55 protein-coding genes (2 of these 55 cut by a window edge) are annotated in these 54839 nt (G+C 64.7%); 20 read left to right on the plus strand and 35 right to left on the minus strand.

Going from position 1 to position 54839, the window contains the following annotated elements:
- Nucleotides 1-186, plus strand: the end of a protein-coding gene (locus tag J5M71_RS01230) for an ABC transporter ATP-binding protein (RefSeq protein WP_016712243.1). The gene continues 531 nt to the left of window position 1, outside the view; 186 of the gene's 717 nt are visible here — the last part of the coding sequence; the start codon falls outside the window, past its left edge; it ends in the stop codon at nucleotides 184-186.
- A gap of 201 nt (nucleotides 187-387) precedes the next feature.
- Here J5M71_RS01230 and J5M71_RS01235 read toward each other — a convergent pair whose 3' ends face one another.
- The gene (locus J5M71_RS01235; RefSeq protein ID WP_207828762.1) at nucleotides 388-801 is read right to left on the minus strand and encodes a hypothetical protein; all 414 of its coding nucleotides are present in this window, start codon (nucleotides 799-801) and stop codon (nucleotides 388-390) included.
- On the opposite strand from J5M71_RS01235, the gene J5M71_RS01240 reads away from it, so the two are divergent.
- A complete protein-coding gene (locus J5M71_RS01240) occupies nucleotides 782-1549 on the plus strand; it encodes an SDR family oxidoreductase (RefSeq protein ID WP_013974408.1) in 768 nt (255 codons plus the stop codon). The two genes, J5M71_RS01235 and J5M71_RS01240, sit on opposite strands and share 20 nt — an antisense overlap.
- 98 nt (nucleotides 1550-1647) lie before the next feature.
- Here J5M71_RS01240 and J5M71_RS01245 read toward each other — a convergent pair whose 3' ends face one another.
- From J5M71_RS01245 to J5M71_RS01255, 3 genes are all read right to left on the minus strand, one after another.
- Complete coding sequence (locus J5M71_RS01245) at nucleotides 1648-2745, minus strand: AGE family epimerase/isomerase (protein ID WP_207828763.1); 1098 nt, start codon at nucleotides 2743-2745, stop codon at nucleotides 1648-1650.
- A 158-nt stretch (nucleotides 2746-2903) separates the two neighbouring features.
- A complete protein-coding gene (locus J5M71_RS01250; RefSeq protein ID WP_063911902.1) occupies nucleotides 2904-3536 on the minus strand; it encodes a TetR family transcriptional regulator in 633 nt (210 codons plus the stop codon).
- Nucleotides 3537-3658: 122 nt separating this feature from the next.
- Nucleotides 3659-4066, minus strand: coding sequence for a phage infection protein (locus tag J5M71_RS01255; RefSeq protein ID WP_207828765.1), 408 nt, complete (start codon nucleotides 4064-4066; stop codon nucleotides 3659-3661).
- A gap of 341 nt (nucleotides 4067-4407) precedes the next feature.
- Between J5M71_RS01255 and J5M71_RS01260 the strand changes: the two genes are divergently transcribed.
- Nucleotides 4408-6474 carry an AsmA family protein gene (locus J5M71_RS01260; protein WP_207828774.1) on the plus strand — a complete coding sequence of 689 codons (2067 nt, stop codon included), beginning with the start codon at nucleotides 4408-4410 and terminating at the stop codon, nucleotides 6472-6474.
- Nucleotides 6475-6567: 93 nt separating this feature from the next.
- On the opposite strand, the gene osmE is transcribed toward J5M71_RS01260, so the two are convergent.
- The gene (gene osmE, locus J5M71_RS01265; protein WP_207828776.1) at nucleotides 6568-6909 is read right to left on the minus strand and encodes an osmotically-inducible lipoprotein OsmE; all 342 of its coding nucleotides are present in this window, start codon (nucleotides 6907-6909) and stop codon (nucleotides 6568-6570) included.
- Nucleotides 6910-7031: 122 nt separating this feature from the next.
- On the opposite strand from osmE, the gene J5M71_RS01270 reads away from it, so the two are divergent.
- Nucleotides 7032-7922: a triacylglycerol lipase gene (locus J5M71_RS01270; protein WP_207828778.1), complete on the plus strand. Its 891-nt coding sequence runs from the start codon at nucleotides 7032-7034 to the stop codon at nucleotides 7920-7922.
- On the opposite strand, the gene J5M71_RS01275 is transcribed toward J5M71_RS01270, so the two are convergent.
- On the minus strand, nucleotides 7919-8791 hold the full coding sequence (locus tag J5M71_RS01275; protein WP_207828780.1) for a DMT family transporter: 873 nt from the start codon (nucleotides 8789-8791) through the stop codon (nucleotides 7919-7921). The two genes, J5M71_RS01270 and J5M71_RS01275, sit on opposite strands and share 4 nt — an antisense overlap.
- A gap of 227 nt (nucleotides 8792-9018) precedes the next feature.
- On the opposite strand from J5M71_RS01275, the gene J5M71_RS01280 reads away from it, so the two are divergent.
- From J5M71_RS01280 to J5M71_RS01290, 3 genes are all read left to right on the plus strand, one after another.
- Entirely contained in the window at nucleotides 9019-9807 is a 789-nt protein-coding gene (locus J5M71_RS01280) for a helix-turn-helix transcriptional regulator (protein ID WP_207828783.1), read from the plus strand.
- A gap of 64 nt (nucleotides 9808-9871) precedes the next feature.
- Complete coding sequence (locus tag J5M71_RS01285) at nucleotides 9872-10159, plus strand: PsiF family protein (RefSeq protein WP_003258250.1); 288 nt, start codon at nucleotides 9872-9874, stop codon at nucleotides 10157-10159.
- A 71-nt stretch (nucleotides 10160-10230) separates the two neighbouring features.
- The gene (locus J5M71_RS01290) at nucleotides 10231-11238 is read left to right on the plus strand and encodes a hypothetical protein (protein ID WP_207828786.1); all 1008 of its coding nucleotides are present in this window, start codon (nucleotides 10231-10233) and stop codon (nucleotides 11236-11238) included.
- Nucleotides 11239-11372: 134 nt separating this feature from the next.
- Here the strand turns inward: J5M71_RS01290 and J5M71_RS01295 are convergent, their stop codons facing one another.
- On the minus strand, nucleotides 11373-12644 hold the full coding sequence (locus J5M71_RS01295) for an Hsp70 family protein (RefSeq protein ID WP_063911892.1): 1272 nt from the start codon (nucleotides 12642-12644) through the stop codon (nucleotides 11373-11375).
- A gap of 163 nt (nucleotides 12645-12807) precedes the next feature.
- Between J5M71_RS01295 and cbpA the strand changes: the two genes are divergently transcribed.
- Together cbpA and J5M71_RS01305 are read left to right on the plus strand one after the other, a co-directional pair.
- Nucleotides 12808-13761, plus strand: a complete 954-nt coding sequence (gene cbpA / locus J5M71_RS01300; protein ID WP_025340804.1) for a curved DNA-binding protein — start codon at nucleotides 12808-12810, stop codon at nucleotides 13759-13761.
- 2 nt (nucleotides 13762-13763) lie between these two features.
- Complete coding sequence (locus tag J5M71_RS01305) at nucleotides 13764-14069, plus strand: chaperone modulator CbpM (protein ID WP_063911891.1); 306 nt, start codon at nucleotides 13764-13766, stop codon at nucleotides 14067-14069.
- A 126-nt stretch (nucleotides 14070-14195) separates the two neighbouring features.
- On the opposite strand, the gene J5M71_RS01310 is transcribed toward J5M71_RS01305, so the two are convergent.
- From J5M71_RS01310 to cbiE, 17 genes are all read right to left on the minus strand, one after another.
- The gene (locus tag J5M71_RS01310; RefSeq protein WP_207828795.1) at nucleotides 14196-14711 is read right to left on the minus strand and encodes a GNAT family N-acetyltransferase; all 516 of its coding nucleotides are present in this window, start codon (nucleotides 14709-14711) and stop codon (nucleotides 14196-14198) included.
- Nucleotides 14712-14742: 31 nt separating this feature from the next.
- Nucleotides 14743-15441, minus strand: coding sequence for an urea ABC transporter ATP-binding subunit UrtE (gene urtE / locus J5M71_RS01315; RefSeq protein WP_207828811.1), 699 nt, complete (start codon nucleotides 15439-15441; stop codon nucleotides 14743-14745).
- Between the two features lie 145 nt (nucleotides 15442-15586).
- Nucleotides 15587-16444: an urea ABC transporter ATP-binding protein UrtD gene (gene urtD, locus J5M71_RS01320; protein ID WP_207828813.1), complete on the minus strand. Its 858-nt coding sequence runs from the start codon at nucleotides 16442-16444 to the stop codon at nucleotides 15587-15589.
- On the minus strand, nucleotides 16441-17520 hold the full coding sequence (urtC, locus tag J5M71_RS01325) for an urea ABC transporter permease subunit UrtC (protein WP_207828815.1): 1080 nt from the start codon (nucleotides 17518-17520) through the stop codon (nucleotides 16441-16443). Before urtC ends, urtD begins: the two co-directional genes overlap by 4 nt.
- The gene (urtB, locus tag J5M71_RS01330) at nucleotides 17520-19007 is read right to left on the minus strand and encodes an urea ABC transporter permease subunit UrtB (RefSeq protein WP_207828817.1); all 1488 of its coding nucleotides are present in this window, start codon (nucleotides 19005-19007) and stop codon (nucleotides 17520-17522) included. The genes urtC and urtB overlap by 1 nt, the downstream gene beginning before the upstream one ends.
- 140 nt (nucleotides 19008-19147) lie before the next feature.
- The gene (urtA, locus tag J5M71_RS01335; protein WP_207828820.1) at nucleotides 19148-20413 is read right to left on the minus strand and encodes an urea ABC transporter substrate-binding protein; all 1266 of its coding nucleotides are present in this window, start codon (nucleotides 20411-20413) and stop codon (nucleotides 19148-19150) included.
- A gap of 186 nt (nucleotides 20414-20599) precedes the next feature.
- Nucleotides 20600-22006, minus strand: a complete 1407-nt coding sequence (gene cycA, locus J5M71_RS01340) for a D-serine/D-alanine/glycine transporter (protein WP_063911884.1) — start codon at nucleotides 22004-22006, stop codon at nucleotides 20600-20602.
- Nucleotides 22007-22243: 237 nt separating this feature from the next.
- Nucleotides 22244-23611, minus strand: a complete 1368-nt coding sequence (locus J5M71_RS01345; protein WP_207828822.1) for a PepSY domain-containing protein — start codon at nucleotides 23609-23611, stop codon at nucleotides 22244-22246.
- Between the two features lie 58 nt (nucleotides 23612-23669).
- The gene (locus tag J5M71_RS01350; protein WP_207828832.1) at nucleotides 23670-25718 is read right to left on the minus strand and encodes a TonB-dependent copper receptor; all 2049 of its coding nucleotides are present in this window, start codon (nucleotides 25716-25718) and stop codon (nucleotides 23670-23672) included.
- A 66-nt stretch (nucleotides 25719-25784) separates the two neighbouring features.
- Nucleotides 25785-26216 (minus strand): DUF2946 domain-containing protein, encoded by a 432-nt coding sequence (locus J5M71_RS01355; protein WP_207828835.1) that lies wholly within the window; start codon nucleotides 26214-26216, stop codon nucleotides 25785-25787.
- 23 nt (nucleotides 26217-26239) lie between these two features.
- On the minus strand, nucleotides 26240-26725 hold the full coding sequence (locus J5M71_RS01360) for a copper chaperone PCu(A)C (RefSeq protein ID WP_207828845.1): 486 nt from the start codon (nucleotides 26723-26725) through the stop codon (nucleotides 26240-26242).
- A 47-nt stretch (nucleotides 26726-26772) separates the two neighbouring features.
- A complete protein-coding gene (locus tag J5M71_RS01365; protein ID WP_207828847.1) occupies nucleotides 26773-27162 on the minus strand; it encodes a DUF2946 domain-containing protein in 390 nt (129 codons plus the stop codon).
- 145 nt (nucleotides 27163-27307) lie between these two features.
- The gene (locus J5M71_RS01370; RefSeq protein ID WP_013974384.1) at nucleotides 27308-28162 is read right to left on the minus strand and encodes an SPFH domain-containing protein; all 855 of its coding nucleotides are present in this window, start codon (nucleotides 28160-28162) and stop codon (nucleotides 27308-27310) included.
- Nucleotides 28163-28188: 26 nt separating this feature from the next.
- Entirely contained in the window at nucleotides 28189-28626 is a 438-nt protein-coding gene (locus tag J5M71_RS01375; protein WP_207828850.1) for an NfeD family protein, read from the minus strand.
- A gap of 252 nt (nucleotides 28627-28878) precedes the next feature.
- Nucleotides 28879-29604 carry a cobalt-precorrin-6A reductase gene (locus J5M71_RS01380; protein ID WP_207828853.1) on the minus strand — a complete coding sequence of 242 codons (726 nt, stop codon included), beginning with the start codon at nucleotides 29602-29604 and terminating at the stop codon, nucleotides 28879-28881.
- The gene (locus J5M71_RS01385; protein ID WP_207828868.1) at nucleotides 29601-30695 is read right to left on the minus strand and encodes a cobalt-precorrin-5B (C(1))-methyltransferase; all 1095 of its coding nucleotides are present in this window, start codon (nucleotides 30693-30695) and stop codon (nucleotides 29601-29603) included. The genes J5M71_RS01380 and J5M71_RS01385 overlap by 4 nt, the downstream gene beginning before the upstream one ends.
- The gene (cbiE, locus tag J5M71_RS01390) at nucleotides 30688-31899 is read right to left on the minus strand and encodes a precorrin-6y C5,15-methyltransferase (decarboxylating) subunit CbiE (RefSeq protein ID WP_207828870.1); all 1212 of its coding nucleotides are present in this window, start codon (nucleotides 31897-31899) and stop codon (nucleotides 30688-30690) included. The genes J5M71_RS01385 and cbiE overlap by 8 nt, the downstream gene beginning before the upstream one ends.
- Before the next feature lie 226 nt (nucleotides 31900-32125).
- Here cbiE and cobG point away from each other — a divergent pair, with 226 nt between their 5' ends.
- The 7 genes from cobG to J5M71_RS01425 all read left to right on the plus strand — a co-directional run bounded on the left by cobG (nucleotide 32126) and on the right by J5M71_RS01425 (nucleotide 38619).
- The gene (cobG, locus tag J5M71_RS01395; protein WP_207828873.1) at nucleotides 32126-33457 is read left to right on the plus strand and encodes a precorrin-3B synthase; all 1332 of its coding nucleotides are present in this window, start codon (nucleotides 32126-32128) and stop codon (nucleotides 33455-33457) included.
- On the plus strand, nucleotides 33450-34076 hold the full coding sequence (locus tag J5M71_RS01400; RefSeq protein WP_207828879.1) for a precorrin-8X methylmutase: 627 nt from the start codon (nucleotides 33450-33452) through the stop codon (nucleotides 34074-34076). The genes cobG and J5M71_RS01400 overlap by 8 nt, the downstream gene beginning before the upstream one ends.
- Nucleotides 34073-34807: a precorrin-2 C(20)-methyltransferase gene (locus J5M71_RS01405; RefSeq protein WP_207828881.1), complete on the plus strand. Its 735-nt coding sequence runs from the start codon at nucleotides 34073-34075 to the stop codon at nucleotides 34805-34807. Before J5M71_RS01400 ends, J5M71_RS01405 begins: the two co-directional genes overlap by 4 nt.
- A gap of 2 nt (nucleotides 34808-34809) precedes the next feature.
- Nucleotides 34810-36492 (plus strand): precorrin-3B C(17)-methyltransferase, encoded by a 1683-nt coding sequence (gene cobJ / locus J5M71_RS01410; protein WP_207828967.1) that lies wholly within the window; start codon nucleotides 34810-34812, stop codon nucleotides 36490-36492.
- 93 nt (nucleotides 36493-36585) lie between these two features.
- Nucleotides 36586-37266 (plus strand): hypothetical protein, encoded by a 681-nt coding sequence (locus tag J5M71_RS01415; protein WP_207828883.1) that lies wholly within the window; start codon nucleotides 36586-36588, stop codon nucleotides 37264-37266.
- A gap of 56 nt (nucleotides 37267-37322) precedes the next feature.
- Nucleotides 37323-38003 (plus strand): hypothetical protein, encoded by a 681-nt coding sequence (locus J5M71_RS01420; protein ID WP_233694615.1) that lies wholly within the window; start codon nucleotides 37323-37325, stop codon nucleotides 38001-38003.
- Nucleotides 37996-38619, plus strand: a complete 624-nt coding sequence (locus J5M71_RS01425) for a hypothetical protein (RefSeq protein WP_207828885.1) — start codon at nucleotides 37996-37998, stop codon at nucleotides 38617-38619. Before J5M71_RS01420 ends, J5M71_RS01425 begins: the two co-directional genes overlap by 8 nt.
- Here the strand turns inward: J5M71_RS01425 and J5M71_RS01430 are convergent.
- The 9 genes from J5M71_RS01430 to J5M71_RS01470 all read right to left on the minus strand — a co-directional run bounded on the left by J5M71_RS01430 (nucleotide 38616) and on the right by J5M71_RS01470 (nucleotide 49849).
- A complete protein-coding gene (locus J5M71_RS01430) occupies nucleotides 38616-39212 on the minus strand; it encodes a MarC family protein (RefSeq protein ID WP_207828887.1) in 597 nt (198 codons plus the stop codon). The two genes, J5M71_RS01425 and J5M71_RS01430, sit on opposite strands and share 4 nt — an antisense overlap.
- 177 nt (nucleotides 39213-39389) lie before the next feature.
- A complete protein-coding gene (locus tag J5M71_RS01435; protein ID WP_207828890.1) occupies nucleotides 39390-42161 on the minus strand; it encodes a hybrid sensor histidine kinase/response regulator in 2772 nt (923 codons plus the stop codon).
- A gap of 144 nt (nucleotides 42162-42305) precedes the next feature.
- Nucleotides 42306-43601, minus strand: coding sequence for a phosphoribosylamine--glycine ligase (gene purD / locus J5M71_RS01440; RefSeq protein WP_207828899.1), 1296 nt, complete (start codon nucleotides 43599-43601; stop codon nucleotides 42306-42308).
- A gap of 135 nt (nucleotides 43602-43736) precedes the next feature.
- Entirely contained in the window at nucleotides 43737-45344 is a 1608-nt protein-coding gene (gene purH, locus J5M71_RS01445; protein ID WP_063911866.1) for a bifunctional phosphoribosylaminoimidazolecarboxamide formyltransferase/IMP cyclohydrolase, read from the minus strand.
- Between the two features lie 81 nt (nucleotides 45345-45425).
- Nucleotides 45426-45746: a DNA-binding transcriptional regulator Fis gene (fis, locus tag J5M71_RS01450; protein WP_012274390.1), complete on the minus strand. Its 321-nt coding sequence runs from the start codon at nucleotides 45744-45746 to the stop codon at nucleotides 45426-45428.
- Nucleotides 45743-46756, minus strand: a complete 1014-nt coding sequence (gene dusB, locus J5M71_RS01455; RefSeq protein WP_075046490.1) for a tRNA dihydrouridine synthase DusB — start codon at nucleotides 46754-46756, stop codon at nucleotides 45743-45745. The genes fis and dusB overlap by 4 nt, the downstream gene beginning before the upstream one ends.
- 177 nt (nucleotides 46757-46933) lie before the next feature.
- Nucleotides 46934-48289: a DUF3426 domain-containing protein gene (locus tag J5M71_RS01460; protein WP_207828908.1), complete on the minus strand. Its 1356-nt coding sequence runs from the start codon at nucleotides 48287-48289 to the stop codon at nucleotides 46934-46936.
- A 42-nt stretch (nucleotides 48290-48331) separates the two neighbouring features.
- Nucleotides 48332-49210, minus strand: coding sequence for a 50S ribosomal protein L11 methyltransferase (gene prmA, locus J5M71_RS01465; RefSeq protein ID WP_207828910.1), 879 nt, complete (start codon nucleotides 49208-49210; stop codon nucleotides 48332-48334).
- A gap of 183 nt (nucleotides 49211-49393) precedes the next feature.
- Nucleotides 49394-49849: a MaoC family dehydratase gene (locus J5M71_RS01470; protein WP_207828913.1), complete on the minus strand. Its 456-nt coding sequence runs from the start codon at nucleotides 49847-49849 to the stop codon at nucleotides 49394-49396.
- A 143-nt stretch (nucleotides 49850-49992) separates the two neighbouring features.
- Between J5M71_RS01470 and J5M71_RS01475 the strand changes: the two genes are divergently transcribed.
- Genes J5M71_RS01475 through J5M71_RS01485 form a run of 3 tightly spaced genes read left to right on the plus strand, consistent with a single transcriptional unit; the run spans nucleotide 49993 to nucleotide 51668 of the window.
- Nucleotides 49993-50355 (plus strand): CidA/LrgA family protein, encoded by a 363-nt coding sequence (locus J5M71_RS01475; RefSeq protein WP_207828923.1) that lies wholly within the window; start codon nucleotides 49993-49995, stop codon nucleotides 50353-50355.
- Nucleotides 50352-51068: an LrgB family protein gene (locus J5M71_RS01480; RefSeq protein WP_207828925.1), complete on the plus strand. Its 717-nt coding sequence runs from the start codon at nucleotides 50352-50354 to the stop codon at nucleotides 51066-51068. The genes J5M71_RS01475 and J5M71_RS01480 overlap by 4 nt, the downstream gene beginning before the upstream one ends.
- A 9-nt stretch (nucleotides 51069-51077) precedes the next feature.
- The gene (locus J5M71_RS01485) at nucleotides 51078-51668 is read left to right on the plus strand and encodes an LON peptidase substrate-binding domain-containing protein (RefSeq protein ID WP_207828938.1); all 591 of its coding nucleotides are present in this window, start codon (nucleotides 51078-51080) and stop codon (nucleotides 51666-51668) included.
- Between the two features lie 126 nt (nucleotides 51669-51794).
- Here J5M71_RS01485 and J5M71_RS01490 read toward each other — a convergent pair whose 3' ends face one another.
- Together J5M71_RS01490 and J5M71_RS01495 are read right to left on the minus strand one after the other, a co-directional pair.
- On the minus strand, nucleotides 51795-53111 hold the full coding sequence (locus J5M71_RS01490) for a bifunctional DedA family/phosphatase PAP2 family protein (RefSeq protein ID WP_207828941.1): 1317 nt from the start codon (nucleotides 53109-53111) through the stop codon (nucleotides 51795-51797).
- Between the two features lie 3 nt (nucleotides 53112-53114).
- Nucleotides 53115-53783: a DNA-3-methyladenine glycosylase gene (locus tag J5M71_RS01495; protein ID WP_087499517.1), complete on the minus strand. Its 669-nt coding sequence runs from the start codon at nucleotides 53781-53783 to the stop codon at nucleotides 53115-53117.
- 331 nt (nucleotides 53784-54114) lie between these two features.
- Between J5M71_RS01495 and J5M71_RS01500 the strand changes: the two genes are divergently transcribed.
- Nucleotides 54115-54839: the 5' portion of a glutamate-5-semialdehyde dehydrogenase gene (locus tag J5M71_RS01500; protein WP_025340770.1), read on the plus strand. 547 nt of this gene lie beyond the right edge of the window; the window shows 725 of its 1272 coding nt (coding positions 1-725); its start codon is at nucleotides 54115-54117; its stop codon lies beyond the right edge, outside the window.

Consider the following 54839-nt stretch of genomic DNA (forward strand, 5'->3'; position numbering starts at 1 on the left):
TCGACCCTGCGTGAGCTGGCCAAGAGCGGGATGACCATCTTCCTGGTGGAGCAGAACGCCAACCATGCGCTGAAGCTGTCGGACCGGGCTTATGTGATGGTCAACGGGCAGATTCGCATGACCGGAACCGGGCAGGAGCTGTTGGTAAACGAAGAGGTGCGTAACGCATATCTGGGCGGGCATTGAGTTGCATTCGGGGGCCGCAAAGCGGCCCCCGAAGCCAATGTGGACAACCTTTCGAACACCTCTCCCCAATTACTCCACAGCCCCACCACAAACCCTTGTTTACACAGGACCATTTTTTCCACGGATAATGTGGAACCGCCTGTGGAAAACATGGTGGCATCTCGCTCAAGCCCTTTGATACCAAGCCCTGCGGCTTCATGATCATTTTTTGATCATGGGCCCCTTGTGGATGATTTTCCCAAGTTTTTCAAAGCCCTGCAGCCACTCCAGGCATTGCGCAAAACCTGTGGATAACCCTGTGAAAAAACTTTGCACAGACCGCTGCAGGCGGCATGCTTGAAAGCCTTGCGCCATCACCGAAAAGATATCCACCGACCACAAGGCGCTGAAAGGGTTCCGCGCCGTGGACAAGTTGCCCCCAATCCGTGGGGAAAGCCTTGTGGATAACGTGCGCATAGCTGGCGCCGAGCCCTCTGCTGCAAGGGTTTGCCGAAGGTGAACAAAAAATGAACAGCACCCTGGACGGGTTGCTGCCAGCGCCCGGCGCGGGCATGCTGCAAAACTGCCGATGATAATCCACCGTGAGGAACAGAGCATGACGTCCACCGTATTCATCACTGGCGCGACTTCCGGTTTCGGCGAGGCCACTGCCCGCCGCTTCGCCGAAGCCGGCTGGAAGCTGGTGCTCACAGGCCGCCGCAAGGAGCGCCTGGACGCCCTGTGTGCCGAGCTGTCTGCCAAGACCGAAGTACACGGCCTGGTGCTCGACGTGCGTGACCGCAAGGCCATGGAGCAGGCCATCGCCAACCTGCCGGCCGGCTTCGACAAGCTGCGCGGCCTGGTCAACAACGCCGGCCTGGCGCTGGGTGTGGACGCGGCGCAGAACTGCAGCCTGGACGACTGGGAAACCATGGTCGACACCAACATCAAGGGCCTGATGTACACCACCCGCCTGCTGCTGCCACGGCTGATTGCCCATGGCCGTGGGGCGTCGATCCTCAACGTAGGTTCCGTGGCGGGCAACTACCCATACCCGGGCAGCAACGTGTACGGCGGCACCAAGGCTTTCGTCGGCCAGTTCTCGCTGAGCCTGCGCTGCGACCTGCGGGGAACCGGCGTGCGGGTGAGCAACATCGAGCCGGGCCTGTGCGAAAGCGAGTTCTCGCTGGTGCGCTTCGGCGGTGACCAGGCCAAATACGACGCCACCTACGCTGGCGCAGAGCCGATCCAGCCGCAGGACATTGCCGAGACCATCTTCTGGATTCTCAACCAGCCGGCGCATATCAACATCAACAGCCTGGAACTGATGCCGGTAAGCCAGGACTGGGCAGGGTTTTCGATCGACCGGTCGGTCAAAGGCTGATCCGAGGGCCTCTTCGCGGGTAAACCCGCTCCCACAGGTACTGCACCGGTTTCAGAGCAGGCGCTATCCCTGTGGGAGCGGGTTCACCCGCGAATGCGTCAGCCCAGGCGCTGCAGCCCTTCCAGGCAAGTTGCCAAATGATAGGGCGTAGTCGAAGGCATATCATGCCGGCTGACACTGCCTTCCCCATCCCGGCACTCATACCAGCCCGCCTCACGCAGGAACCGCGCGTCCAGCGCCTGCAACTGCCCAGCCAGCTTTGCCTCGCCCCCCGCCCGCAATACCAGCGCCCGTAGGTATTCCGCCTGCGCCCAGATCCGCTGGGTGGCGTCGAGCACCTTGCCATCCACATCCAGCATCGCCAGCACAGCGGCATCCTTCACCCCGTACTGCTCGGCGTAGTCGAAAGCCCGGTCGATGGACGCATGCAGCGGCGTGTCGCGCAGCAGTGGCGAGGTATGCAGCAGGTAGAACCACTCGAACTGGTGCCCCGGCTCGAACCAGTTATCCACAGCGCCGCGTGGCTTTTCCAGCATCAGGCCGTGAGCCGGTTCGATGAAGTGCGCCTGCAGCGCCTCGCACAGTTGCAGCAGCGACTGCCGGGCATGCTCGTCGTCACGCACCGCCAGTACCTGCAGGAAGGCTTCGGCCAGGTGCATCTGCGGGTTTTGCAGCGGGCCGCTGCCAAGGTCGGCCCAGTCTTCACCGAGGCTGGCTTCGTACAGGCCGTCGTCGCGGGCGAACTGCTGGTCAATGATGTCCAGCGCGGCGTTCAGCGTGGCTTCCACCAGGTTTTCACGCACCTTGCCCCAATAGTGCGCGCAAGCGAAGACGATGAAGGCATGCGTGTACAGGTCCTTGCGCCGGTCCAGCGGTTTGCCCTGGGCGTCGATGCTGTAGAACCAGCCGCCGTGCTCGGCGTCATGGAAGTGCTTCTGCAGCGAGCGGAACAAGGCGGCGGCGCGCTCGGCTGCGCCGGGTTGGCCGATGCGGCTGCTGAACAGGTAGAGCTGGCGTGCGCAGGCCATGGCCCGATAGCGCTGCACCGGCAACGGTTGATGCTGGGCGTCCAGGGCCTCGTAGGGCAGGGCCATGTCGGCGTTCCAGCCCGGGCCTTGCCACAACGGCACGATGCGTTCGGCGAAGTGCTGGTTGAAGCGGGCCAGTTCGGGCAGGGTGGGGCGGGGGTCGGACATTTCGGCGCTCGTCGCTGTCGGGCAGGGCGCCATGGTAGCAGAACTGGGGTTGTGGGTAGCCTGTGCCGGCCTCTTCGCGGGTATTGCGCTGCCCTCAGGTCCGGTGCCGTCCCTGTGGGAGCGGGTTCACCCGCGAAGAGGCCAGTACAGGCTACCCACTAACCCGGGTTGCCCAACCCCTGCCAATGCCGCGCACCGACAAAGATGAAGCGCAGCTGCTGGGTGATCTTTTCCTGCGGCGTCAGCGCCTGTGGATAACCCGCCTCGGGGCTGTCGATAAGCTCGGGCAGGGTGGCGAACACGGTTTTCACCACCAGGTCGGCCATCACCGCTAGCGCGGCGCTGTCCAGGTGCTGCCAGCGCTTCATCCGCGCCAGGTCGGTGGCCAGGTCGTCGCTGATGTCCTGGCGCAGGCGGGCAATGGCCTGGCGTACGGCCTGCGAGCCGCCGTACTGCTCACGGGCGAGGAACAGGAACTGCGCGCGGTGGGCGGCGACCACATCGAGGAAGATGCGCACCGAGGCGTCGGTGATGCCGCCCAGTTCGAACTCGTTGTGGCGCACCAGGCGGATAGTCTGGCGGAAGGTAGTATCGACTTCGGCCACCAGGGCCAGGCCCAGGGCGTCCATGTCGGAAAAATGCCGGTAAAAGCCGGTGGGTACGATGCCGGCCGTCTTTGCCACTTCGCGCAGGCTGATACTGCCGAAACCACGGCCACTCTCCATGAGCTGGCAGGCGGCATCGAGCAGGGCCTGGCGGGTCTGTAGCTTCTGTTCGGCGCGCGGCAGCATGGTGCGGGCTTCTGTGACGGTAAGGCTGGGCACTCTAGTTAAAAAAACAAAGCCCGGTCAATGGACCGGGCATGGAGGGGAGCAGCCGTTGTGACAGAGGTTGTTCTTTTCGGCCATGGTGATCAGCTCACACGGCTGATTTCAACCAGGCGATCGGAGCCACCTTCGGCAACTCGGCCACTACGTTCGATCAGGCGATCAGAGCCACCTTCGGCAACGCGGCCAGTACGTTCGATCAGGCGATCAGAGCCACCTTCGGCAACGCGGCCAGTACGTTCGATCAGGCGATCGGAGCCACCTTCGGCAACGCGGCCAGTACGTTCGATCAGGCGATCGGAGCCGCCTTCGGCAACGCGGCCAGTACGTTCGATCAGGCGATCGGAACCACCTTCGGCAACAGTTTTCAGCGGTTGGGCGATTTCCGCAGCGCTGGAACGCGATTCGGCGGTCAGGTGTTGCTCGTCGGCTGGCAGGGCAAAAGCGTTGGCAGCCAGGATGGACAGGGTCAGGGTCAGCAGATGGCGTTTCATGATTTCGGTGCTCCTCTCGGGGGCTGGAAAGTGGGTACGGAGCCAATGCTACGCCGGGTAACGCCAGAGAGAAGTTCATACGGGTAATGGTAACAATCGACCGTATTGATAGAGGTTGGAAGCTGCTCTAAACAGCGCTTTACAGGCCGTGTGATGGCGTTTTGATGGTGCTACTGACAGGTAACGCGCGCAACTTGGCGCAACGAGTTGCTGAGCGAAAGGCCAGGAAAAACTTCGTTATCATGGCGCCATCGATAAAACCCCACGGGCTTTCATCAGTCCGAGATATTGAGTGCCACCGCTGTGCCTGTTCTGTGCCATGCCGCAAGGAGAATCACGCAATGACGCGTCCCGCCAGAATCCTCGTCTGGACCTTCACCAGCCTGCTGACCCTGCTGGCGATCCTGGTGGTGGTGATAGCCACCTTCGACTGGAACCGCGTCAAGCCCCTGCTCAACGAGAAAGTCTCCGAGGCCCTGCAGCGGCCCTTCGCGATCAATGGCAACCTTGCCGTGGACTGGCGCACCGAACCTGAAGAGGGGGGCTGGCGTGCCTGGGTGCCCTGGCCGCACTTCATTGCCGAAGACCTGACCCTGGGCAACCCCGAGTGGCTCAAGGAGCCGAAGATGGTCGGCCTGGAGCGCGTGGCGTTCCGCCTGGCGCCGTTGCCGCTGCTGTTCCAGCAGATCAGCATCCCGCGTATCGAGCTGACCAGGCCTACAGCCAACCTTACCCGCCTGGCCGATGGCCGCGCCAACTGGGCCTTCGACTTCGGCCCCAAGGATGAAAACGCAGAGCCTTCCAAATGGCAGCTGGACATCGGCGCCATCGGCTTCGACCAGGGCAGTGTCAGCTTCGATGACCAAACCCTGAAAACCAGCATGAAGGTGCAGATCGACCCGCTGGGCAAGCCTGTCCCGTTCAGCGACATCGTCGGCAAGGCCCGCGCCGAGAAGGCCGGTGCCGCGCAGGACTATGCCTTCGGGCTCAAGGCCCAGGGCCGCTACAAAGGCCAGCCGGTGTCCGGCACCGGCAAGATCGGTGGCCTGCTGGCCCTGCAGGACGCCAGCCAGCCGTTCCCGCTGCAGGCTGACGTGCGCATCGCCGACACCCATGTGGTGCTCGCCGGTACCCTGACCGACCCGCGCAACCTCGGTGCCCTCGACCTGCGCCTGCGCTTGTCCGGGGCCAGCCTGGGCAACCTCTACCCTTTGACCGGCGTGACCTTGCCCGACACCCCGGCCTATTCCACCGACGGTCACCTCAGCGCCAACCTGCAGGCGGCGCAAGGGGCGACCTTCAACTACCAGGGCTTCAACGGCAAGATCGGTGACAGCGATATCCACGGCGACCTGGCCTTCGTTGCCAGCCAGCCAAGGCCCAAGCTCTCCGGCAACCTGGTGTCCGACCAGTTGCTGTTCAAGGACCTGGCGCCGCTGATCGGCGCCGACTCCAACGCCGAGCAGAAGGCCCGCGGCGGTGCCAGCAAGCAGCCGGCAGGCAAGGTGCTGCCGGTGGAGGAGTTCCGCACCGAACGTTGGCGTGCCATGGACGCCGACGTCACCTTCGCCGGCAAGCGCATCGTGCACAGCGCGCAATTGCCGTTCAACGACCTGTCGGCCCACGTGATCCTGGAGGACGGCCTGCTGCGTCTGGAGCCCCTGCGTTTTGGCGTGGCTGGCGGCAATCTGGCTTCCAGGATCCGCCTGGATGGCCGCAACGTACCGTTGCAGGGGCGCGCCCGCCTGACGGCGCGGGGCTTCAAGCTCAAGCAGTTGTTCCCCTCCTTTGCGCCGATGCAGACCAGCTTCGGTGAGTTGAATGGTGATGCCGATATCACTGGTCGGGGCAACTCGGTGGCCGCCTTGCTGGGCACGGCCAATGGTGACCTGCGCATGCTGATCAACGATGGCGCCATCAGCCGCAGCCTGATGGAGATTGCCGGGTTGAACGTGGGCAACTACGTGGTCGGCAAGCTGTTTGGCGATGAGGATGTGAAGATCAACTGTGCGGCGGCCGATGTGGGTATCAAGGATGGCCTGGCGACCACACGCCTGTTCATCTTCGATACCGAGAACGCGATCATCTACATCAACGGCACGGCCAATTTCGCCACTGAGCAGCTGGACCTGAAAATAAACCCGGAATCGAAAGGCCTGCGGCTGTTCTCGCTGCGCTCGCCGCTGTATGTGCGCGGGCCGTTCGCCAAGCCCAGTGCCGGGGTGCAAGCGGTACCGCTGGCGTTGCGCGGGGCGGGGATGGTGGCACTGGGGGTGGTGGCCGGGCCAGCGGCGGGGTTGCTGGCGCTGATTGCGCCTAGCAGCGGGGATGATCCGAACCAGTGCACGCCACTGTTGCAGCAGATGAAGGCGGGCAAGGCGCCGACGGTGGTGAAAGGCAAGAAATGACGGGGGCCGCGTTGCGGCCCCTTGCGGTTACAGCCCTTGCAACAGGTCGACAGATCGTCCGCGTGCTCTTCTTCCTGCGCCAGGATGTCAGGCTTACGCGCCGTGGACGGCGGCGCTGTCTTCTTCGCGCTGTTTGCAAGTCTTGAAGCCCTTGGCATCGACATGGCCGGTGGCGTCGAAGCGCACGTAGTAGGGCTGCTGGTGGCCATCGCGGTTGAGGATGTAGTCGTTGCAGGTGCCGCCGTGGGGCAGGTCGCTCACGCTGGACGGGCTGCCGCCGATGGCGATGACCTTCTGCATGGTCATGCCTTTTTCCACTTGCCTGACCAGCGGTTCGTCGCGGTAGGTGACGTAGTCAACCGGGTTTTCCGGACGGCTGCCGCAGGCGGCGAGGGTGGCGCTTGCCAGAAGGATTGCCAGGGTCTGCTTGTACATGGTTTCGCTCCTTGCAAAGGTCTGTGTGGTTTTGAACCGCAGCGCGCTCCGGGAGTTCGATTGCGATGGTCATCAAGGCAGCTGTAGTGTTGGCTGGTCGTCCACGGAAAGGGGCTGGGGCAATGCAGCAGGAATTGGCCACGCGATACCCGTTGGTGCTGGTGCCGGGCATGCTCGGTTTTGTCCGGGTAGTGCTCTATCCCTACTGGTTCGGCATCGTGCCGGCCCTGCGCAAGGGCGGGGCGCAGGTGTTCCCGGTGCAGGTTTCGCCGCTGCATTCCAGCGAGGTGCGCGGCGAGCAGTTGCTGGCGATCATCGAAGACATCTGCCAGCGCACCGGCGCGGAAAAGGTCAACCTCATCGGCCACAGCCAGGGCGCCCTGAACGCACGCTACGCTGCCGCCAGGCGGCCCGGGCGGGTGGCTTCGGTCACGTCGGTGGCAGGGCCCAACCATGGCTCGGAACTGGCCGATTACCTGGCACGTACGGCACCGGGCGATTCCCCGCAGGGGCGCATCCTCAAGGCTGTGCTGCATGGCTTGGCCGTGCTGCTGGTGTGGCTGGAAACCGGCTGGCGCCGCGACCCGCTGCCGGTGGATGTACACGCCTCGCACCAGTCGTTGACCAGCGCCGGGGTGGCGCTGTTCAACCAGGCTTATCCACAGGGGCTGCCAGGCACCTGGGGCGGGGAAGGGGCGTATGAGGTCGATGGCGTGCGCTATTACTCCTGGTCCGGCACCTTGCAGCCCGGCCTGACCGACCAGGGGCGCAACCGCATCGATGGCAGCAGCCACTTCTGCCGCCTGTTCGCACGCAGTTTCGTCAAGGAAAAGGGCCATTGCGACGGCATGGTCGGGCGCTTCAGTTCGCACCTGGGGCAGGTGATCGGCGACGACTACCCGCTCGACCACCTGGATATCGTCAACCAGTCGCTTGGCGCGGTGGGCAAGGGCGCCGAACCGGTGCGGCTGTTCATCGAACATGCCGCCCGGCTCAAGGCGGCAGGGCTCTAACGGCGGATCGGTGTGGTCCAGCGCTCGGCCAGTATCACGCCGGCCAGGGTCAGCAGGCCGCCGACCAGGTGATAGCGGGCCAGCTGCTCGTCGAGCACCACGGCGGCGATCAGCGCGGTGACCAGTGGCAGCAGGTTGAAGAACAGCGTGGTACGGCTTGGGCCCAGGCGGTGCACGGCCTTCATCCATACCAGAGGGGCGATCATCGAGGCCAGCACGCAGGCGTACAGCACCAGGCCAATGTTGCGGCTGTTCAGGCCAGTCTTGTCCGACAGCAGGAACAGCGGCAGCAGCACGACGATGGCCATCAGCACCTGCAGGTACAGCAACTGCATCGGTGGCAGGCGCAGCTGCCATTTCTTCAGCAGGAAGCTGTACAGCGCGTAGGCCAGGGTGGCCACCAGCATCAGCAGGTCGCCGCTGTTCAGGCCTTGTTGCAACAGGACGGCGGGGTGGCCGGCGCTGACCACTTCCAGTACGCCGAAAAATGACACCAGTGCGCCCAGCAGGGCGCCGTAGCTCAGGCGCTGGCCCAGCCAGGCGATGGACAGCGCCAGTGACATCAGCGGCATCAGCGAGAGGATGATGCCCATGTTGGTGGCGCTGGTGATGCCGGCGGCGAAGTAGGCCAGGCTCTGGTACAGCGCCATGCCCAGCACGCCCAGCACGAACACCTTGCCCAGCTGCGGGCGGATGGCCGCGCGATTGCGCCACACGGCGGGCAGCAGGAACGGGGTGAACAGCAGCGCGGCCAGCAGCCAGCGGTAGAAGCCGATCTCGGCGGGGTGGATGGCACCGGCGGACATCTTGGTGACCACGGTGTTGCCGGCCCAGATGAGGATGGCAGTGAGGGGGAACAGGTAGTTCATGTAGCAGGTTACTCGCTGGGGCCTGGAATGGGGGCTGCTTTGCAGCCCTTCGCGGGCTTGCCCGCTCCCACAGGGATATCACAGGCCTGAAAGCTGGCGCAGATCCTGTGGGAGCGGGCGAGCCCGCGAAGGCCTGCGGCGCAGGCCCTCGATAGGCCTGTATTATCGATTGTCTGTTTACAAGCCTATACTCCTATCCAGACAACTCACCCCGCCAAGCAGACAGCATGCCGCGCAAATACCTCGACATTCCTCGGTTCACCCAGCTCCCGGCCCCGGTGTACTTCCGCCACGACGAGTTCGGTGCCGACACGCACAGCGCCCTGCATCGCCACGCCTGGGGCCAGCTCAACTACACCGCCCACGGCGTGATGCAGCTGGAGGTCGCCGGCCAGCGCTTCCTGTCGCCGCCGCAATACGCCGTGTGGGTGCCGCCCGACACCGAGCATGGCTGCTACAACCCACAGGCCATCGTCTACCACTCGGTCTACCTGGACCGCAGCCTCTGCGCCGCCCTGCCGCAGCAACCGTGCAGCCTGATGATCAGCGACATCCTCAAGGCCATCCTCGCCGACTTCGCCCGGCGTGACCTGCGGGTGGCCGAGGGTGAGCGCGACCAGCGCCTGGTGCAGGTGCTGCTCGACCAGTTGCTGCTGGCACCCGCCCAGGCCTGCTACCTGCCGTTTGCCCACAGCGACGGGTTGCGCCAAGTGCTCGATGCCCTCGGCGCCGAGCCAGGCGACAACCGCCCGCTGGCCGACTGGGCAGCCCGGGTGCATGTCAGCGAACGTACCCTGGCCCGCCAGTTTCTGCGCGAACTGGGCATCAGTTTTGGTGAATGGCGCCTGCGCCTGCGCTTTCTGCGAGCCATCGAAGCGCTGGAAGCCGGCCAGTCGATCCAGGCCATCGCCTTCGACCTGGGCTACAGCAGCGCGTCGGCGTTCATCGCCATGTTCCAGCGCCAGGCCCATTGCACGCCCGAGCAATACCGCCGCCAGGCACGGGCGGGGCGTTGAGCATTTATTGGCTACACTCAGCTCGACCACCGTGCATCGGGCACGGAGCCAAGGAGACCACTCCATGAAAGTGCTGCAAATCCCCTTACTGGTGTTGGCGGTGTTGTTCAGCGCCCAAGGCTTCGCCGCCAATACCGCGCAGCAGGAAAAGATGAAAACCTGCAACGCCGACGCCACCGCCAAGGCCCTCAAGGGCGATGAGCGCAAAGCCTTCATGAGTACCTGCCTGAAGAAGGACGTGCCGCAAACCCAGCAAGAGAAGATGAAAACCTGCAACGCCGACGCCACCACCAAGGCCCTGAAGGGTGACGAGCGCAAAGCGTTCATGAGTGACTGTCTGAAGAAGAAATGACCTGCGCCTATGCCTGCAGGCGTAAGGCTGGCAGACTGCGGGTCTTTCCCGTTGTCTGCCGTTGAGGCTGTATGACCTTCACCCCTCGCCAGGTCACCCTGGCCAGCTGGATCATCGTGTTTGCCGGCCTGTTGCTGGCGCTGCCCCTGAAATTGCTGCCGAGCCTGTTGGCCGGCCTGCTGGTGTTCGAGCTGGTCAACATGCTCACGCCGCGGCTGCAGCCACTGCTGGCCGGGCAGCGCGCCCGTTGGCTGGCGGTGGCGCTGCTCGGCACGCTGGTGGTCAGCACCCTGACCCTGCTGTTTGCCGGGGCCTTCAGCTTCCTGCTGCACGAGGCAGAAAACCCCGGTGCCTCGCTGGACAAGTTCATGGCCTTGGTGGAGCGCGCCCGTGGGCAGCTACCGCCATTCATCGAAGGCTACCTGCCGGCCAGTGCGGCGGAGTTCAAGGTGGCCATCGGTGACTGGATCAAGAGCCACCTGAGCGACCTGCAACTGGTGGGCAAGGGCATGGCGCACATGTTCGTCACCCTGTTGATCGGCATGATCCTCGGCGCCATCGTCGCCTTGCAGCGCATCCCCGATATCTCCCGGCGCAAGCCACTGGCGGCGGCGCTGTTCGAGCGCCTGAGCCTGCTGGTGCAGGCGTTTCGCAACATCGTCTTCGCGCAGATCAAGATTTCGCTGCTCAACACTACCTTCACCGGCATTTTCCTGGCCCTGGTGCTGCCGATGTTCGACGTGCACCTGCCGCTGACCAAGACGCTGATCGTGCTGACCTTCCTGCTGGGCCTGCTGCCGGTGATCGGCAACCTGATGTCGAACACCCTGATCACCATCGTCGGCTTGTCGCTGTCGATCTGGGTGGCGGCGGCGGCGCTGGGTTACCTGATCGTCATCCACAAGGTCGAGTACTTCCTCAACGCGCGGATCGTGGGCGGGCAGATCAGTGCCAAGTCGTGGGAATTGCTGCTGGCGATGCTGGTGTTCGAGGCAGCGTTCGGGCTGCCGGGGGTGGTGGCGGGGCCGATCTACTATGCCTACCTGAAGAGTGAGCTGAAGCGGGCCGAACTGGTCTGATTCTTCATTAGCCTGTACCGGCCTCTTCGCGGGTAAACCCGCTCCCACAAGTACGCCACAGCTCTCAAGACTTGCGCGAGCCCTGTGGGAGCGGGTTTACCCGCGAAGAGGCCGGTACAGGTAAAAGGGATGGCTCAGGCAGCGCCGTAACGCTTGCGTGCCTCGATGGCCAGCCCGCTGCCAATGCTGCCAAAGATATTGCCTTCCACATGCCGCGCATTCGGCAGCATCGCCGACACACTGTTGCGCAGCGCCGGGATCCCGCTGGAACCACCGGTGAAGAACACCGTATCGACCTGGGTCTCGCTCACACCAGCCTTGGCCAGCAATTCGCTCACGCTACCACGCACCCGCTCCAGCAACCCTTCGATAGCCCCCTCGAACAGCGCCCGGGACAGGTCCACGCCCAGCTCGCGCTCAATGCGGCCGAGGTCGACGTGGCGGCTCTGCTGCTCGGTCAGCTCGATCTTGCTGGCCTCCACTTCCATCGCCAACCAGTGCCCGGCACGCTCCTCGATCAGCTTGAACAGGCGGTCGATGCCCAGCGTGTCCTCGATGTCATAGCGCATGCTGCCCAGCGCCAGCTGCGACTTCTGCGAGTACAGGGCGTTGATGGTGTGCCAGGTGGCGAGGTTGAGGTGGTAGCTGGTCGGCATCAGCGCGCCGCTCTTCATGCGGCTGCCGTAGCCGAACAGCGGCATCACGCCCTGCAGGCTCAGCTGCTTGTCGAAGTCGGTACCGCCGATGTGCACGCCGCCGGTGGCGAGGATGTCGCTCTGGCGCTCGGCCACCAGGTGGCGCTCGGGCGACAGGCGGATCAGGGTGAAGTCCGAGGTACCACCGCCGATGTCGACGATCAGCACCAGCTCTTCGCGGCTGATGCCCGACTCGTAGTCGAACGCCGCGGCAATCGGCTCGTACTGGAACGACACGTCCTTGAAGCCGATCTTGCGCGCCACTTCGGCCAGGGTGTCTTCGGCCTCCTGGTCGGCAGCCGGGTCTTCGTCGACGAAGAACACCGGGCGACCCAGTACCACCTGGTCGAATTCGCGGCCGGCAGCGGCCTCGGCGCGCTTTTTCAGCTCGCCGATGAACATGCCCAGCAGGTCCTTGAACGGCAGGGCGCTGCCCAGCACGCTGGTGTCGTGCTTGATCAGCTTGGAACCCAGCAGGCTTTTCAGCGAGCGCATCAGGCGGCCTTCGTAGCCTTCCAGGTACTCGTGCAGCGCCAGGCGGCCATATACCGGGCGACGCTCCTCGATGTTGAAGAACACCACCGACGGCAGGGTGATCTTGCCGTCTTCCAGGGCGATCAGCGATTCGACACCCGGGCGGTGCCAGCCGACCGTGGAGTTGGAGGTGCCGAAGTCGATGCCCAGGGCGCGGGCCGGCGATACGTCAGACATGGGAAAAGGCTTCCGGAGGCAAAACGGCCGCGCAGTTTATGCCAGTTGGCTACAGAATCAAGACCAGTCGTCTGCCATGGCGCAAACCCAAGGCGGTCTTGAAAGGCTATGCTTGACCCCTATCTTCTTTTGCAACACGCACATTCACATTGGTGATCCATAGATGGACTTCAAAGACTATTACAAGATACTCGGCGTAGAGCCCACGGCGGATGACAAGGCGATCAAGGCCGCGTACCGCAAGCTGGCGCGCAAGTATCACCCCGACGTCAGCAAGGAGCGCGACGCCGAGGAAAAATTCAAGGAGGCCAACGAGGCCTACGAAGTGCTGGGCGACGCGCAGAAACGTGCCGAGTTCGACGAAATCCGCAAGTACGGTGGCCAGCATGGCCGGCCGTTCCAGGCACCACCGGGGTGGGAAAGCCGTGGCGGTGGCGGTGGCTTCGAGGGCGGTGATTTTTCCGACTTCTTCAGCTCGATCTTTGGTGGCCGAGGAGGCAACCCGTTCGGTGGCGCCCGGCAGCAGCAACGCAGCGCCGGCAGGCGAGGGCAGGACGTGGAGCTAGAACTGGCAGTGTTCCTTGAAGAGACCCTGAGCAAGGAGTCCAAGCAGATCAGCTTCCAGGTGCCGCAGACCAATGCCATGGGCCAGCGCACCGGGTTCACTACCAAGACCCTGAACGTGAAGATTCCGGCCGGGGTGACCGATGGCGAGCGCATCCGCCTCAAGGGCCAGGGCGCGCCGGGCAGCGGTGGCGGGGCCAATGGTGACCTGTTCCTGACCATTCGCATGGCACCGCACCCACTGTTCGATGTCGAAGGTCATGACCTGATCATCACCGTGCCGCTGGCACCGTGGGAGGCAGCACTGGGCGCCAAGGTGGCCGTGCCGACCCTGGACGGCAAGATCAACCTTACCATCCGCCCCGACAGCCAGAGCGGCCAGCGCCTGCGCGTACCGGGCAAGGGCCTGGCCAACAAGAGCGGCGAGCGCGGCAACCTTTACGCGCAATTGAAAGTGGTCATGCCGCCAGCATCCGACGAGTCTGCCCGCGAACTGTGGACCAAGCTTTCCGAGAAGGCTGCGTTCAACCCGAGGACACAATGGAGTAAGTGATCATGAGCAGCACCCTGATCGTTCAACTGGACATGCGTACCCTGTGTCAGGAGGCCGATATCACGGCTGACTGCGTGATCGAAATCGTCGAGCACGGCATTGTCGAACCTTCCGGGCGAACGCCGGAGGACTGGTTGTTCGACGATCAGGCGCCGTTACTGGCCAAACGCGCGGCGAAGCTGCATCAGGAGCTGGAACTGGAGTGGGAAGGGGTGGCGCTGGCGCTGGAGCTGCTGCAGGAAGTGCAGCAGTTGCGCAGTGAGAACAGCATGCTGAGGCAGCGGTTGGGCAGGTTTATCCAGATGTGAGTTTTGCAGGCCCGGCCTCTTCGCGGGTGAACCCGCTCCCACAGGAATCGCACGATCCCTGAGATGTGTGCAGTACCAGTGGGAGCGGGTTTACCCGCGAAGAGGCCAGTACAGGCAAAATCAAATTCAGCTTGGTTCAGCCCCCGGGTTCAGCACCAGCTGCATGAAGGTCAAGTCCAGCCACCGGCCAAACTTCACCCCCACCTGCGGCATCTGCCCGGTCACTACGAAGCCCAGGCGCTCGTGCAGGTGCACCGACGCTGCATTGCCGCTCTCGATGGCCGCCACCATCACATGCTTGCCACACTTGCGTGCACGCTCGACCAGCGCTGCCATCAGCAGCGGCCCCAGCCCCTTGCCACGCTGGTCGCCACGGATGTACACCGAGTGTTCAACGGTGTTGCGAAAGCCCTCGAATGGCCGCCAGTCGCCAAACGATGCATAGCCCAGCACACCGCTCCCATCCACCGCCACCAGGATCGGGTAGCCCTGCTGTGCGCGTGCGGCGAACCAGGCCAGGCGGTTGGCCAAATCCACCGGGGTTTCGTTCCAGATCGCCGTGGAGTTGCGCACCGCGTCGTTGTAGATGTCGAGGATGCCCGGCACGTCGGCAGGCAGGGCATCGCGGATTTCATGACTCATGACAGCGTCTCGCAGGGTCGTTGTTTGCAGATTAAATGGTTACCAGCCCACGCACACCCTCGGCTTGCATGTTTTCGCCACGGCCGCGCTGGATGATCTCGCCACGGGCCATCACCAGGTACTGGTCGGCCAGCTCCTCGGCGAAGTCGTAGAACTGCTCCACCAGCAGGATGGCCATGTCGCCACGCTCGGCCAGGCGACGGATGACTGCGCCGATCTCCTTGATCACCGAAGGCTGGATGCCCTCGGTGGGCTCGTCGAGGATCAGCAGGCGCGGTCGGCTGGCCAGGGCGCGGCCGATGGCCAGCTGTTGCTGCTGGCCGCCGGACAGGTCACCGCCACGGCGTTGCTTCATCTGTTCCAGCACGGGGAACAGTTCGTAGATGAAGGGCGGTACCTCCCGAGCTTCACGGGCGGGGAAGCGCGAAAGGCCCATCAGCAGGTTTTCCTCGACAGTGAGACGCGGGAAAATCTCGCGGCCCTGGGGCACGTAGGCGATGCCGGACTGGACCCGTTGCTGGGGCTTGAGGCTGGTGATCGGCTTGCCTTCCCATTCGATGCTGCCATCGCGGGCGGGTACCAGGCCCATCAGGCAGCGCAGCAGGGTGGTCTTGCCCACGCCGTTGCGGCCCAGCAGGCAGGTGACTTCGCCGACCTTGGCTTCGAAGGACAGGCCCCGGAGGATATGGCTACCGCCGTAGTACTGGTGCAGGGTGTCGATTTTCAGCATGTGTGGTTCCTGGGAAATCTGCTTTGCCTGTGCCGGCCCTTTCGCGGGTAAACCCGCTCCCACAAGGACCGCGCAGCTCTTCAGGCCTGTACCGTACCTGTGGGAGCGGGTTTACCCGCGAAGAGGCCGGCACAGGTATCCATGTCTAGCGGCCCAGATACACCTCGACCACCCGCTCATCCGCCTGCACCTGCTCCAGCGACCCTTCCGCCAGCACACTGCCCTGGTGCAGCACGGTCACATGGTCGGCAATGCTGCCGACAAACCCCATGTCATGCTCCACCACCATCAGCGAATGCTTGCCGGCCAGGCCCTTGAACAGTTCGGCGGTGAACTCGGTCTCGGCATCGGTCATGCCCGCCACCGGCTCGTCCAGCAACAGCAGTTGCGGCTCCTGCACCAGCAGCATGCCGATCTCCAGGAATTGCTTCTGTCCATGCGACAGCAAGCCTGCCTGGCGCTGGGCCAGCGGCAACAGGCGCAAGGTGCCCAGCACCTCGTCGATGCGCTGGCGCTGCTCACCACCCAGCCGCGCTGCCAGGCTGGCCCATACCGATTTGTCGGTCTTCAGTGCCAGCTCCAGGTTCTCGAACACCGTCAGCGCCTCGAACACCGTGGGCTTCTGGAACTTGCGGCCAATGCCGGCCTGGGCGATCTGGTATTCGCTCATGCGGGTCAGGTCGAGGGTGTCACCGAAATAGGCCGTGCCGCTGTCGGGCCGGGTCTTGCCGGTGATCACATCCATCATGGTGGTCTTGCCGGCCCCGTTTGGGCCGATGATGCAACGCAGCTCGCCCACGCCGATGTACAGGTTCAGCGCGTTCAGCGCCTTGAACCCATCGAAGCTGACGCTGATGTCTTCCAGGCTCAGCAGCGTGCCGTGGCGGGTGTCGAGGCCGGCCTTGCGGCTCTGGCCCAGGCCGATGGCGTCGCGGCCGGCGCCAAGGTTGTCGAACACCGGTTCGAGCATGAATTCAGGGTGTACCGCGGGCACGCCTCTCATGGCTGGCTCCTTTTCTTCAACAGACCGACCACGCCCTTGGGCAGGTACAGGGTGACGAGGATGAACAGCGCACCGAGGAAGAACAGCCAGAACTCCGGGAAGGCTACGGTGAACCAGCTCTTCATGCCATTGACCAGGCCGGCACCGAGCAGCGGGCCGATCAGCGTGCCGCGCCCGCCCAGGGCCACCCATACGGCGGCTTCGATGGAGTTGGTCGGCGACATTTCGCTGGGGTTGATGATGCCCACCTGCGGCACGTACAGCGCGCCGGCCAGGCCACACAGCACGGCGCTCAGCACCCACACCAGCAGCTTGAAACCGCGTGGGTCGTAGCCGCAGAACATCAGGCGGTTCTCGGCGTCGCGCACGGCGGTGAGCAGGCGGCCGAACTTGCTGCGGGTCAGGCGCCAGCACAGGTACAGGCTGGCCAGCAGCAGGGTCACGGTGAGCAGGAACAACACCGCCCGTGTACCCGGCGCGGCAATGTCGAAGCCAAGCAGAGTGCGGAAGCTGGTAAAGCCGTTATTGCCGCCAAAGCCGGTTTCGTTGCGAAAGAACAGCAGCATGCCGGCGAAGGTCAGCGCCTGGGTCATGATCGAGAAGTACACGCCCTTGATCCGCGAGCGGAAGGCGAACCAGCCGAACACCAGCGCCAGCAGCCCGGGCGCCAGCACCACCAGGCACAGGGCCCAGGCGAAATGCTGGGTGCCGGCCCAGTACCACGGCAGCTCGCTCCACGACAGGAAGGTCATGAACCCCGGCAGGCCGTCACCGGCGGCCTGGCGCATCAGGTACATGCCCATGGCGTAGCCACCGAGGGCGAAGAACAGCCCGTGGCCCAGCGACAGCAGCCCGGCGTAGCCCCAGACCAGGTCCAGGGCCAGGGCGACGATGGCGTAACAGAGGATCTTGCCGACCAGGGTCAGGGTGTAGGCCGACACGTGCAGGGCATGATCAGCCGGCAGCAGCGACAGCAGCGGCAGGGCCACCAGCAGCAGGACGACGACGGCGCCGATGGCCAGCGTCAGCCGTGGCCCGGCCTTTTGAGTAGCGGTGACAAGCAGTGGCTGGTTCATCAGTCGATTACCCGTCCCTTGAGGGCGAACAGGCCTTGCGGGCGCTTCTGGATGAACAGAATGATCAACGCAAGGATGAGGATCTTGCCGAGCACGGCGCCGATCTGCGGCTCCAGCAGCTTGTTGGCGATGCCAAGGCCGAAGGCGGCCCAGAGGCTGCCGGCCAACTGGCCGACGCCACCGAGCACCACCACCAGGAACGAGTCGATGATGTAGCTCTGGCCCAGGTCCGGGCCGACGTTGCCGACCTGGCTCAGGGCCACGCCGCCGAGCCCGGCGATGCCCGAGCCGAGGCCGAAGGCGAGCATGTCGACGCGCCCGGTGGATACGCCGCAGCAGGCGGCCATGTTGCGGTTCTGGGTGACAGCGCGCACGTTCAGGCCCAGCCGTGTACGGTTGAGCAGCAGCCAGGTAAGCAGTACCACGGCCAGGGCGAAGCCGATGATCACCAGGCGGTTGTATGGCAGTACCAGGTTGGGTAGCAGCTGGATGCCACCCGAAAGCCAGGCCGGGTTGCTGACTTCGACGTTCTGCGCGCCGAACAGCAGGCGAATGGCCTGGATCAGGATCAGGCTGATGCCCCAGGTCGCCAGCAAGGTTTCCAGTGGGCGGCCGTAGAGGTGGCGGATCACCGTGCGCTCCAGCGCCATGCCGACCCCGGCACTGACAGTGAAAGCGACTGGCAGGGCGATCAGCGGGTAGAACTCGATGGCGCCGGGGGCGTAGCGCTGCAGCAGTACCTGGACCATGTAGGTGCTGTAGGCGCCGAGCATCAGCATTTCGCCGTGGGCCATGTTGATCACCCCGAGCAGGCCGAAGGTGATGGCCAGGCCAAGGGCTGCCAGCAGCAGGATCGAACCCAGCGACAGGCCGCTGAAGGCCTGACCGAGCAGCTCGCCGACCAGCAGCTTGCGCTGGACCTGGGCCAGGCTGGTTGCTGCGGCGGTGCGCACGCCCGGGTCGGTTTCCGCGTTGGGTTGCAGCAGCGCTTCGAGGCGGGTGCGGGCCAGCGGGTCACCGGTTTCGCCGAGCAGGCGTACGGCGGCCAGGCGTACTGCCGGTTCGCTGGCACCCAGTTGCAGGTTGGCCAAGGCCAGGCCGAGGGCGGCGTGCACGGCGGCGTCCGGTTCGCTGGCGAAGCGCCGGTCGAGGAAGGCCATTTGCGCCGGTTGCGCGCTCTTCTGCAGCTGTTGGGCTGCGGCCAGGCGGATGTCGCTGTTGTCGCTGAGCAACTGGTGGCTGGCCAGGGCATTGTCGATCAGGCCGCGCAGGCGGTTGTTCAGGCGTACCTTGCGCGTGTCATCGACGGCGATGCGGCCCTGGCGCAGGTTGTCCAGCAGCGGCAGGCGTGCGGCATCGGGTTGCGCCGCCCAGCTTTCGAGCAGTTGGGCCTGCTCGGCGGGCTTGGCGGTGAGGAAGAATTCGCCCTCGCTGGCCTGGGTGGCCAGGGGGATCAGCAGAAGAAGGGTTAGCAGGAGTCTAAGCATGCGAGCAATCCTGGAATACAGCGGTGGATTCTTCGCGGGTAAACCCGCTCCCACAGGGATCGCACAGGTTTCTAACCTTGCATCGAACCTGTGGGAGCGGGTTTACCCGCGAATGGGCCGCAAGGCGGCCCCAACGGCTCTCAATTACCTTTCACGGCGTAATCAGGGCGCTTGTCGTTGCCCGGAATGAACGGGCTCCAAGGCTGCGCCCGCAGCGGTTGCTCGGTTTCCCAGACCACGCTGAACTGCCCGTCATCCTGGATCTCGCCGATCATCACCGGCTTGTGCAGGTGGTGGTTGGTCTTGTCCATGGTCAGGGTAAAGCCCGACGGTGCCTTGAAGGTCTGCCCGGCCAAGGCTTCGCGGACCTTGTCGACATCGGTGGACTTGGCCTTCTCGGCGGCCTGGGCCCACATGTGGATACCGACGTAGGTGGCTTCCATCGGGTCGTTGGTCACCGCCTTGTCGGCACCCGGCAGGCCTTTGGCCTTGGCGTAGGCCTTCCAGTCGGCGACGAATTTCTGGTTGACCGGGTTATCCACCGACTCGAAGTAGTTCCACGCCGCCAGGTGGCCCACCAGCGGCTTGGTGTCGATGCCGCGCAGTTCTTCTTCGCCCACCGAGAAGGCCACCACCGGCACGTCGGTGGCCTTCAGGCCCTGGTTGGCCAGCTCCTTGTAGAACGGCACGTTGGAGTCACCATTGACTGTGGAGATGACTGCGGTCTTGCCACCGGCGGAGAACTTCTTGATGTTGGCGACGATGGTCTGGTAGTCGCTGTGGCCGAACGGCGTGTACACCTCTTCGATGTCCTTGTCGGCCACGCCCTTGCTGTGCAGGAAGGCGCGCAGGATCTTGTTGGTGGTGCGCGGGTAGACGTAGTCGGTGCCCAGCAGGAAGAAGCGCTTGGCGCTGCCGCCGTCCTCGCTCATCAGGTACTCCACGGCCGGGATGGCCTGCTGGTTGGGCGCGGCGCCGGTGTAGAACACGTTCGGCGACATCTCTTCACCCTCGTACTGCACCGGGTAGAACAGCAGGCCGTTGAGCTCTTCGAACACTGGCAGCACCGACTTGCGCGACACCGAGGTCCAGCAGCCGAACACCACTGCCACTTTGTCCTGGGTCAGCAGCTGGCGGCTCTTTTCGGCGAACAGCGGCCAGTTGGAGGCCGGGTCTACCACCACCGGTTCGAGCAGCTTGCCATTGACGCCGCCCTTGGCGTTGATCTGCTCGATGGTCATCAGCGCCATGTCCTTGAGCGAAGTCTCGGAAATGGCCATGGTCCCCGACAGCGAATGCAGGATGCCGACCTTGATGGTCTCGGCGGCCTGGATGCTCCAGCTCAGGCCCATTGCGGCAATTGATGCGCTAAGGGTGAAGGCCTTGATCAGACTGCGTCGCTTCATGTGCTCTCTCCGCTGAGTTTTTATGTGTTGGGCAAGCGGGGAGGGGTGTTGCAAGGGGTGTGCCTAACGGCGGAAGGTGCGCAATAGAGGGGGTGTGCGAGGTGTTGGGGCGTCGGTTGGATCCAGTTTGGTGCCTGATGGATTTGTGTGCACAGGATTGGGGCTGCAAAGCAGCCCCCGAGGCCATCAGCCGTTACGCACAGCCGTGCGCGGATGGCGCTTGCTGCGCACCCCCTGATAGGTCACCGCCAGCAGCACAAACCAGATCGGCGTCACCAGCAATGCCGCGCGGGTATCTTCCTCCAGGCTCAGCAACACCAGGATGAAGGCAAAGAACACCAGGCACACGTAGCACATGAAGCGCCCGCCCGGCATCTTGAATTTCGACGCCTGGTGCAGCGCCGCTCGCTGCTTGCGGTACTGCAGGTACGACAGCAGGATCAGCGTCCAGACAAACATGAACAACACTGCCGAAACGGTGGTGATCAGGGTGAATGCCTCGACCACGTTCGGCACCAGGTAGATCATCACTGCACCCAGCAGCAGGCAGGTGCAGGAGAAGTACAGGCCATTGGCAGGCACCGAGCGGCCCGACAGCTTCTCGAACGCCTTGGGTGCGTCACCTTCCCGCGCCAGGCCGTACAGCATGCGGCTGGTGGAGAACACGCCGCCGTTGGCCGACGAGGCCGCCGAGGTCAGCACCACGAAGTTGATGATACTCGCTGCCGCCGGCAGGCCGGCCAGCACGAACAGCTCGATGAACGGGCTCTTGCCCGGTACCACGTCGCGCCAAGGTGTGACGGCCATGATTGCGATCAGTGCCAGTACGTAGAACATGATGATCCGCAACGGGATCGAGTTGATCGCCCGCGGCAGGGTGCGTTCCGGGTTCTTCGCTTCGGCGGCGGTGGTACCCACCAGCTCGATACCGACGAAGGCGAACACGGCGATCTGGAAACCGGCGAAGAAGCCCATCAGGCCATTGGGGAACATGCCACCGTCGTTCCACAGGTTGGCCAGCTGCGCGGTGCGCCCACTGGGCGAGGTAAAGCCGCTGATGACCATGTATGCGCCGGTAGCGACCAGACCGAGAATGGCGACGATCTTGACCAGGGCGAACCAGAACTCCAGTTCACCGAACATCTTCACGGTTACCAGGTTCAGTGACAGCAGCAGCGCCACGAAGGTCAGCGCCGGTATCCACTGCGGCAGCTCCGGGAACCAGAATTGCGTGTATGCCGCGATCGCGACCACGTCGGCGATGCCGGTGACCACCCAGCAGAACCAGTAGGTCCAGCCGGTGAAGTAGCCCGCCCAGGGGCCGAGCAGGTCGGCGGAGAAATCGATGAACGACTTGTAGTTGAGGTTGGACAGCAGCAGTTCGCCCATGGCGCGCATGACGAAGAACAGCATGAAGCCGATGATCATGTAGACGAAGATGATCGACGGCCCGGCCAGGCTGATGGTCTTGCCCGAGCCCATGAACAGGCCGGTACCGATCGCGCCGCCGATGGCGATCAGCTGGATGTGGCGGTTGGTCAGGTTGCGTTGCAGATGCTGTTCATCTGGCGCTGTGGGTGAGGTTTGCGTCATAGGCTGCATTCCGTTGAACGGTCGGTCGTCTTGTCAGAGGTAGCCGGCTAGGCTAACACGCGCGTTCCAGTTCGGGGCGCGACAGATCGACTCGACTTTTGGGTAGCAGTCTCATGCCTGTGCCGGCCTCTTCGCGGGTGAACCCGCTCCTACAGGGACCGCGCTGCCCTCAGGCCTGGCGCAGAACCTGTGGGAGCGGGTTTACCCGCGAAAGGGCCGGCACAGACAAAGCAAGGCTCAAGCGCTGGCCAGCACCCGGCCGCGCCTGACCACCAGGCTATCCACCAGCCACATCACCACCATGGACACCCCCACCAGCGGAAACATCAACCCCAGCACCAGCATCACCCCCACCGCCGCCTTCCAGCGCGGCAGGTCATGGCGCAGCGGCGGCACGCCCAGCCCGCCGGCCGGCCTGCGCTTCCACCACATCACCAGCCCGCTCACCGAGCCCAGCAGGATCATCAGGCACACCAGCAGGATGATGATCTGGTTGAACGCCCCGAACATCTTGCCTTCATGCAGCATCACGCCCAGCTCGGTGGCGCGGGCGACCGGGCTGTAGTCCTGCCAGCGCACATCGGCCAGGACCTTGCCGGTGTACTGGTCGACATGCAGGGTGGCGTCGTTGCGCGGGTCGTCGGCGAACACGGCAACGGTGAACACGCCATCGGCCGAGGTGGGCAGGGTGATGCTGTAGCCCGGTTCGACCTGGCGCGCGGTAGCGATGTCTTCGACCTGCTGCAGGCTTACCTGCGGCGCTGCCGGCGCGCTCGACATCATGTGGTGCCCGGCATGTTCGGCGTGTGCAGCGGACTGCGGCATCGGCGTGTTTTCCAACGCCCAGGGAACGGTCTGGCGGTGTGCGCTGTTGAGTTCACCCGCCTGCCGGTCCGACTTGGGCACGTCGTTCCACATGGCCGCCGGAAAGCGGTTCCACAAGTCGGCGTACTGCTTGCCCCACAGCCCGGTCCAGGTCATGCCGCTGACCAGCATCAGCAGCAACAAGGCCGAGCCCCAGAAACCGGTGACCGCATGCAGGTCGCGCCAGAACGGTCGGCCGCGTGCCGACAGCCGCGGCCACAGCACGCCAGCACCATTGCGCCCGCGTGGCCACCACAAGTAAAGCCCCGACACCACCAGCACGATGCCCCAGCCGGCGGCCAACTCCACCAGGCGGTCGCCGACCGTGCCGACCATCAGCTCGCCATGCAGGGCGCGGGCGATGGCCTGCAGGTTCTGCTTGCCATCCTGTTCGCCGAGGACTTTGCCGCTGTAGGGATCGACGAAGACGTTCAGTTCGCGCCCAGCGTCATGCACCACGAATTGCGCGCTGCGTTCGGCGTCCAGCGGCGGCAGGTACTGGCCAACGTGGCCCTTGGGGTAGGCCTTGCGCACCTCGGCCAGCAGCGCGTCCGCGCCCTGTCGGTGGTGGCCGGCTTCGACCACCATCAGCTCGCGATACAGCAGTGGGTCGAGTTGCGGCTTGAACAGGTAGATGATCCCGGTGATCGCCAGCAGGATCATGAACGGGGCCGCGAACAGCCCCGCATAGAAGTGCCAACGCCAGGCCAGGTTGTAGAAATTGATGCGTGTTCCTCTCATGGGAACCTCCTGTTTGACCAGCAGATGGGCGCGACCTGCGCCGCGCCCGTTGTTGTTGTCAGAAGCTGAAATCGACCTTGGTCCAGAAGGTCCTGCCTGGCTCGTTGACCGGCTGTGGATCGGTTGCCGGGTAGCCGAACCCGGCGTTCCCGGCCAGGTTCAAGTGCTCGGCGTAGGTCTTGTCGAACAGGTTGTCGACCCCCGCGCTGAGCTTGAGGTGGTTGCTCACCTTGTAGGCGCCATTGAGCGAGAACACGCCGAAGCCTGCGCTCTTGTCGTAGTCCTTGCCGACCACGTTGCCCTGTTTCTCGGCGATGCGGTTCTGTTCCGCCACCAGCCGCCACAGTGCGCCGACGCTCCACACATCACGGCTGTAGGTCAGGCCCAGGCGGCTTTCCAGGGGCGGCATTTGCGGCAGCGCTGTGCCATCGCTGCTGTTCTTGCCCCAGGCGTAGGCCAGCGTGGCGTCGGCCTTCCAGTTTTCCGTCAACTGGTAGGCCGCGCCCAGTTCGCCGCCCATGATGCGGGCGTCGATGTTACGGGCCCGGGAGCTCATCCCCAGGTAATCGAACAGGATGTAGTCGCGGATCTGCCCCACGTAGCCGGACGCCCAGGCTTCCATGCGTTCGTCGCGGTACTGGACACCGAAGTCGAGCTGGGTGGTCTTCTCCGGCTTGATGCTGTCGAAGGCATTGACCGAGCCCGAGGGGCCACCTGCGGAGAACAGCTCCCAGTAGTCAGGGAAGCGTTGCACATGACCGAGGCCGATGTAGGTGGTGGCCGGTAGCGCCGCCAGGTCGTGTTCGTAGCGCACGAAGCCGCTGGGCAGGGTATCGGCGCGGGTGTTGCCGTTGGTGGCGCTGGTCACGCGGAAGTCGCGGGCCGAGGCGCGGTCCAGGCGGGCACCGCTGATCAACCGGTCCTCACCGCTGACGTACCAGGTCAGTTCGCCGAAGGCACCGTAGTTGTGGAAGTCGGCGTCCTTGGTCCAGGCCTTGCCCTTGTGCGCGTCCACGCCCATGCCACTGCGCTTGCGATGTTCGTTGGTCTGCGCGTCAATGCCGCCGATCAGTTGCACGTCGGCCCAGCGCCAGGTGGCCTTGATGCGTGCGCCCATGGTGCGGCGGTCGACGTTGCTGACCATCGGCATGCCCATCATGCCGCTGCCCGAAGGCGTGCGCAGGCTGTAGTTGTCCATCACGTGGTCGGCGTAGTTGTAGTAGACCTGCGCCTCGACCTTGTCGAGCACCTCGCCGAGGTTGGACTTTTCAAACCGCAGGCCCAGGCTTTCGCGCTTGAACTGCGAGCCGTCCATGCCGCGCCCGGCATAGCGGGCCTCGCCATCGCCCTTGCCGGCGGTGAGTTCCAGCAAGGTGTCCTGGTCGGGCGTCCAGCCGAGGGCGACATCGCCGTTCCATTTGTCCCAGCGTGACGGCACGGTGTTGTCGCTGCCGTCATGGTAGTCGTCCGAGCGCGACTGGTTGCCGACGAAACGGGCGTAGCCCAGGTTGTTGCCGGCGGCGGCGTCCAGCACCTTGTCGAAGCGGCCGTTGGAACCGGCCAGCAGGCTGGCGTTGACCCGGCTGCCGAGGGTGCCGAACTTCTCCGGCTCGCGCTCGAAGAGGATGGTGCCTGCCGAACCGCCCGGGCCCCAGATCACGCTTTGCGGGCCTTTGATCACGGTCAGGCGGTCGTAGGTTTCCGGCGAAATATACGACGTGGGGGCATCCATGCGGTTGGGGCAGGCGCCCAGCATCAGGCCGCCATTGGTGAGGATGTTCAGGCGTGAGCCGAACATGCCGCGCAGTACCGGGTCGCCGTTGGTGCCGCCGGCGCGGATGGCCGAGAAGCCGGGGATGGTCTTCAGGTAGTCGGCGCCGTCGCTGGCCGGCACCGGCTGGCGCGGGTCTTTCGGGTTGGTGACCACGGTCAGCGGCGAGCTCGGGGCCACGGCGGTGATCACCGTCGGGCTCAGCTCGGGGGCGTCGTGTGCATGGCCTTCATGGCCAGGGTCGGCGGCCAGGGCCACGGGCGCGAGCAGCGAGCCGCACACGGCGGCAATGGTCCCACGCAGGGACAAGGCAAAAACAGGGGTGCAGCCGGACATAATGATTCCAGTCGATCAGTCATGAGTCAGCGCGAAGCCTCCTGGCTCCGTGCGCAAAATGTGGGTTCAGACGTTGATCGAGGAAGGTGGGGCGCGGCTGCGCGCGCCAGGGAATACAGCCTGCCGGGCATGGCCCTGGCGCGTGGGCGCAAACAGGTGGGTGGTGGGGACGACGCTGCCGGCGCTGAGCGGGCTGAGGGCCTGGGGCAGGGCCGGGCAGTTGAACAACAGGCTGCAGTAACCGCACTTTTCCCACATCACATGCAGCTGGCCATCGCCAGCCTGGCCGTGATGGATGTCGCCGCCATGCTGATGGGCAGTCGCCATCGGCATGTCCATCGGCATGCTCATGCCGGCGTGGTGGTCCATCGGCATCGACTGGGAAATCAGCGGGCCGATGAAGATCATCCACATGGCGAACAGGCTCAGCCATCCGCCACCGGCGCGCCTGCGGTCAGGGCGGGTGGTATGGCTGATGCTGTTGCGCGGCAGGCTCACGACGAGTGCCTTTCAGCAGGTGATCAGTGCGCGTGTTCGTGGGCTTGCGGCTGGTCCGTCGGCGCCTGCTTCTGCACGGCCACATCGACGGTGATATTGCCGGCCTTTTCGAAGTGCAGGGTCAACGGGAAACGCTTGCCGTCGCTGAGCAGGCTGCGGTCCTTGGGCTGCAACAGCATCACATGGTAGGCGCTGGGGGCGAAGATCAGGTTCTTGCCGGCGGGCACCACCACGCTGGGCACCTGCTGCATCTTCATGGCGCCGCTGGTGCTCATGGCATGCTCGTGCAGTTGTGCGTCATCGCTGATGGGGCTGTCGACGCTGAGCAGGCGGTCGTCGGCCTGGCCGTTGTTGTGCACCACGAAATACGCCGCGACGTTGGGCGCGTTGGGGGGCAACTGCAGTGACCAGGGGTGGGCGATGTGCAGGTCACCCACGCTGTATTCGTGGGCATTGGCAAAGGCGCCGGGCAGCAGCAGGGCGGCCAGGACGAGGGCGTGCTTGAGCATGGTGAATCTCCGTTTCTGTTCAGGTTCAGGCAGACAGCGTGATGAACTCAGGCCAGCGGAGAGGCACGGGGGTTGAGCGCCGGCCAGAGTTGGCGCGGCGTGGCGTGGTAGTCGGCAGGTGGCGGCAGCAGCCCGGCGAGCAGTAACGGCGGGTTGTGCAGCTGCGGCGGGTAGCCGGGCAGGGCCAGCAGCGGCGCGGCACCGGAGCAGCACCAGCAATTCATCATGCTGGCGCTGTCGTCGCTTTGCGTGCCGAGGTCGATCTTGGCCAGGGCCTGGACGTCGGCCTTGGCCTTGTTGGCCATGCTGGAACAGAAGGCCCCCCACAGCAGCTGCTCGGCCGGGCCCTTGGGCGCGGCAGAGGACAGCGGCATGGCCAGCAGGTTGAACAGCACTGCAAGGCAGGCTATCCAGGCAATGTGCCGACGTGGGGGCATGGAGAGATCCGGTCAGGAATCGTGGTGGGTATTGTAAGGCCGAGTATAGGTAAAAATGGCGGGGTGCGGTGAAGTGACGCAGGCCAGCAGTTGAAGCGGTGTCGCCTGCTTCGCGGGCGTGCCCGCGAAGTGGGCTGAATCAATCTCAAGCCTTGTTGCGGCCCATCAGCCCGCGCACGGTCTCCTGCAGGTCCGCCGGCAACACCACCACCTTGGCATTGCTGCTGCCCGCCAGGTTCTCCATCGCCCCCACATAACGCTCGCCCAGCAGGTACATCGCCGGCACGGTCTCGTTGCCGACCGCGTCCTTGACCAGCGAAATCGCCCGCGCCGAGGCTTCGGCCAGGCTGATCTGCGCCTCGGCATCCAGCCTGGCTGCCTGCAAGCGTGCTTCTGCCTCGAGAATCGCCGCCTGCTTCGCCCCTTCGGCACGGGTCACGTCGGCCTTGCGCTCGCGCTCGGCAGCCGCCTGGCGTTCCATGGCCAGTTGCATGTTCTCCGAGGGCTTGATGTCCTGGATTTCCACCGAGCGTACGGTCACGCCCCAGTCTTCGGTCTGCTCGGACATCGCCTCGCGCAGGCGCGCCTTGATCTGCTCGCGGCTGGACAGCGCTTCGTCCAGGTCCATGGCACCGACGATGGCGCGCAGCGAGGTCATGGTCAGGCTGGTGACGGCGAAGGAGAAGTCCTGTACGCCATAGGAGGCCTTCTGCGGGTCGACCACCTTGGCGAAGCACAGGGCGTTGGCGACGATCACCGCGTTGTCCCGGGTGATGATTTCCTGCTGCTGCACATCGAGGATGATGTCCTTGGTCGGCAGGCGGTAGGCAACCACGTCCATGTACGGGATGACGATGTTCAGGCCGGGCTTGAGCGTGCTCTGGTAGCGGCCCAGGCGTTCGACGACCCATTCCTCGCCCTGGGGCACGATGCGCACCCCCTTGAACACGGTGATCAGGACGAACAGGGCGATGGCGACGACGACGATGAGACTGGTCATGGTGCGAAATTCCTTTTAGTGCGGATTCAGGCCCGGATGACCCGGACGGTGTTCCCTTCGATGGCGGTCAGGCGCACCCGCTCGCCGGCCGCGATCTCGCTGTCGGCGATGCAGGTCCATTCTTCGTTGCCGAGGATCGGCTTCTGGAAGCGCACGCGGCCTTTCTGAAACTCCGAGACGCCAGCGGTCAGCAGCCCCACTTCGCCGATCACGCTCTCGGCGGTCCAGCGCACGTCGGGTTGCTTGCGCCGGAACAGCTTGAACCACAGCGCCGTGGTGACTGACGACAGCAGTACCCACAGCAGTACCTGCATATCCAGTTGCAGGCCGGGGGCGGCCAGCGAAATGAGCGACACCAGCACGGCACCGATGCCGAACCAGAGAATGAAGAACGTTGGCAGGACCAGTTCGAGCAGGGTCAGCGCGATACCGAACACCAGCCAGATCCACCATTGCATTTCCATATGGGTAGCGCCTTCCGGGGGGAGTGCCGAGTTTAAGGCAGCCGTGCGGCACCTGGCCACTTCATGGTCTGAAAGAAAAGTCCGAAATGGCTGTAAGAGCAACTGCCGTAGGCAAATGTATGAAAATTGCCGCGTCCCCTGTGGGAGCGGGTTCACCCGCGAACACCGGCGAAGCCGGTGCCATGCACCGCGTTGATTTCTTCGCGGGTAAACCCGCTCCCACAGGGATCTGCGGTGCGCTTACGGAATTTGTTATCCGCGCAGGCCGAGTGTCGCAGCCAGGTCGGTTAGCGAGTCGAACGCCCGGTCCACATCCGGCAAAGCCGGTCGCTTCAGGATCAGCACGGGTATCCCCAGCTCCCGCGCCACCTCCAGCTTCGGTTCGGTCGCCACGCTGCCGCTGTTCTTGCTGATCAGCACATCGATCCTGCGGCGCTGGAACAACGCGCGTTCATCTTCAATATGGAACGGCCCGCGCGCGCCAATCACTTCACAGCGGTCATTGCCAGGGCACGCCTCCAGCGCACGCAAGGTCCAGAACTGCTCCGGCGGTATCTCCTCCAGATGTTGCAGTGGCTCACGCCCCAGCGTGAACAATGGCCTGCGAAACGGCTTGAGCGCCTCGATCAACCCTGCCCAGTCCTCGACCTCGCGCCAGTCGTCCCCCGCTTGTGCCTGCCAGGCCGGGCGGCGCAAGGCCCAGCATGGAATGCCGGCCATGCGTGCGGCGCTGGCGGCATTGCGGCTGATCTGTGCGGCATAGGGATGGGTGGCATCGATCAGCAACGTGATACCCGCCTCGTGCAGGTAGTTGGCCAGGCCCTCGGCGCCGCCAAAGCCACCGACCCGAACCTGGCATTGCAGGTCCTGCGGCACCCGGCCGATGCCCGCCAGGCTGTAGATGTGCTGTGGGCCCAGGCGGCGAGCGATGGCCAGGGCTTCAGTGACGCCGCCCAGCAGCAGGATGCGCCCGTTCATTGCACACCCGCCCGGCCGACGATGCCACCCTGGCGGTCGATGGCGAACACCTCCACCTGCACCTGCGCCGGCACCACGCTGCGGGCGAAGGCCAGGGCGTGGGCGCACACCGCGTCACCCAGGGGGATGCCGGCTGCATGGGCCAGGGCCAGGGCCTGCTGGCTGGTGTTGGCAGTAATGATCGCGGCCTGCAGCGCCTCGTCGGCGCCGATGTCCGCAGCCCAGCCGGCCAGTTGCGGCAAGTCGATGCTGGAGTGACGGCTGTGCAGGTCCATGTGCCCGGCGGCCAGCTTGCTGATCTTGCCGAAGCCGCCGCACAGGGTCAGGCGTGGCACCGGCACCTTGCGCAGGTGCTTGAGCACCGCACCGACGAAGTCGCCCATTTCGATCAGGGCGATTTCCGGCAGGCCGTAGACCCGGCGCATGGTGTCTTCGCTGGCGTTGCCGGTGCACGCGGCGATATGCGTGTAGCCGTTGGTGTGGGCGACGTCGATGCCCTGGTGGATCGAGGCGATGTAGGCCGCGCAGGAGAACGGCCGCACGATGCCACTGGTACCGAGGATCGACAGCCCGCCCAGGATGCCCAGGCGCGGGTTCATGGTCTTCAAGGCCAGTTGCTCGCCGCCCTGTACATTGACCGTGACCTCGAAGCCGCCGAGGTAGCTGCATTCGTCCGCCAGGCGTTGCAGGTGTTCGCGGATCATGCGCCGTGGCACCGGGTTGATGGCCGGCTCACCCACCGCCAGCACCAGCCCCGGGCGGGTCACGGTGCCGACGCCGGCGCCGGCGACAAAGTGAATGCCCGGTTCGGCCAGCAGGCGCACCTGGCTATAGAGCAGGGCGCCGTGGGTCACGTCCGGGTCGTCGCCGGCATCCTTGAGCGTGCCCGCTTCGGCGCCTTCGCTGGTGAGGCGGCAGAACTCCAGGCGCATTTGCACCACCTTGCCCTTGGGCAGGGTGATGCTGACGGCGTCGCTGCTCTCGCCGCCCAGCAGCAAGCGTGCTGCCGCCAGGCTGGTGGCGGTGGCGCAGCTGCCGGTGGTCAGGCCGCTGCGCAGGGGGGCGGGTTGTTCGCGGGTTTCTTCACGCATCGGCGGGTTTCACCACGTCCAGCAAGGTGATTGGCAGCGCCTGGCGCCAAGTGTCGAAGGCGCCCAATGGCTGGGCATGGGCGATGTGGATGCGGGTCAGCTCACCGCCGTGGTGTTCACGGAAATGCGCCAGGGCCAGTTCGCTTTGCAGGGTCACGGCGTTGGCTACCAGCCGGCCGCCGGGGCGCAGGTTTGCCCAGCACAGGTCGAGCACGCCTTCGCGGGTGACGCCGCCACCGATGAAGATCGCATCCGGTTGCTCCAGGCCTTCCAGCGCCGCCGGTGCCTTGCCGCGGACCAGCTGCAGGCCGGGTACACCCAGCGCATCGCGGTTGTGTTCGATGAAACCCTGGCGGCCTTCGTCGGCCTCGATGGCCAGGGCGCGGCAGGCCGGGTGGGCGCGCATCCATTCGATGCCGATCGAGCCGCAGCCGGCGCCCACGTCCCACAGTAGCTCGCCGGGCTGTGGTGCCAGGCGCGCCAGGGTGATGGCGCGGACATCGCGTTTGGTCAGCTGGCCGTCATGCCGGAAAGCGCTGTCCGGCAACCCGGCCAGCCGGTGCAGGCGCGGGGCGTCGGCACCGGCCAGGCACTCGATGGCTACCAGGTTGAGCGCGGCGACGTCGTTGTGCGGCCAGTCCTGGGCAGTGCCGGCCAAATCACGTTCGTCGACGCCACCCAAGTGTTCGAAGACCCGCAGGCGACTTGGCCCGAAGCCCCGCTCGCGCAGCAGCGTGGCAATTGCTGCCGGGCTATCGCCGTCGTTGCTCAGCACCAGCAGGCGCACGCCGCTGTGCAGATGGGCATTGAGCGCTGCAAGGGGCCGAGCGACCAGCGATACCACCTGCACGTCGTGCAGCGGCCAGCCCAGGCGGGCAGCGGCCAGGGCGCAGGAGGAGGGCATCGACAACACGCGCATTTCAGCGGCGGGCAACTGCCGCGCCAGGCTGGCGCCGACGCCGTAGAACATCGGGTCGCCGCTGGCCAGCACGCACACCGGCTCGCCGCGCAGGGCCAGCACCGGGGCCAGCGAGAACGGGCTTGGCCAGCCCAGCCGCTCGCCGGCCACGCAGCGTGGCAGCAAGGCCAGCTGGCGCGGGCTGCCGAAGATCCGCGCAGCGCCCAGCAGCGCGCGCCGGGCCTGTTTGCCCAGGCCGCTGAAGCCGTCTTCGCCGATACCTACTACTGTCAGCCAGGGTGCCATGGATACCTCTTCAGACCCTGGGGCTGCTGTGCAGCCCATCGCGACACAAGGCCGCTCCCACAGGGTGTGGTGATCCCTGTGGGAGCGGCCTTGTGTCGCGATGGGGTGCGCAGCGCCCCCAAAATTTCTGCTCAAACCCGAATGATGCTCGACCACCGGCTTTTCATGCCGCCGGACAAAGCAGGCATAATACCGCGCCTTCTACACTCAAGCGCATTTTCACAGATTGCCGGACGCCCCTTTGACCCAGGCCCATGCCCCCCATGTATCGCCCCGTCCCTCGGCCTGCCCGGGGTTGTGGCGCATCGTCGGTGCCCGTGATGGCGGTATCTGCCGCATCAAGCTGCCGGGTGGCCTGCTGCTGGCCGACCAGGCCGATGCGGTGGCGGCGGCGGCCGAGCGTTTCGCCGGTGGCGTGATCGAGGCCACCAACCGCGGCAACCTGCAGATTCGCGGCATCGGTAGCGAGCATCGCGGCCTGGTCGAGACGCTGCTCGCTGCCGGCCTGGGCCCGCGTGATGCCGCCGGTGACGATGTGCGCAACCTGATGCTCAGCCCGCTGGCCGGGCATGACCCGGCGATGCTGCTGGACGCCCGTCCGCTGGCCGGGCAGATCCTCGATCTGCTGGAAGGCACCCCGCGTTTTCACCAGTTGTCGGCCAAGTTCGCCGTGCAGCTGGATGCCGGCGAAAACCTGGCCATGCTCGAACACCCCCATGATCTGTGGCTGTCGGCCCTGCGCCTGGAGCAGCGGACCTGGCTGGCGTTTGGCCTGGCGGGTTGCCCGGCAGACGGCCAGGTACTCGGTGCGGTGCCGGCGGAACAAGGCCTGGCACTGGTGCGTGCGGTGCTTGAGCGCTTCCTCGACCTGGCCACCCCGGCACAGTCGCGCATGCGCCAGTTGCTCGAGGTGTGCTCGACAACCGATTTCATCGACGGGCTCGGCCTGGCTATCCGCCGCGATCCCGCCGTGCTCGCATGGCGCCGTGAACCGCGCAGCGTCTCGTGGCTGGGCGTGCTGCCCCAGGCGCAAGGGCTGGCCTTGGGCGTTGCCCCGCCGCAGGGTCGCCTGACCCCGGCCATGCTGCGCGGCGCCGCGCATATTGCCCGTGAACGGGGCGATGGCAGCCTGCGCCTGAGCCCCTGGCAAAGCCTGGTGCTGACCAACCTGCAAGCGCAGCACGTCGACCACGCCCAGGCCGAGTTGTCCACGCTGGGCCTGCTCTGCCACGACCATGAGCCACTGGCGCGCATCAGCGCCTGCACCGGCGCCAGCGGTTGTGCCAAGGCCCTGGGCGAGACCAAGGCCGATGCCGTCACCCTCGCGGCGCTGCTCGGCCCAGGCGTGCCCGGCAGCGTGCACTTGTCCGGTTGCCCCCGATCCTGTGCCGTGGCCCATGTGGCCCCGGCCACCCTGCTGGCCCGCGCGCCGGGCCGTTACGACCTGTACCTGCGTGATGCGCGCCAGCCGGGCTTCGGTGCCCTGCGCGCCACCGACCTTACCTTGAATGAAGCAGGCGCCATGCTCGACCTGCCGACGGAGCACCTTGATGATTGACTACATCCGCGATGGTCAGGAGATCTATCGCAACTCCTTCCGGATCATCCGCGAGGAAGCCCGACTCGAGCGGATCCCCGCAGACCTCGAAAAGCTCGCCGTGCGCGTGATTCACGCCTGTGGCATGGTCGACGCCATCGATGGCCTGCAGTTCTCCGAAGGTGCCGGCCGGGCCGGGCGCCAGGCGCTGCTGAACGGCGCGCCGATCCTGTGCGATGCGCACATGGTCGCCGAAGGCATCACCCGTGCCCGCCTGCCCGCCGACAACAAGGTCATCTGCACCCTGCGCGACCCGAGCGTACCGGGCCTGGCCAAAGACGCAGGCAACACCCGTTCCGCCGTGGCCCTGGAGCTGTGGCGGCCGTATCTGGAAGGCAGTGTGGTGGTGATCGGCAACGCCCCTACCGCGCTGTTCTACCTGCTGGAAATGCTCGACGCCGGCGCCCCGAAACCGGCACTGATCCTCGGCTTCCCGGTCGGTTTCGTCGGTGCCGCCGAGTCCAAGGCGATGCTCGCCGCCGACAGCCGTGGCGTGCCGTTCGTGATCATGCAGGGCCGCCTTGGCGGCAGTGCGATGGCCGCCGCCGCGGTCAACGCCCTGGCCACGGAGGTGGAATGATGGCGCCGCGTGGACGTCTGCTGGGCCTGGGCGTGGGCCCTGGCGACCCTGAACTGATTACCCTCAAGGCCCTGCGTCTGCTACGTGAAGCGCCGGTGGTCGGCTACTTCGTGGCCAAGGGCAAGCGTGGCAATGCCTTCGGCATCATCGAGGCGCACCTGCAGCCCGAGCAGACCTTGCTGCCGCTGGTCTACCCGGTAACCACCGAAGCGCTGCCAGCGCCGCTGTCCTATGAACAGGTGATCAGCGACTTCTACGACGAGGCCAGCATGCAGGTGGCCGAGCATCTGGATGCCGGCCGCGACGTGGCGGTGATCTGCGAAGGCGACCCGTTCTTCTACGGCTCCTACATGTACCTGCACGATCGCCTGGCGCAGCGCTACGAGGCCGAAGTAATCCCCGGCGTCTGCTCGATGCTCGGTGGCGCCTCGGTACTGGGCGCGCCGCTGGTGTACCGCAACCAGAGCCTGTCGGTGCTGTCTGGCGTGTTGCCGGCCGCAGAGCTCAAGCGTCGCCTGGCCGACGCCGATGCGGCAGTGATCATGAAGCTTGGCCGCAACTTCCCCAAGGTGCGCGAAGTGCTGGCCGAACTGGGCCTGGACGGGCGCGCGCTGTATGTGGAGCGGGCGACCATGGCCAACCAGAAAATCGTGCCGCTGGACCAGGTCGACCCGCAGTCGTCGCCGTACTTCTCGCTGATCATCGTGCCGGGTGAAAAATGGCAGGGCTGAACATGCACCGGGCGCCGGCGATCGTCATCCTTGGCCAGGGCAGCCTGACCACGGCGCAGCGTATCCAGCAGTGTTATCCACAGGCATCGATCCATGGCCTGGAAGGCCGGGTCGAGGGTGCCGACCTTTATTACACCGCGTTCGGCGATACCCTGCGTGGGCTGTACCAGCAGGACACGCCTATCATCGCCCTGTGCGCCGCGGGTATCGTCATCCGCAGCCTGGCCAGCCTGCTCAGCGAGAAAGGTGTCGAGCCACCGGTACTGGCCGTGGCCGAAGACGGCAGTGCCGTAGTGCCGCTGCTCGGTGGCCTTGGCGGTGTGAACGTGATGGCGCGCGAAATCGCCGAGGCATTGGGCGTTGCTGCGGCCATCACCACCAGTGGCGAATTGCGTTTCGGCACCTGCCTGCTGAACCCGCCGCAGGGCTATGCCCTGGCGGATATCGAGCAAGGCAAGCGCTTCGTCTCCGACCTGCTGGCTGGCGAGACGGTGCGCATCGAAGGTGACGCGCCGTGGCTGCAGCAGGCGCAATTGCCTGCCAGTGAGGCGGCCCGGCGTACCATCCATGTGGGGCACCAGGCGCGTCCGGCCAGCCGTGACGAGCTGCTGATCCACCCACGTTCGGTGGTAGTGGGTGTTGCGGGTGGTAGTCTGGCCAGTATTCGTGCGGCATTGCAGCAGGCCGGCATCGCCGAGCCGGCAGTGGCCTGCCTGCTGGCCGACGAGCAAGCCATGGCCGATAGCGCCCTGCACGAAGCGGCACAGGCCCTGGGTGTTGCCTTGCGCTTTGCCGCCAAGGCGCATGATGTGGCCGGTATGGTTGCTGCGGCATTGCCCGCTGCGCAACTGATCGAGGTGGCAGACGTGGTCATCGCGGTGGCGCCTGCCCCGGTCGAGGTGGCGCAGGTTGGCCGTCGTCGCGGTCGCCTGGCGGTCATCGGCCTGGGACCGGGTGCTGCCGAACTGATGGTGCCGGCGGTCAAGGCTGAACTGGCGCGGGCCGAAGATGTGCTCGGTTACGAAACCTACGTGCGCATGGCCGGCCCGTTCCGTGACGACCAGGTGCTGCACTGCACCGACAACCGTGAAGAGATGCAGCGTGCCCGGCATGCCTTCGAACTGGCGGCCCAGGGCCGTTCGGTGGTGGTGGTGTCGTCGGGCGACCCGGGTGTGTTCGCCATGGCGGCTGCGGTACTTGAAGCGCTGCACGAGTCCAATGACGCGGCCTGGCACCGGGTGGATCTCGAGATCCTGCCGGGGGTGTCGGCCTCGCTCGCAACCGCCGCCCAGGCGGGCGCGCCGCTGGGGCATGACTTCTGCGTGATGTCGCTGTCGGACAACCTCAAACCCTGGTCGATCATTGAAAAGCGCCTGGACCTGGCGGCCCAGGCCGACCTGGTGCTGGCGTTCTACAACCCGATTTCCAAATCCAGGCCGCATCAGCTCGGCGTGGCGCTGGAAGTGGTGCGTCGGCACCGTGACGGGAACACGCCTGTAGTCCTTGGCCGCGATATCGGTAGGCCGGGGCAGACGCTGAAGGTCGTCACTTTGGCCGAGCTGCTGCCGGAAATGGTCGACATGCGCACCATGGTCTTGGTGGGCTCCTCTACAACCTGCGTGTTTCCTCGCCTGTCGGGCGGGCTGTGGGCCTACACCCCGCGTTGGTACCCGTCGGCCAACTAGTTGCACCGGAAACCCTTCAGCGCGCTGCATCGTGGGCGCGCTGGCTAAGGTGGTTGCCCCTGACTCGGGGGGCAACCATCTAGGAGTTTCCACATGTCCGAAGAAACACAAGTCACTACCACCGACGCGGCCATCCTGGTCGAAGGCAACCTGCTGGCCTGCGGCGCAGGCATGTCTTCGCAAAGCCGGCATGACGTAAAGAACGCCTTCCACTTCGCCACTTTGGTGGCTGACAAATCCTTCGATGCCGAAAAGCAGAGCAGGGAGTGGTACGAGCGGTTCATCGATGTCATGCGTGATCTTGGCTTTACCATCCCCAAGCGTAGTTTCGAACTGGAAACCTCGGCGGAACTGTCTGTCACCGTGGGCGCTGTCGCTATACGGGCGATCGGTGTGGTGGGGAATGCAATGTTGGGTGGTACCAAGTTGGGTGAGCTGGCCAAGATGGCCTTCGACAAACTGACCACCGTCGAAAACGACGCCAAGGTGCTCGACCACAAACGCAAGAACCAGGCCAGGGGCATGGTCGGGATGGCGGCCTGCATCGAAACCGATAACAACGATGTGGTCATGGTGGTGAGCTGCATCCAGGCGTCTGCCCCGCAGCTGGATGATGACATCCTGGGTATCCAGTGGAAGCTGGACAAGACCCACTACTACGCCGGCACGGCTGTGCTAACCCTCAACACCTTCGTCTACGAAAAAATCCGCGAAACCGTGGAAAACAAACTCGGCGTGCGCAGTGTCGAGAACATTCTCCAGTACGACATCTGATTGCAGGGCGGCGTTGCAACGCCGCCTTGTTCGGCTATTTGTGACGAGGCAACACCATGGACAGAACAGCTGAACAACTGATGTTGATTGGCGGAACGGCACTACTGTATCGCGCAGACACTGGCCAGATTCAGTGTCAGGCCGCCTTCGACTCGATCCTTTACGCCCAGTTGGTGGCCAACAGGCGTGCGGGGTCACGCTTTGAGAACTATGAAGCCTGGTATGACGCCTATCGCGAGGCATACCGACAACTGGGCTGGATCAAGCTGGCCGGTACGCATGACCTGAAACAGTTGGGGCAACCCGTGCGCGGCTCGCAGATACAGCCACTTGAGGCGTGGCTGAGGATGCGTTCGATCCGCCATGAGGCTGTGCTGGCTGCAGTGAAGAGTGGCCTGAGCCGATCAATCGAAGGTTTTCGCCACCAGCTGAAGTTCAGCACGCAGGGTTCGCAGCTGGTGATCGAGCTTGGCTTGCTCAAGCCGGGGCCGACGCTCGACCTTTGCAGTATCACCCTGCAATTCGACGAGCCGATCGCCGGCACCTCGCGGGACATGTTGCTGGTCGAAAAGGCTCTGCAGGGCGAAGCCAGGTTCAATGGCGTTTCCTTGCTGCTGGATAACGTGCGTTTCCAACGTCAGCGAGATGAACTGCAGACATTGATGAAAACCAAGGATGCACAGGGGGAGTATCGGTTCGACCCTCATGCACCAGTAATGGGAGCACAACATGAGTGAAGCCATATCTGCTGTGATCGGCGCAGGGATTGTTTCGTTTCTGCCGGGTATTCCCACTGCGCAGAAAAACAAAGTGCGGCTTGCCCTGGCGATGGCTGAGCGGGCCACCGAGACGGCCTACAAGGAAGGGCTGATCCAGGACTGGTTGGCCTACTACCGCAACCAGCTGAAATTCATGGGCTGGGACGCAGTTTCTGCCGAGCAGGTGCACTGGCCTGAGGAGGGCCGTGCCAGGCAAACCGACAAGGTGCTTGAAACCATTGCCGCAACCGCCGGCGATCATTTTGCCTCGGCAAGCAGCCAGTCCATGCGCAAGCTGTTGACCAAGCCGCCGGTTCTGCAATCGCTTGAGCGCTGTGCCTACGAGCGGCAGCATTTTCAATTGCTGCCCTGCGCGTCTGCTGGGGCGAATCGTGTCGACATGGTGCTGTATCACGAAACGGACAATCGTTCGGCGTTCCGGGCGGGCTTCATCAGCCACAAACGCAGCCTCAAGAATGTGCGAGCGGAGTTGATACGCTTCAACATCCTGGCTTTCGAGCAGAGTTTCTTGCCCAAGGTTCGGGATCGCGTCGTTCAGGTCTCCCTGCAGCGCATACTGGATTTCGACATCTAGGGCGCGAGGTAGCCTTTGATACCGGTGAAGATGATCTGCGCAGCCAGGGCGCAGACGAACAGCCCCATCAGCCGGCTGACGATCTGCAGGCCCTGGTCGCCAAGGATGCGCTCGATGCGGTGCGAGAGGTACAGCACCAGGCCCACGGTGAAGCTGGCCAGGGCGATGCTGATGATGGCCAGCACCTTGTCGTCCCAGTGCGGGTGGCCGACGCCCATTACCAGCAGTGCACCGATGGTGCCCGGGCCGACGGTCAGCGGGATGGTCAGCGGCACGATGGTGACATCCTGTTGCACGTTGTCGGCCTGAACCGCGGACTTGCCTTGGGCCATGCCCAGTGCCGAGATGAACAGCACGCTGCCGGCGCCGATGCGGAACGCGTCGGCGGTGATGCCGAAAATACCGAATATCGCCCGCCCGAACAGGTACAGCAGGACACTGGCGATGAGCGCGGCGATGGCCACCTTCCAGGCCAGCTGCTTGCGCTCCTTGCTGGAATGACCGCGGGTCAGGCTGATGAAGCACGACAGCACGAAGAACGGGCTGTAGAGCACGAGCATTTTCAGGTAGACGCTGAACAACTCATGGAGCATGGGGGCTAGTCCAGGCAGTTATGGCTGGGCAGAGTTTATCAGCAGATTCTGTTGATAGCCTGTGCCGGCCTTTTCGCGGGTGAACCCGCTCCCACAGGGATAGCATTGCCTTCAGGCCTTATGCAGTACCTGTTGGAGCGGGTTCACCCGCGAAGAGGCCGGCACAGGCGCCTCAGATCAGGAACTATGCACCGGATCCACCTTGGCTTCCCGCTGGTTGGCCCAGTACTGGATCAGCTCTCGCAACTGCGACAGTTCCACCGGCTTGGCCATGTGCCCGTCCATGCCCGCAAGGCGGGCGCGTTCCTTGTGTTCGGCAAGTATGTGCGCGGTCAGCGCCACCACCGGGGTGCGCTGGCGCTGGTTGGCAGTTTCCCAGGCACGCAGCTGCCGAGTGGCCGAGAAACCGTCCAGGACCGGCATCTCGCAGTCCATCAGCACCAGGTCATAGTGCTGCGCCTTCATCGCCTGCAAGGCCTCTTCGCCATTGCTGGCGGTGTCGGGCTCGAGGTTGAGCTTGCCGAGCATGCCGCGGATCACCTTGGTCGAGATGCTATTGTCCTCGGCGACCAGCACACGGAAATCGCCGGGCAGGTCCAGTGCCTGGGGGATGCCGGGCAAACTGGCTGGTACGGCTTGCTCGCGGCCACGCTGGGCCATTTCTTCAGCCAAGGTGGTTTTCAACGTGTAGCCAGCCACCGGCTTGGCAAGGATCCGCTTGACCCCGGCGTTGCGCGCAATAATCTTGCTCGGCGCATTGCTGATGCCGGTGAGCATCACCACCAGGATGTCGTGGTTCAGGCTCGGGTCTTCCTTGATCTTGGCGGCCAGCTGCATGCCGGTCATGCCGGGCATGTTCTGGTCCAGCAGCACGGCATCGAAGTAGTCGCGCAGGTGGGCCTTGGTGCGCAGCAGGGCCAGCGCTTCCTTGCCCGATGGCACCGCACTGACGTTCATGCCCCAGGCGCTGCACTGCTGCACCAGTACCTTGCGGCAGGTGTCGTTGTCGTCCACCACCAGGACGCGGGCATCACGCAGCGGGCCGTCGAGGTCGGCCGGTGGCTGTTCCAGGCGTGAAGGGTCCAGCGGCAGGGTCAGCCACAGGGTGTTGCCCATGCCGGTACTGCTCTTGATGCCGAACTCGCCCTGCATCAGGCCGATCAGCTGCTTGGCGATGACCAGGCCAAGGTGGCCGCCCAGCTTGTTGCTGGACAGGAAGTGGTGGCTGTGCAGCTCGGCCTGCAGCAAGGCTTCGCGCTCGGCGGCGGGCAACGGTTCGCCGCTGTCCTGCACGGCGATGCGCAGGCGCGGTAAATCGCCGCGCTGGTCCAGCGCCACCACCAGCAGGATCTCGCCCTGGTCGGTGTTTTTCAGGGCATTTTCCAGCAGGCTCGACAAGGCCTGGCGCAGGCGCGTAGGGTCGCCGCTGATCACCCGGGGTACTTGCGGTTGGGTGAAGCTGATCAGCTCGATGTTCTGCTGCTCGGCCTTGGCGCGGAAGATGTTCAGGCAATCCTCGATCAGCGCGTTGAGGTCGAACTGCACGTCATCCAGCTCGATCTGCCGGGATTCCAGCTTGGAAATGTCGAGAATTTCGTTGATCAGCGTGAGCAGTTCGTTGCCGGCGCTGTGAATGGTCTGCACGTAGTCGCGCTGCTTGACCGACAGCGGCGTGCCCAGCAGCAGCTCGGTCATGCCCAGCACACCGTTCATGGGGGTGCGGATTTCGTGGCTGATCTTGGCCAGGAACTCGGCCTTGGCATTGATTTCGGCATCGCTGGCGGCCAGGGCGCGGCTGGCGCTGAAGCGCTCTTCGCTCATGCGCCGCAGGCGTTCGCTGACCGCCAGGTTGAGCAGCAGGCCGCTGGTCACGGTCAGGCCCAGCAGGATGCACAGCAGCCAGGGCGTTGGAGTGCGGGTCAGGCCCAGCAGCGCCGGCAGCAGCACCAGGCCCCCCAGGTTGAACACCACCATGGCCAGGCTGAACAGGCGTGCGGGGGCATAGCCCTTGTACCAGTGGTAGCTGCTGACGAGCAGCATGCTCACGCTGCCCAGGGCCATCAGGGCGTAGGTCATCAGGTTGAGGGGCAGGGTGTCGACGAACAGCAGCACCAGCCCGCTGACCCCGACCACCAGCATTTCGCCCTGCAGCAGGCGGTTAAGCCGAGGCGAATTGCAGGGCGAGAAGAAATGCTGGGTGAAATACAGCCCGGCCAGACCGGCCAGGACCAGCGTCAGGTACGCGGCGGGCGTTTGCGCGCTGTGCCACACGTGCCACCAGGGGCCGCTGAGGTTCAGCAGGATCAGGCCGCTGAGCAGCATCAGGCCGTGGTACAGCGCCAGGATCAGGGTGGTGCTGGAACGGCTGTAGAGGAAGCGGATCAGGTTGTGCATGATCAGCATCACCAGGCCGCCGAACAGCATGCCGAACAGCAGTGGCTGGCGCTGGTCGGAGGCGGCCACGGCCGCGGGTTCCAGGCTGATGGCCGGGCGCAGCTGGTGCTCGGAAACCAGGCGCAGGTAGATATCCAGGGGTTGTTTGCTGTTGGGCAGGGGCAGTACATGGTCGCTGCCACGCAGGGTCGGGCTGGCATTGCCTGCCTGGCGCCCGTGGTGCAGCTGACGCAGAAGTCGGTCGCCCTCGAGGGCGTAGAGGTCCAGGCCTGACAGGTCTGGGGCGAATACCCGCAGCAGTTGTTCCTGCTCGCCGGGTTCCAGGCGGTAGTGCAGCCACAGGGCCTGTTCCGCAGGGGCGGCATCCAGGTCGGCGAGAGCCATCGGGCTGAACTGGTTGCGGTAACGCTCGGAGCGCACGTCGCTCAGTTGCAGATTGGCCTGTTCGTCAAGCAGAACGGCCCAGCCTCCGTCATGTTCGGCCGCAGCCGGAAACATGCAGAGCAAGGTCAGCAAGCTGACGATCAGAGCTGAGGCGATCCGAAGCCGACGCACTACGAAATCCCTTCTTAGCCAAAGTGCCGGGTATTAACTATGCGCGGCGCGCCAAGTCGAAGGCAAGGCCCCTTTGGGCCCTGTCGACGAGCCGGATGCCGCAGGCGCAAGGTACTGTGGCGCGCTGCGGCAATCCGGTAGAACTTACTGCTGGTGCTCACCGCGCTCGCGGGCGATGGCCCGGTAGCCGATGTCGGTGCGGTAGAAGCTGCCGTTCCAGCTTACTTCCTTGGCCAGGCGATAAGCCTGCTGCTGCGCGTCGGCAACGGTGCTGCCCATGGCGGTGGCACACAGAACGCGGCCGCCGTTGGTGACCACTTGGCCATCCTTGAGCGAAGTACCGGCATGGAACACCTTGCCTTCGATCTTCGCGGCAGCGTCCAGACCGTTGATTACGTCGCCCTTGGCGTAGTCGCCCGGGTAACCGCCGGCAGCCAGCACCACGCCCAGGCTCGGGCGCGGGTCCCACTGCGCTTCGACCTTGTCCAGCGCCTTGGCGAATGCGGCCTCGACCAGCAGTACCAGGCTCGACTCCAGGCGCAGCATGACCGGCTGGGTCTCTGGGTCGCCGAAGCGGCAGTTGAACTCGATGACCTTGGGGTTGCCCGCCTTGTCGATCATCAGGCCCGCGTAAAGGAAGCCGGTGTAGACGTTGCCTTCCTCGGCCATGCCGCGCACGGTCGGCCAGATCACCTGGTCCATCACGCGCTGGTGCACTTCGGCGGTGACCACCGGGGCAGGGGAGTAGGCACCCATGCCGCCGGTGTTCGGGCCGGTGTCCTGGTCGCCGACGCGCTTGTGGTCCTGGCTGGTGGCCATGGGCAGCACGTTCTGGCCGTCGACCATGACGATGAAGCTGGCTTCCTCGCCGTCGAGGAACTCCTCGATGACCACGCGGGAACCTGCATCGCCGAAAGCGTTGCCGGCCAGCATGTCACGTACGGCGGCTTCGGCTTCTTCCAGGGTCATGGCGACGATCACGCCCTTGCCCGCGGCCAGGCCGTCGGCCTTGATCACGATCGGCGCGCCTTTTTCCTGCAGGTAGGCCAGCGCCGGCTCGATTTCGGTGAAGTTCTGGTAGTCGGCGGTCGGGATCTTGTGACGCGCCAGGAAGTCCTTGGTGAAGGCCTTGGAGCCTTCCAGCTGCGCCGCGCCCTTGGTCGGGCCGAAGCAGTCCAGGCCGCGGCTGCGGAACAGGTCGACCACGCCGATGACCAGCGGCGCTTCCGGGCCGACGATGGTCAGGTCGACGTTCTTCTCGGCGAAGTCAGCCAGTTGCTCCAGGGCGCACACGTCGATGGCGACGTTCTCGCACTTGGCTTCAATGGCGGTGCCGGCGTTGCCCGGGGCAACGAAGACTTTCTCGACGCGTGGATCCTGGGCGACTTTCCAGGCCAGGGCGTGCTCACGGCCGCCGCTGCCGATGATCAAAACTTTCATGTCAAAACCTCTGTTTGGCGGCAGTCCTCGTACCTTGTGGGAACGGGCTCACCCGCGAATGCGGCGGTGAATCCAACATCGCATTCGCGGGTGAACCCGCTCCCACAGGGGCCGAGGATCGGCCGGCCATCTTGATTAGTGGCGGAAGTGGCGCATACCGGTGAAGACCATCGCGATACCTGCCTCGTCGGCAGCGGCGATGACCTCGGCATCACGCATCGAACCACCTGGCTGGATCACGGCGCTGATACCCACTTTAGCCGCATTGTCGATGCCATCACGGAACGGGAAGAACGCATCCGATGCCATGACTGCGCCCTGCACCTGCAGGCCGGCATGCTCGGCCTTGATTGCAGCAATGCGTGCGGAGTTGACGCGGCTCATCTGGCCGGCGCCGACGCCGATGGTCTGGCGCTGCTTGGCGTAGACAATGGCATTGGACTTGACGAACTTGGCCACTTTCCAGGCAAATACCAGGTCGTGGATCTCTTGCTCGGTCGGTGCACGCTTGGTGACGATCTTCAGGTCATCGGCAGTGATCATGCCGATATCGCGGCTCTGCACCAGCAGGCCACCGTTGACGCGCTTGAAGTCCCAACCGGCAGCGCGCTCGGCTGGCCACTCGCCGCATTCCAGCAGGCGTACGTTCTGCTTGGCGGCAACCACGTCGCGGGCAGCCTGGGAGATTTTCGGCGCGATGATCACTTCGACGAACTGGCGGTCGACGATGGCCTTGGCGGTTTCGCCGTCCAGCTCGCGGTTGAAGGCGATGATGCCGCCGAACGCCGACTCGGTGTCGGTGGCGTAGGCCAGGTCGTAGGCCTTGCGGATGCCGCCTTCGTCTTCAGGCACCACGGCCACGCCGCACGGGTTGGCGTGCTTGACGATGACGCAGGCCGGCTTGACGAAGCTCTTCACGCACTCCAGTGCGGCGTCGGTGTCGGCCACGTTGTTGAACGACAGTTCCTTGCCCTGCAGCTGGATGGCGGTGGAAACGCTGGCTTCGCCTTTTTTCGCTTCTACGTAGAACGCCGCGCTCTGGTGCGGGTTCTCGCCGTAGCGCATTTCCTGGGCCTTGACGAACTGGCTGTTGAAGGTGCGCGGGAATTCGCTGCGGCCTTCAGTGCTCAGGGTCTCTTTGGCCTGGTCGATGGTGCCCATGTAGTTGGCGATCATGCCGTCGTAGGCAGCGGTGTGCTCGAACGCCTTGAGCATCAGGTCGAAGCGCTGGGCGTAGGTCAGGCCGCCGGCCTTGAGGCCTTCGACGATGCCGGCGTAGTCGCTGGCGTTGACCACGATGGCCACGTCCTTGTGGTTCTTGGCAGCCGAACGGACCATGGTCGGGCCGCCGATGTCGATGTTCTCGATGGCGGTCGGCAGGTCACAGCCAGGTTTGGAAATGGTCGCTTCGAACGGGTACAGGTTGACCGCTACCAGGTCGATCGGCTTGATGCCGTGCTCGTTCATGATGGCGTCGTCGGTGCCGCGGCGGCCGAGGATGCCACCGTGGATTTTCGGGTGCAGGGTCTTGACCCGGCCATCCATCATTTCGGCGAAGCCGGTGTAGTCGGCCACTTCCACCGCGTTGACGCCGTTGTCCTTGAGCAGCTTGTAGGTGCCGCCGGTGGACAGGATCTCGACACCGAGCTGCTGCAGCTCACGGGCGAATTCGAGGATACCGGTCTTGTCGGAGACGCTGATCAGGGCGCGGCGGACTGGCAGGCGGGTAGTCTGGTCGGTCATTTCGGGTTCCAATAACGCGGTGGAGTCAGCAAAAAAGGCGCCTCTGTTCAGGGAGCCGCCTTTTCTGGTTGGGATTCTGGCTTACAACAAATCGTACTGCTTGAGCTTCTTGCGCAGGGTGCCTCGGTTCAGCCCGAGCATCTCGCTGGCCTTGGTCTGGTTGCCCTTCACGTAGTTCATCACGCTTTCGAGCAGGGGCGCCTCGACTTCGGAGAGCACCAGGTTGTACACGTCCGTCACGGTCGCGCCTTCCAGGTGGGCGAAGTAGTTGTGCAGCGCCTTCTCGACGCTGTCGCGAAGGGTCTGGCCCTCTTCGCTCGGCGTATTGAGGTGCTGTTTCAGGTTGGCGTTGTCGCTCACGGGCGTTGTTCCACTCACAAATGTCTCGGTCATCATCGTCATGCGGCCACCCCTTGTCCGTCCTCTGTCTCAAGGCTCTGTCGACGTTCGCTGAAAAACGCGCGAACGTTGGCGCACTGCGCTTGTGTGTCTTCCAAAGCGTTGAACCGGGAGCGAAACTCCTTGCCGCCGGGTCGTGTTGCCAGATACCAGCCAACGTGCTTGCGGGCGATACGTACGCCCATCACATCGCCATAGAAGGCATGCAGCGCGGCCAGATGTTCCAGCAGGATGCGTTCCACTTCGTCCAGCTGCGGCGCTGGCAGGTGTTCACCAGTGCGCAGGTAATGCTCGATCTCGCGAAAGATCCATGGCCGCCCCTGGGCGGCCCGGCCGATCAACAGGCCATCGACCCCGGTGGCGTCCAGCACCGCCCGGGCTTTTTCTGGCGAGGTGATATCGCCGTTGGCAAAAACCGGGATCGACACCGCCTGCTTGATGGCAGCGATGGTGTCGTATTCGGCTTCGCCGGTGTACAGGTCGGCGCGTGTGCGGCCATGCACCGCCAGCGCCTGGATGCCGGCCTGCTCGGCGATCCTCGCCACGTTCAGGCCGTTCTTGTTCGCCCGGTCCCAACCGGTGCGGATCTTCAGGGTCACCGGGACGTCCACGGCGCCGACCACGGCGTGGAGGATCTCGCTGACCAAGGCTTCATCTCTCAATAAAGCAGAGCCTGCGGCTTTGTTGCAGACTTTTTTTGCCGGGCAGCCCATGTTGATATCAATGATCTGGGCGCCTGCTTCGACGTTGGCCTGTGCCGCCGCTGCCATCATCTGTGCATCACCACCGGCGATCTGCACCGAGCGTGGCTCGGGATCACCTTCATGGATGCGGCGCAGGCTCGACTTGCGGCTGTTCCACAGGCTCATGTCGCTGGAGACCATTTCCGACACCACCATGCCGGCGCCCAGGCGCTGGCAAAGCGTACGGAAAGGTTGGTCCGTGACCCCGGCCATGGGCGCGAGGATCAGGTTGTTGCGTAGTGTGTATGGGCCGATGCGTACCGCCGACATAGGTGATCCCTGTTGTGGGGCCGAATCTTGGAGTTCGAAAAAGGGTTGGCATGATACCCGCTCTCGATGACCGGATAAAGATGGATTTGGATAAAATCTGAACAGCTGTCGGCTTATGACATTTGGTGTGGGCGAGGATGCAGGGCCTTGCGCGGCCCGCTCCCACAGGGTTGGTGGTTATTCCGGCGAACGGAAGCTCAGGCTGTAATTCACGGCCTTCGGCCCCGGGTCGAGGATGTCCAGGGCGATATGGATCGGGGTCTGGCTGGGCATCTCGCCACGCCCGGCCAGTTCACCCGACAGGTACTCGCTGGGCTTGAAGCGACGGCTGGCGATCAGTTGGCCATTGAGGTCGGCAAAGCGCAGCTCCAGCAGCGGGAACGGCTGGGCGAACGGTGCGCGGTTGTAGATGATCGCATCGACGATCAGCGCGCCCTTGAAGTCCGGATGGCTGCGTACCACCAGGTTGCTGCTCTTGATTCGGGCGATATCGACGCGGGTCGGCACCTCGCAACCGACCAACGGGCAGATTTGCTGGAAGAGCGGCCGGTACTGGTCCTGGCGGGCCATTTCGTCGAAGTGGAACCATACGTACTGGAATGCCAGCAGCCCAGCAGCGAGCAGGGTCAGGAAGCCCCACAGCAGGCGCTTGCCCCAGTTGGGCGCGGGCTTTTCCCAGTCCAGTTGCAGCGGGTCGTCGACCACATCGACCAGCGGCTCCTTGCGCGCCGGGCGCTCGGCTTTGCCGGCAAGGCCCGGCTCCAGGCGTTCGCCGGGCAGCGGCTCGACAGGGTCGTCATCGCGCGCCGACAGGTGCAGTTCCAGCGGCTCGTCATCGCGGGCGCTCAGGCCCTGCTCCGGAACGTTGTCATCACTGGCGCGCAGCGGCTCGTTGAATTCAGGGTGGTCATCGATTTCGGCGGCACGGCGTACCGGTGGCTCGTCATCGATGTCCAGGTCCAGGTTGCCGCCCAAGGTCGGCTCGGTGCGCTCGCCGGGGGTGGGCTCCAGGTCCAGCTCCAGCTCCTGCAGCAGCACGGGCTCGGGCTCGGCTGCCTTCTGTGCCTCGAAAGGCTCGTCGGTGGCCGTGCCGAACAAGTCATCGACATGCTCGTCCGGCTGCAACTCGTCGCGCCGTGCCTGCAGCCCGTCATCCTGGTTGGCCGGGCGTGCCGGGGCCGTTTGGCTGCGACGCTCCAGGCGCTCCAGCTCCTTGTCGAGGTCAAGGGCGTCCAGCGCCTGGGTCGTGAGCGCCCAGTCCTCGTCAGGGTTGAAGCTGCGCTCGCTGCTGGCAGGCTCAGGGGCGGCTGCTGGCTCGACCACCGGTTCGTCAGGTTCCGCAGGTACCGGTGCTGGCACCACAGGTGTGCCGGCCGCCCCGGGACGGCTCTGTTCCAGCAACTGCCTGGCGGCGTTGAACACCTGCAGGCAGTGGCCGCAGCGCACCACACCACGGGCCACGCTCAATTGGTGGTGGGTGACGCGAAAGCTGGTCTGGCAATGCGGGCACTGGGTGACGAAACTGTCGGTCATGCGGCGATCCGGGAGCTGTGCAGAGACATATTCTAGGCCCGCTTAACGGCGGCGACCACTGATGCGTACCCAGCCGTCGCGCACGACGATCGGGTCCAGCTCGAAGTCGGCGGCATAGGCCGCGGCCACTTCCTCACCCTGCTCGGCGAGGATGCCCGACAGTGCCAGCAAGCCCCCTGGGCGGACCAGGCCGGACAGTTGCGGTGCCAGCGACACCAGCGGGCCGGCGAGGATGTTGGCGACCAGCACATCGGCCTGCATGGCCGGCATGTGCTCGGGCAGGTACAGCGCCAGCTTCTCGTCGGCGATGCCGTTGCGCTGGGCGTTGTCGCGCGAAGCCTCGATGGCCTGCACATCGATGTCGGTACCGACCGCCTCACGGGCGCCCAGCAGCAGCGCGGCAATGGCCAGAATGCCCGAGCCGCAGCCGAAGTCCAGCACCTGGGTGCCTTCGAGCTGCTGGCCGTCGAGCCATTCCAGGCACAGGGCGGTGGTGGGGTGGGTGCCGGTGCCGAACGCCAGGCCCGGGTCGAGCAGCAGGTTTACCGCGTCCTGTTCCGGGGCCTCGTGCCAGCTGGGCACGATCCACAGGCGGCGGCCGAAGCGCATCGGCTGGAAGTTGTCCATCCAGCTGCGTTCCCAGTCCTGGTCCTCGATCACCTCGGCCTGGTGTTCGGGCAGCTCGGCGCCGGTCAGCAGGCGCAGGTGGGAGAACACCTGCTCGGGCACGGCATCGGCCTCGAACAGGGCCAGCAGGTGGGTGTGCGACCACAGCGGAGTGGTGTTGAGGTCTGGTTCGAAGATCGGTTGATCCTCGGCGTCCATGAACGTGACCGAGACGGCACCCACTTCCAGCAGGGCATCTTCGTAGGTTTCGGCTTGTTCCGGGCTGATGGCCAGGCGTACTTGCAGCCAGGGCATGGCGGGCACCTTTGGTAAATCGACAGGGGCAGCCCTAGGCTGCGCGAAGGCTGGCAGTTTACGCGAGTGCGGTGGGTTTGTAGAGGACGCCGGAACACCGTACCGGCTTCTTCGCGGGCACGCCCGCTCCCACAGGTATTTACGCGTACTCTGTGGGAGCGGGCGTGCCCGCGAATGGCTCAATCAGACAAAGCAGAGGGAAAGCGACTCGGCTATGTACGCAGGCTTCTCTTCACCGTCGATCTCCAGCGTGGCAATCGCCTTGAGCAGCCATTGCCCCGGCTTTTTCTCCGTCACCTCGGCCAGGTCCACCTTCAGCCGCACCTGGCTGTCGACCTTGACCGGCTGGATGAATCGCACGCTGTCCAGCCCGTAGTTCACCACCATCTTCAGCCCCTCCGGCAGGATCAGGATGTCCTCGATCAGCTTGGGGATCAGTGACAACGTCAGGAAACCGTGGGCGATCGTGCTGCCAAACGGGGTTTTCGCCGCCTTTTCCGGGTCGACGTGGATGAACTGGAAATCGCCCGTGGCTTCGGCGAACAGGTTGATGCGCTGCTGGTCGATCTTCAGCCAGGCCGAGCGGCCCAGTTCCTTACCAACGTACTGCGAAAGCTCTGTAACCGGTACATAGGGCATCGCGGACTCTCCAGGTTTTCAGTTGGTACGAAAGTGCAAGATCAGCATGGAGAGCCGTTTCAGTCAAGTTGCCAGCTTTTCGACGAATATCGGTATATCGCGGCACGTGCTTATAATGGCGGCCATGCCCAAGGGAGATGCTTATGCTGCTGCGTGGTTTGACTTGGCTGGTGCTGTTCCAGCTGCTGGGGACGGCAATCAATCACCTGTTGGTGCCGTTTCTGCCGGGGCCGATCATTGGCCTGTTGCTGCTGTTGTCCTTCCTCATGGCCCGTGGTGAGGTCGGCAAGCCGCTGAACGAGGCCGCCAGCAGCCTGCTGCGTTACCTGCCGTTATTGCTGGTGCCGCCGGCGGTGGGGGTGATGGTGTATGCCAAGGACATTGCTGCCGACTTCTGGGCCATTGCCGGTGCCTTGCTGATCTCCTGCCTGGTGACCCTGGTGTTCGTCGGCGTGTTGATGCAAAAGCTCATCCACCGCCAAGGCCGGCGCGAGGAGCAGTCATGATGCTCGACTGGCAAGGCGCGCTGGATGCGGTCGTTCATCATCCCTTGTTCGGTATCGGCATCACGCTTGGGGCCTACCAGTTGGTGCTGGCGGCCTACGAGAAGACCCGCTGGATCTTCCTGCAGCCGGTACTGGTATCGATGTTGCTGGTGATCGGCGTGTTGCTGGTGTGTGGCATTGACTACAGCGAGTACCGCAAGAGCACCGGAATCATGAACATCCTGCTAGGGCCTGCCACCGTGGCCCTGGCCGTGCCGCTCTACCTCAACCTGCGGCGTATCCGGCAGCTGTTCTGGCCCACATTTACTACGCTGGTAGTCGGAGGCCTGTTCGCCACGCTGTTCTGCCTGTTGCTGGGCTGGTGGTTTGGTGCCGAGCACATGATCCTGATGACCATGGCGCCGAAGTCGGTGACCTCGCCGATCGCCATGCTGGTGGCCGAGCAGATTGGTGGCGTGGCGGCCCTGGCGGCGGTGTTCGTGCTGATTACCGGGGTGATCGGGGCAATCTTCGGCCCGGCGCTGCTGAGCCGCTTTGGCGTGCATAGCCCCGAGGCGCGCGGCATGTCGCTGGGCGTGACGGCGCACGCGGTGGGCACTTCAGTGGCCCTGCAGGAAAGTGACGAATGCGGCGCCTTTGCCGCGCTGGCGATGAGCCTGATGGGGGTGGCCACGGCGGTGTTCCTGCCGCTGGCGGTCAGCCTGGTGGCTTGAGGACTTGTGATGACGCTACCGCTGTTTCCCCTCAATACCGTGCTGTTTCCTGGTTGTTTCCTCGATTTGCAGATTTTCGAGGCGCGCTACCTGGACATGATCGGGCGCTGCATGAAGCGGGGCGAAGGTTTTGGTGTGGTGTGCATCCTGGAAGGCGAGCAGGTTGGCAAGGCACCGCCGGTGGTCGCCTCGATCGGCTGCGAGGCGGTGATCCGCGATTTCGTGCAGCAGGATAACGGCTTGCTGGGTATCCGCGTGGAAGGTGTGCGGCGCTTCAACCTGGAAAGCACCGAGGTGCAAAAGGACCAGCTGCTGGTAGGGCAGGTGCAGTGGTTGCCGGAGCAGGCGGACAGCCCGCTGCTCGAGGCGGACGAAGACCTGCTGGCGTTGCTGGTGGCCCTGGGCGAGCACCCCATGGTCGAAGCGCTGGACATGCCGCGCCCGGTGGATGGGCGCCAGGCGTTGTCCAATCAGTTGGCGTACCTGCTGCCGTTCATGGAAGAGGACAAGCTGGATTTGCTGAGCCTCGACTCGCCGCAGGAGCGGTTGGGGGAAATCCAGAAGCTGCTGGAGCGGATTCAGGGCGAGCTGTTTGCCTGAAGTGCTGCGTTGCCTATGCCGGCCTCTTCGCGGGTGAACCCGCTCCCACAGGTACTGCATCGGGCTTGAGAGCGACGCTATCTCTGTGGGACGGGTTTACCCGCGAAGAGGCCGGTACAGGCGACATCAATATTGATACCGCAGCAAAGCCTGCGGCAACGCATGCAGGGCAAAGAACGTCAGCAACGCGACACACGCCGGCAACACCAGCCACCACACCCGCAGCGGCAAGGCCGGCAGGGTCTGATGACGCTGCACCAGTGTCAGGCTGAGCGCGCACACACAGCACGCCAGCAAAGCCCCGGCGAGGATGTCGGTCGGCCAGTGCGCCCCCAGGTACACCCGTGACAGGGCAATCGCCAGTGCCGGAATGCAGCCCAGCATCACCCAGGTCAGGCGCATCCGCGGCGGCTGCCCGCGTCCGGCCAGCACCGCCATTACCAGGAAGAACGCAAATGACGCCGAACTGTGCCCGCTCGGCATGCTGTAACTGGTCAACGGGTCGCTCAGCACTTCCGGCCGGGCCCGGGCAAACAGCCATTTCAGCGTACCGTTGGCAAGCGCCGTCCCCATCAGTGCGCCCGCAGCGAACATGGCATGTCGCCATTGCCGGGCAAGCAGCAGCAGGCCCGTCAGCAGGCCGCCGAGGAACAGCTGGGTGCGGAAATCGCCCAGCCGGGTCACCAGCACCACAGCACCATCGATGGCCTGGCTGCGGTGCTCCTGCACCAGAGTCATCACGCCCTGGTCGAATTCGTGCAGGTAGGGCCAGCCGAGGAAGACTCCGGCCAGGGCGACGCCAGCCATGCCGGCAATCAGTCGGGTGCCGTGGCGTTGATCGCGGAGGCTGGTGTTCAGGCTCAGCCCGATGATGACCGCCAGGGTGCCGGCGATGATCCCGGCATCCAGCCAGAAGCCTTCCGGCAAGGGCAGGCGCATGGCCGCGCCGGTAGCCCAGCCGGGCAGCAGGTAGGCCACCGCCCAGCCGGCACCGGCCACCAGGCTGACGGCGATGAAGCGTGGCAGCGGCATGTCGAACATGCCGGCGACCATCGGCAGCATCGGCCGCAGCGGCCCTATGAAGCGCCCTACCAGCAGGCTGGCGATGCCATAGCGCTGGAAATAGGCCTCAGCGCTGCCGATCCATTCCGGATGATGGCGTAGCAGCGGCAGGCGGCGGATGTTCTGGTGGAAGTACTTGCCCACCGTGTACGACAAGGCATCGCCCACCAGGCCACCGAGAAAGCCCAGCAGCAGTGTTTCGCCCAGGCTGAAGGCGCCGCTGCCGGCCAGTACCGCGACGGCGAACAGCAGCACGGTGCCTGGCACGATGATGCCGGCAATGGCCAGGCATTCGATGCAGGCCACCAGGAAAATCGCCAGGCCAAGCCACTGCGGGTTGGCGCTGAGCCAGCCGGTCAGGCTGTCGAGCCATTGGCCCATGGTTCAGCTTCCTTGTTCGAGAATGAAGAAGTCGCGGCCTTCGACTTGGCCGCGGCGTAACGGGTTCCGCGTGCAGAAACGGGCGTATTCGGCATCGACGAAACGGTAGGGCAGGTGCTCGTCGCGGCCATGCGGGATGCCCAGGCGGGCGGCCTGAATCACCCGTGGCACGGCGTTGCCGCAATCCTCCACGTACAGGCGCTCGGCATCGAAACGCTGGGCATCCCAGTGCGGCACCTTCAGGCCCAGGGCCCGGCACAGCAAGGTCTGGCCGGCGCACAGGCGCTCGGCCGGGCGGAGGTTGCCGCTGGCATCGGGGTTGTTCAGCTGCATCTGCGCCAGGCTGTCCGGCCCCGAGCGGGCGTCCTGCCAAGGATAGGCGGACTTGATCAGCACCGCGTTGCCCGGCCCGTGGGCGCTGAAGTTCAGCGAGTCGCCGCCGCGTGCGTAGTACATATAGATGTGCCCGCCATCGAGGAACAGCGCCTTGCGTTTTTCGGTGTAGCCGAGCGAGGCGTGGCTGCCTTTGTCGGTGAGGTAGTAGGCCTCGGTCTCGATGATGCGCGCGGCCAGCCACAGGTCGCCGTGGCGATGGCGAATGACCTTGCCCAGCAGGGCCTTGGCCAGGGTCTGGGCGTCGCGGTCGAAAAAGCTGTCGGGCAGGGCTGGCATGCGGGGTGGTTCGTGGCTGGGAAGGCGGGGATGATAGCAATGAATGGCTTAATCGAGGCTGAATCGAGTGGGATGTTGGCAGTGCCGGCCTCTTCGCGGGTAAACCCGCTCCCACGGGAATTCTGGAGGTCTCAGGCCTTGTGCAATCCCTGTGGGAGCGGGTTTACCCGCGAAAGGGCCATAACAGGAGATAGAAATTTCGATAACCCCGGTTACATCTTTCCTGCGCAATGCCCCCAGCCATTTTCTACCATCCGCCACCCGCCGCTGGGCGTACACCTGCGCGGCAGTTATAATCAGCCGATTTCCCCTTCGCCAAGACACCGAACCCATGACTGAGTCCGTTCTTGACTATATGACCCGCCTGGGTCGCGCTGCCCGTGAAGCTTCCCGGGTGATCGGCCGTGCCAGCACCGCGCAGAAGAACCGCGCCCTGCAAGCCGCTGCCGACGCACTGGACGCCGCTCGTGCCGAGCTGACCGCCGCCAACGAGCTGGACCTGGCCGCCGGCCGTGCCAACGGCCTGGAGCCGGCGCTGCTCGACCGCCTGGCGCTGACCCCGGCGCGTATCGACGGCATGATCACCGGGCTGCGCCAGGTGGCCAGTCTGCCGGACCCGGTCGGTGCCATCCGCGACATGAGCTACCGCCCATCGGGTATCCAGGTCGGCAAGATGCGCACGCCGCTGGGGGTGATCGGGATCATCTACGAGTCGCGCCCGAACGTGACCATCGATGCCGCCAGCCTGTGCCTGAAGTCGGGTAACGCGACCATCCTGCGTGGTGGCTCCGAAGCCATCCACTCCAACCGCGCCATCGCCACCTGCATCCAGCGTGGCCTGGCCGCCGCCGGCCTGCCGGCAGCTGTGGTGCAGGTGGTCGAGACCACCGACCGCGAAGCCGTGGGCGCGCTGATCAGCATGCCGGAATTCGTCGACGTCATCGTGCCGCGCGGTGGCCGTGGCCTGATCGAACGCATCAGCCGCGATGCCCGCGTGCCGGTGATCAAGCACCTGGACGGTATCTGCCACGTCTACGTCAGCCAGCACGCCGACCT

The sequence above is a fragment of the Pseudomonas sp. 43(2021) genome (assembly GCF_017490805.1).
In the GTDB taxonomy this organism is placed as follows: domain Bacteria; phylum Pseudomonadota; class Gammaproteobacteria; order Pseudomonadales; family Pseudomonadaceae; genus Aquipseudomonas.

Bases quoted from the DNA above. Each gene is read 5' to 3' on its own strand.
- J5M71_RS01240 (WP_013974408.1), top strand. From the start codon at position 782: ATGACGTCCACCGTATTCATCACTGGCGCGACTTCCGGTTTCGGCGAG.
- J5M71_RS01235 (WP_207828762.1), bottom strand. From the start codon at position 801: ATGAATACGGTGGACGTCATGCTCTGTTCCTCACGGTGGATTATCATC.
- J5M71_RS01245 (WP_207828763.1), bottom strand. From the start codon at position 2,745: ATGTCCGACCCCCGCCCCACCCTGCCCGAACTGGCCCGCTTCAACCAG.
- J5M71_RS01250 (WP_063911902.1), bottom strand. From the start codon at position 3,536: ATGCTGCCGCGCGCCGAACAGAAGCTACAGACCCGCCAGGCCCTGCTC.
- J5M71_RS01255 (WP_207828765.1), bottom strand. From the start codon at position 4,066: ATGAAACGCCATCTGCTGACCCTGACCCTGTCCATCCTGGCTGCCAAC.
- J5M71_RS01260 (WP_207828774.1), top strand. From the start codon at position 4,408: ATGACGCGTCCCGCCAGAATCCTCGTCTGGACCTTCACCAGCCTGCTG.
- osmE (WP_207828776.1), bottom strand. From the start codon at position 6,909: ATGTACAAGCAGACCCTGGCAATCCTTCTGGCAAGCGCCACCCTCGCC.
- J5M71_RS01270 (WP_207828778.1), top strand. From the start codon at position 7,032: ATGCAGCAGGAATTGGCCACGCGATACCCGTTGGTGCTGGTGCCGGGC.
- J5M71_RS01275 (WP_207828780.1), bottom strand. From the start codon at position 8,791: ATGAACTACCTGTTCCCCCTCACTGCCATCCTCATCTGGGCCGGCAAC.
- J5M71_RS01280 (WP_207828783.1), top strand. From the start codon at position 9,019: ATGCCGCGCAAATACCTCGACATTCCTCGGTTCACCCAGCTCCCGGCC.
- J5M71_RS01285 (WP_003258250.1), top strand. From the start codon at position 9,872: ATGAAAGTGCTGCAAATCCCCTTACTGGTGTTGGCGGTGTTGTTCAGC.
- J5M71_RS01290 (WP_207828786.1), top strand. From the start codon at position 10,231: ATGACCTTCACCCCTCGCCAGGTCACCCTGGCCAGCTGGATCATCGTG.
- J5M71_RS01295 (WP_063911892.1), bottom strand. From the start codon at position 12,644: ATGTCTGACGTATCGCCGGCCCGCGCCCTGGGCATCGACTTCGGCACC.
- cbpA (WP_025340804.1), top strand. From the start codon at position 12,808: ATGGACTTCAAAGACTATTACAAGATACTCGGCGTAGAGCCCACGGCG.
- J5M71_RS01305 (WP_063911891.1), top strand. From the start codon at position 13,764: ATGAGCAGCACCCTGATCGTTCAACTGGACATGCGTACCCTGTGTCAG.
- J5M71_RS01310 (WP_207828795.1), bottom strand. From the start codon at position 14,711: ATGAGTCATGAAATCCGCGATGCCCTGCCTGCCGACGTGCCGGGCATC.
- urtE (WP_207828811.1), bottom strand. From the start codon at position 15,441: ATGCTGAAAATCGACACCCTGCACCAGTACTACGGCGGTAGCCATATC.
- urtD (WP_207828813.1), bottom strand. From the start codon at position 16,444: ATGAGAGGCGTGCCCGCGGTACACCCTGAATTCATGCTCGAACCGGTG.
- urtC (WP_207828815.1), bottom strand. From the start codon at position 17,520: ATGAACCAGCCACTGCTTGTCACCGCTACTCAAAAGGCCGGGCCACGG.
- urtB (WP_207828817.1), bottom strand. From the start codon at position 19,007: ATGCTTAGACTCCTGCTAACCCTTCTTCTGCTGATCCCCCTGGCCACC.
- urtA (WP_207828820.1), bottom strand. From the start codon at position 20,413: ATGAAGCGACGCAGTCTGATCAAGGCCTTCACCCTTAGCGCATCAATT.
- cycA (WP_063911884.1), bottom strand. From the start codon at position 22,006: ATGACGCAAACCTCACCCACAGCGCCAGATGAACAGCATCTGCAACGC.
- J5M71_RS01345 (WP_207828822.1), bottom strand. From the start codon at position 23,611: ATGAGAGGAACACGCATCAATTTCTACAACCTGGCCTGGCGTTGGCAC.
- J5M71_RS01350 (WP_207828832.1), bottom strand. From the start codon at position 25,718: ATGTCCGGCTGCACCCCTGTTTTTGCCTTGTCCCTGCGTGGGACCATT.
- J5M71_RS01360 (WP_207828845.1), bottom strand. From the start codon at position 26,725: ATGCTCAAGCACGCCCTCGTCCTGGCCGCCCTGCTGCTGCCCGGCGCC.
- J5M71_RS01365 (WP_207828847.1), bottom strand. From the start codon at position 27,162: ATGCCCCCACGTCGGCACATTGCCTGGATAGCCTGCCTTGCAGTGCTG.
- J5M71_RS01370 (WP_013974384.1), bottom strand. From the start codon at position 28,162: ATGACCAGTCTCATCGTCGTCGTCGCCATCGCCCTGTTCGTCCTGATC.
- J5M71_RS01375 (WP_207828850.1), bottom strand. From the start codon at position 28,626: ATGGAAATGCAATGGTGGATCTGGCTGGTGTTCGGTATCGCGCTGACC.
- J5M71_RS01380 (WP_207828853.1), bottom strand. From the start codon at position 29,604: ATGAACGGGCGCATCCTGCTGCTGGGCGGCGTCACTGAAGCCCTGGCC.
- J5M71_RS01385 (WP_207828868.1), bottom strand. From the start codon at position 30,695: ATGCGTGAAGAAACCCGCGAACAACCCGCCCCCCTGCGCAGCGGCCTG.
- cbiE (WP_207828870.1), bottom strand. From the start codon at position 31,899: ATGGCACCCTGGCTGACAGTAGTAGGTATCGGCGAAGACGGCTTCAGC.
- J5M71_RS01400 (WP_207828879.1), top strand. From the start codon at position 33,450: ATGATTGACTACATCCGCGATGGTCAGGAGATCTATCGCAACTCCTTC.
- J5M71_RS01405 (WP_207828881.1), top strand. From the start codon at position 34,073: ATGATGGCGCCGCGTGGACGTCTGCTGGGCCTGGGCGTGGGCCCTGGC.
- cobJ (WP_207828967.1), top strand. From the start codon at position 34,810: ATGCACCGGGCGCCGGCGATCGTCATCCTTGGCCAGGGCAGCCTGACC.
- J5M71_RS01415 (WP_207828883.1), top strand. From the start codon at position 36,586: ATGTCCGAAGAAACACAAGTCACTACCACCGACGCGGCCATCCTGGTC.
- J5M71_RS01420 (WP_233694615.1), top strand. From the start codon at position 37,323: ATGGACAGAACAGCTGAACAACTGATGTTGATTGGCGGAACGGCACTA.
- J5M71_RS01425 (WP_207828885.1), top strand. From the start codon at position 37,996: ATGAGTGAAGCCATATCTGCTGTGATCGGCGCAGGGATTGTTTCGTTT.
- J5M71_RS01430 (WP_207828887.1), bottom strand. From the start codon at position 39,212: ATGCTCCATGAGTTGTTCAGCGTCTACCTGAAAATGCTCGTGCTCTAC.
- purD (WP_207828899.1), bottom strand. From the start codon at position 43,601: ATGAAAGTTTTGATCATCGGCAGCGGCGGCCGTGAGCACGCCCTGGCC.
- purH (WP_063911866.1), bottom strand. From the start codon at position 45,344: ATGACCGACCAGACTACCCGCCTGCCAGTCCGCCGCGCCCTGATCAGC.
- fis (WP_012274390.1), bottom strand. From the start codon at position 45,746: ATGACGATGATGACCGAGACATTTGTGAGTGGAACAACGCCCGTGAGC.
- dusB (WP_075046490.1), bottom strand. From the start codon at position 46,756: ATGTCGGCGGTACGCATCGGCCCATACACACTACGCAACAACCTGATC.
- J5M71_RS01460 (WP_207828908.1), bottom strand. From the start codon at position 48,289: ATGACCGACAGTTTCGTCACCCAGTGCCCGCATTGCCAGACCAGCTTT.
- prmA (WP_207828910.1), bottom strand. From the start codon at position 49,210: ATGCCCTGGCTGCAAGTACGCCTGGCCATCAGCCCGGAACAAGCCGAA.
- J5M71_RS01470 (WP_207828913.1), bottom strand. From the start codon at position 49,849: ATGCCCTATGTACCGGTTACAGAGCTTTCGCAGTACGTTGGTAAGGAA.
- J5M71_RS01475 (WP_207828923.1), top strand. From the start codon at position 49,993: ATGCTGCTGCGTGGTTTGACTTGGCTGGTGCTGTTCCAGCTGCTGGGG.
- J5M71_RS01480 (WP_207828925.1), top strand. From the start codon at position 50,352: ATGATGCTCGACTGGCAAGGCGCGCTGGATGCGGTCGTTCATCATCCC.
- J5M71_RS01485 (WP_207828938.1), top strand. From the start codon at position 51,078: ATGACGCTACCGCTGTTTCCCCTCAATACCGTGCTGTTTCCTGGTTGT.
- J5M71_RS01490 (WP_207828941.1), bottom strand. From the start codon at position 53,111: ATGGGCCAATGGCTCGACAGCCTGACCGGCTGGCTCAGCGCCAACCCG.
- J5M71_RS01495 (WP_087499517.1), bottom strand. From the start codon at position 53,783: ATGCCAGCCCTGCCCGACAGCTTTTTCGACCGCGACGCCCAGACCCTG.